The organism is Litoreibacter sp. (assembly GCF_058136045.1).
The window spans coordinates 394,918-442,558 of record NZ_JBYVDD010000006.1; the positions used below are offsets into that span (position 1 = coordinate 394,918).

The 47,641-nt window shown below is 51.6% G+C and carries 55 protein-coding genes and 1 tRNA gene (1 of these 56 cut by a window edge); 20 read left to right on the plus strand and 36 right to left on the minus strand.

Features of this window, described 5'->3' with window-relative positions; genetic code table 11:
* Nucleotides 1–1,097, minus strand: partial view of a succinyl-diaminopimelate desuccinylase gene (dapE, locus tag AC3Y7R_RS10355; protein WP_490041958.1) — the 5' portion only. 52 nt of this gene lie to the left of the window's left edge; only the first 1,097 of its 1,149 coding nucleotides appear in the window; it begins with the start codon at nucleotides 1,095–1,097; its stop codon lies off the left edge, out of view.
* A 301-nt stretch (nucleotides 1,098–1,398) separates the two neighbouring features.
* Here dapE and AC3Y7R_RS10360 point away from each other — a divergent pair, with 301 nt between their 5' ends.
* Together AC3Y7R_RS10360 and AC3Y7R_RS10365 are read left to right on the plus strand one after the other, a co-directional pair.
* Nucleotides 1,399–2,979, plus strand: a complete 1,581-nt coding sequence (locus tag AC3Y7R_RS10360) for a Hint domain-containing protein (protein WP_490041959.1) — start codon at nucleotides 1,399–1,401, stop codon at nucleotides 2,977–2,979.
* Between the two features lie 192 nt (nucleotides 2,980–3,171).
* Nucleotides 3,172–3,762 carry a Hint domain-containing protein gene (locus AC3Y7R_RS10365; RefSeq protein ID WP_490041960.1) on the plus strand — a complete coding sequence of 197 codons (591 nt, stop codon included), beginning with the start codon at nucleotides 3,172–3,174 and terminating at the stop codon, nucleotides 3,760–3,762.
* A gap of 54 nt (nucleotides 3,763–3,816) precedes the next feature.
* Here AC3Y7R_RS10365 and AC3Y7R_RS10370 read toward each other — a convergent pair whose 3' ends face one another.
* The 10 genes from AC3Y7R_RS10370 to AC3Y7R_RS10415 form a co-directional block, all read right to left on the minus strand.
* On the minus strand, nucleotides 3,817–4,764 hold the full coding sequence (locus AC3Y7R_RS10370; RefSeq protein WP_490041961.1) for an energy transducer TonB family protein: 948 nt from the start codon (nucleotides 4,762–4,764) through the stop codon (nucleotides 3,817–3,819).
* The gene (locus AC3Y7R_RS10375) at nucleotides 4,761–5,150 is read right to left on the minus strand and encodes an ExbD/TolR family protein (protein WP_490041962.1); all 390 of its coding nucleotides are present in this window, start codon (nucleotides 5,148–5,150) and stop codon (nucleotides 4,761–4,763) included. Before AC3Y7R_RS10375 ends, AC3Y7R_RS10370 begins: the two co-directional genes overlap by 4 nt.
* 2 nt (nucleotides 5,151–5,152) lie before the next feature.
* Nucleotides 5,153–5,530 carry a biopolymer transporter ExbD gene (locus AC3Y7R_RS10380; protein WP_490041963.1) on the minus strand — a complete coding sequence of 126 codons (378 nt, stop codon included), beginning with the start codon at nucleotides 5,528–5,530 and terminating at the stop codon, nucleotides 5,153–5,155.
* Nucleotides 5,523–6,185: a MotA/TolQ/ExbB proton channel family protein gene (locus AC3Y7R_RS10385; protein WP_490041964.1), complete on the minus strand. Its 663-nt coding sequence runs from the start codon at nucleotides 6,183–6,185 to the stop codon at nucleotides 5,523–5,525. The genes AC3Y7R_RS10380 and AC3Y7R_RS10385 overlap by 8 nt, the downstream gene beginning before the upstream one ends.
* On the minus strand, nucleotides 6,185–6,607 hold the full coding sequence (locus tag AC3Y7R_RS10390; RefSeq protein ID WP_490041965.1) for a hypothetical protein: 423 nt from the start codon (nucleotides 6,605–6,607) through the stop codon (nucleotides 6,185–6,187). The genes AC3Y7R_RS10385 and AC3Y7R_RS10390 overlap by 1 nt, the downstream gene beginning before the upstream one ends.
* A 162-nt stretch (nucleotides 6,608–6,769) precedes the next feature.
* Nucleotides 6,770–7,555, minus strand: a complete 786-nt coding sequence (locus AC3Y7R_RS10395) for a ChaN family lipoprotein (protein WP_490041966.1) — start codon at nucleotides 7,553–7,555, stop codon at nucleotides 6,770–6,772.
* On the minus strand, nucleotides 7,552–8,355 hold the full coding sequence (locus AC3Y7R_RS10400; protein WP_490041967.1) for a heme ABC transporter ATP-binding protein: 804 nt from the start codon (nucleotides 8,353–8,355) through the stop codon (nucleotides 7,552–7,554). Before AC3Y7R_RS10400 ends, AC3Y7R_RS10395 begins: the two co-directional genes overlap by 4 nt.
* Nucleotides 8,355–9,422: a FecCD family ABC transporter permease gene (locus AC3Y7R_RS10405; RefSeq protein WP_490041968.1), complete on the minus strand. Its 1,068-nt coding sequence runs from the start codon at nucleotides 9,420–9,422 to the stop codon at nucleotides 8,355–8,357. Before AC3Y7R_RS10405 ends, AC3Y7R_RS10400 begins: the two co-directional genes overlap by 1 nt.
* A gap of 3 nt (nucleotides 9,423–9,425) precedes the next feature.
* Nucleotides 9,426–10,328, minus strand: a complete 903-nt coding sequence (locus AC3Y7R_RS10410; protein ID WP_490041969.1) for a heme/hemin ABC transporter substrate-binding protein — start codon at nucleotides 10,326–10,328, stop codon at nucleotides 9,426–9,428.
* Entirely contained in the window at nucleotides 10,325–11,371 is a 1,047-nt protein-coding gene (locus AC3Y7R_RS10415; protein ID WP_490041970.1) for a hemin-degrading factor, read from the minus strand. The genes AC3Y7R_RS10410 and AC3Y7R_RS10415 overlap by 4 nt, the downstream gene beginning before the upstream one ends.
* Nucleotides 11,372–11,589: 218 nt before the next feature.
* Between AC3Y7R_RS10415 and AC3Y7R_RS10420 the strand changes: the two genes are divergently transcribed.
* Nucleotides 11,590–13,596: a TonB-dependent receptor domain-containing protein gene (locus tag AC3Y7R_RS10420; RefSeq protein ID WP_490041971.1), complete on the plus strand. Its 2,007-nt coding sequence runs from the start codon at nucleotides 11,590–11,592 to the stop codon at nucleotides 13,594–13,596.
* Between the two features lie 51 nt (nucleotides 13,597–13,647).
* On the opposite strand, the gene AC3Y7R_RS10425 is transcribed toward AC3Y7R_RS10420, so the two are convergent.
* From AC3Y7R_RS10425 to AC3Y7R_RS10435, 3 genes are read right to left on the minus strand one after another with little or no spacing between them, the layout of a single operon-like run.
* A complete protein-coding gene (locus AC3Y7R_RS10425; protein WP_490041972.1) occupies nucleotides 13,648–14,715 on the minus strand; it encodes a DUF1513 domain-containing protein in 1,068 nt (355 codons plus the stop codon).
* On the minus strand, nucleotides 14,715–15,680 hold the full coding sequence (locus tag AC3Y7R_RS10430) for an imelysin family protein (RefSeq protein WP_490041973.1): 966 nt from the start codon (nucleotides 15,678–15,680) through the stop codon (nucleotides 14,715–14,717). The genes AC3Y7R_RS10425 and AC3Y7R_RS10430 overlap by 1 nt, the downstream gene beginning before the upstream one ends.
* Nucleotides 15,681–17,132, minus strand: coding sequence for a di-heme oxidoreductase family protein (locus tag AC3Y7R_RS10435; RefSeq protein WP_490042022.1), 1,452 nt, complete (start codon nucleotides 17,130–17,132; stop codon nucleotides 15,681–15,683).
* A 161-nt stretch (nucleotides 17,133–17,293) separates the two neighbouring features.
* On the opposite strand from AC3Y7R_RS10435, the gene AC3Y7R_RS10440 reads away from it, so the two are divergent.
* Both AC3Y7R_RS10440 and AC3Y7R_RS10445 read left to right on the plus strand, forming a co-directional pair.
* Nucleotides 17,294–17,749 (plus strand): hypothetical protein, encoded by a 456-nt coding sequence (locus tag AC3Y7R_RS10440; protein WP_490041974.1) that lies wholly within the window; start codon nucleotides 17,294–17,296, stop codon nucleotides 17,747–17,749.
* Nucleotides 17,750–17,856: 107 nt separating this feature from the next.
* Nucleotides 17,857–18,327 (plus strand): Dps family protein, encoded by a 471-nt coding sequence (locus tag AC3Y7R_RS10445; RefSeq protein ID WP_490041975.1) that lies wholly within the window; start codon nucleotides 17,857–17,859, stop codon nucleotides 18,325–18,327.
* 59 nt (nucleotides 18,328–18,386) lie between these two features.
* Here the strand turns inward: AC3Y7R_RS10445 and AC3Y7R_RS10450 are convergent, their stop codons facing one another.
* From AC3Y7R_RS10450 to AC3Y7R_RS10490, 9 genes are all read right to left on the minus strand, one after another.
* Nucleotides 18,387–18,644 (minus strand): DUF1289 domain-containing protein, encoded by a 258-nt coding sequence (locus tag AC3Y7R_RS10450; RefSeq protein WP_490042023.1) that lies wholly within the window; start codon nucleotides 18,642–18,644, stop codon nucleotides 18,387–18,389.
* Between the two features lie 66 nt (nucleotides 18,645–18,710).
* Nucleotides 18,711–19,970 carry an imelysin family protein gene (locus tag AC3Y7R_RS10455; RefSeq protein ID WP_490041976.1) on the minus strand — a complete coding sequence of 420 codons (1,260 nt, stop codon included), beginning with the start codon at nucleotides 19,968–19,970 and terminating at the stop codon, nucleotides 18,711–18,713.
* A gap of 30 nt (nucleotides 19,971–20,000) precedes the next feature.
* The gene (locus AC3Y7R_RS10460) at nucleotides 20,001–20,480 is read right to left on the minus strand and encodes a hypothetical protein (protein ID WP_490041977.1); all 480 of its coding nucleotides are present in this window, start codon (nucleotides 20,478–20,480) and stop codon (nucleotides 20,001–20,003) included.
* Nucleotides 20,477–20,653, minus strand: a complete 177-nt coding sequence (gene hemP, locus AC3Y7R_RS10465) for a hemin uptake protein HemP (RefSeq protein ID WP_490041978.1) — start codon at nucleotides 20,651–20,653, stop codon at nucleotides 20,477–20,479. The genes AC3Y7R_RS10460 and hemP overlap by 4 nt, the downstream gene beginning before the upstream one ends.
* A 569-nt stretch (nucleotides 20,654–21,222) precedes the next feature.
* Nucleotides 21,223–21,858: a hypothetical protein gene (locus tag AC3Y7R_RS10470; protein WP_490041979.1), complete on the minus strand. Its 636-nt coding sequence runs from the start codon at nucleotides 21,856–21,858 to the stop codon at nucleotides 21,223–21,225.
* A 15-nt stretch (nucleotides 21,859–21,873) separates the two neighbouring features.
* Nucleotides 21,874–22,593 (minus strand): phosphocholine cytidylyltransferase family protein, encoded by a 720-nt coding sequence (locus AC3Y7R_RS10475; RefSeq protein WP_490041980.1) that lies wholly within the window; start codon nucleotides 22,591–22,593, stop codon nucleotides 21,874–21,876.
* Nucleotides 22,590–23,771, minus strand: a complete 1,182-nt coding sequence (locus tag AC3Y7R_RS10480) for an iron-containing alcohol dehydrogenase family protein (RefSeq protein ID WP_490041981.1) — start codon at nucleotides 23,769–23,771, stop codon at nucleotides 22,590–22,592. The genes AC3Y7R_RS10475 and AC3Y7R_RS10480 overlap by 4 nt, the downstream gene beginning before the upstream one ends.
* Nucleotides 23,772–23,775: 4 nt before the next feature.
* Nucleotides 23,776–25,317, minus strand: a complete 1,542-nt coding sequence (locus AC3Y7R_RS10485; RefSeq protein ID WP_490041982.1) for a xylulokinase — start codon at nucleotides 25,315–25,317, stop codon at nucleotides 23,776–23,778.
* Nucleotides 25,308–26,144 carry a class II fructose-bisphosphate aldolase gene (locus AC3Y7R_RS10490; RefSeq protein WP_490041983.1) on the minus strand — a complete coding sequence of 279 codons (837 nt, stop codon included), beginning with the start codon at nucleotides 26,142–26,144 and terminating at the stop codon, nucleotides 25,308–25,310. The genes AC3Y7R_RS10485 and AC3Y7R_RS10490 overlap by 10 nt, the downstream gene beginning before the upstream one ends.
* A 216-nt stretch (nucleotides 26,145–26,360) precedes the next feature.
* On the opposite strand from AC3Y7R_RS10490, the gene AC3Y7R_RS10495 reads away from it, so the two are divergent.
* From AC3Y7R_RS10495 to AC3Y7R_RS10510, 4 genes are all read left to right on the plus strand, one after another.
* Nucleotides 26,361–28,517: a glycosyltransferase family 4 protein gene (locus AC3Y7R_RS10495; RefSeq protein WP_490041984.1), complete on the plus strand. Its 2,157-nt coding sequence runs from the start codon at nucleotides 26,361–26,363 to the stop codon at nucleotides 28,515–28,517.
* A gap of 2 nt (nucleotides 28,518–28,519) precedes the next feature.
* Nucleotides 28,520–29,245 carry a glycosyltransferase family 2 protein gene (locus tag AC3Y7R_RS10500; RefSeq protein ID WP_490041985.1) on the plus strand — a complete coding sequence of 242 codons (726 nt, stop codon included), beginning with the start codon at nucleotides 28,520–28,522 and terminating at the stop codon, nucleotides 29,243–29,245.
* Between the two features lie 64 nt (nucleotides 29,246–29,309).
* A complete protein-coding gene (locus tag AC3Y7R_RS10505; RefSeq protein WP_490041986.1) occupies nucleotides 29,310–30,170 on the plus strand; it encodes a LicD family protein in 861 nt (286 codons plus the stop codon).
* A 37-nt stretch (nucleotides 30,171–30,207) separates the two neighbouring features.
* Entirely contained in the window at nucleotides 30,208–31,119 is a 912-nt protein-coding gene (locus AC3Y7R_RS10510) for an NAD-dependent epimerase/dehydratase family protein (protein ID WP_490041987.1), read from the plus strand.
* 321 nt (nucleotides 31,120–31,440) lie between these two features.
* Here AC3Y7R_RS10510 and AC3Y7R_RS10515 read toward each other — a convergent pair whose 3' ends face one another.
* The 3 genes from AC3Y7R_RS10515 to AC3Y7R_RS10525 all read right to left on the minus strand — a co-directional run bounded on the left by AC3Y7R_RS10515 (nucleotide 31,441) and on the right by AC3Y7R_RS10525 (nucleotide 37,583).
* The gene (locus AC3Y7R_RS10515) at nucleotides 31,441–35,214 is read right to left on the minus strand and encodes a dsDNA nuclease domain-containing protein (RefSeq protein ID WP_490041988.1); all 3,774 of its coding nucleotides are present in this window, start codon (nucleotides 35,212–35,214) and stop codon (nucleotides 31,441–31,443) included.
* Nucleotides 35,215–35,491: 277 nt separating this feature from the next.
* The gene (tnpC, locus tag AC3Y7R_RS10520) at nucleotides 35,492–37,087 is read right to left on the minus strand and encodes an IS66 family transposase (protein WP_490041989.1); all 1,596 of its coding nucleotides are present in this window, start codon (nucleotides 37,085–37,087) and stop codon (nucleotides 35,492–35,494) included.
* Between the two features lie 256 nt (nucleotides 37,088–37,343).
* Entirely contained in the window at nucleotides 37,344–37,583 is a 240-nt protein-coding gene (locus AC3Y7R_RS10525; RefSeq protein ID WP_490041990.1) for a hypothetical protein, read from the minus strand.
* Nucleotides 37,584–37,686: 103 nt separating this feature from the next.
* Here AC3Y7R_RS10525 and AC3Y7R_RS10530 point away from each other — a divergent pair, with 103 nt between their 5' ends.
* From AC3Y7R_RS10530 to AC3Y7R_RS10560, 7 genes are all read left to right on the plus strand, one after another.
* Nucleotides 37,687–38,133, plus strand: coding sequence for a helix-turn-helix domain-containing protein (locus AC3Y7R_RS10530; protein ID WP_490041991.1), 447 nt, complete (start codon nucleotides 37,687–37,689; stop codon nucleotides 38,131–38,133).
* Nucleotides 38,120–38,536: a hypothetical protein gene (locus AC3Y7R_RS10535; RefSeq protein ID WP_490041992.1), complete on the plus strand. Its 417-nt coding sequence runs from the start codon at nucleotides 38,120–38,122 to the stop codon at nucleotides 38,534–38,536. The genes AC3Y7R_RS10530 and AC3Y7R_RS10535 overlap by 14 nt, the downstream gene beginning before the upstream one ends.
* 198 nt (nucleotides 38,537–38,734) lie before the next feature.
* Complete coding sequence (locus AC3Y7R_RS10540; protein ID WP_490041993.1) at nucleotides 38,735–39,316, plus strand: TetR/AcrR family transcriptional regulator; 582 nt, start codon at nucleotides 38,735–38,737, stop codon at nucleotides 39,314–39,316.
* Nucleotides 39,317–39,318: 2 nt separating this feature from the next.
* Nucleotides 39,319–39,606, plus strand: coding sequence for a YciI family protein (locus tag AC3Y7R_RS10545; protein WP_490041994.1), 288 nt, complete (start codon nucleotides 39,319–39,321; stop codon nucleotides 39,604–39,606).
* Nucleotides 39,607–39,609: 3 nt separating this feature from the next.
* Nucleotides 39,610–40,221: a DNA-3-methyladenine glycosylase I gene (locus tag AC3Y7R_RS10550; protein ID WP_490041995.1), complete on the plus strand. Its 612-nt coding sequence runs from the start codon at nucleotides 39,610–39,612 to the stop codon at nucleotides 40,219–40,221.
* Between the two features lie 197 nt (nucleotides 40,222–40,418).
* A complete protein-coding gene (locus AC3Y7R_RS10555; protein WP_490041996.1) occupies nucleotides 40,419–40,871 on the plus strand; it encodes a MarR family winged helix-turn-helix transcriptional regulator in 453 nt (150 codons plus the stop codon).
* Nucleotides 40,868–41,683: an NAD-dependent epimerase/dehydratase family protein gene (locus AC3Y7R_RS10560; RefSeq protein WP_490041997.1), complete on the plus strand. Its 816-nt coding sequence runs from the start codon at nucleotides 40,868–40,870 to the stop codon at nucleotides 41,681–41,683. The genes AC3Y7R_RS10555 and AC3Y7R_RS10560 overlap by 4 nt, the downstream gene beginning before the upstream one ends.
* Before the next feature lie 65 nt (nucleotides 41,684–41,748).
* Here the strand turns inward: AC3Y7R_RS10560 and AC3Y7R_RS10565 are convergent, their stop codons facing one another.
* From AC3Y7R_RS10565 to AC3Y7R_RS10575, 3 genes are all read right to left on the minus strand, one after another.
* A complete protein-coding gene (locus AC3Y7R_RS10565; RefSeq protein WP_490041998.1) occupies nucleotides 41,749–42,102 on the minus strand; it encodes a VOC family protein in 354 nt (117 codons plus the stop codon).
* 100 nt (nucleotides 42,103–42,202) lie between these two features.
* Nucleotides 42,203–42,541: an ArsR/SmtB family transcription factor gene (locus AC3Y7R_RS10570; RefSeq protein ID WP_490041999.1), complete on the minus strand. Its 339-nt coding sequence runs from the start codon at nucleotides 42,539–42,541 to the stop codon at nucleotides 42,203–42,205.
* Nucleotides 42,528–42,986 carry an SRPBCC family protein gene (locus AC3Y7R_RS10575; RefSeq protein WP_490042000.1) on the minus strand — a complete coding sequence of 153 codons (459 nt, stop codon included), beginning with the start codon at nucleotides 42,984–42,986 and terminating at the stop codon, nucleotides 42,528–42,530. Before AC3Y7R_RS10575 ends, AC3Y7R_RS10570 begins: the two co-directional genes overlap by 14 nt.
* Before the next feature lie 197 nt (nucleotides 42,987–43,183).
* On the opposite strand from AC3Y7R_RS10575, the gene AC3Y7R_RS10580 reads away from it, so the two are divergent.
* Genes AC3Y7R_RS10580 through AC3Y7R_RS10590 form a run of 3 tightly spaced genes read left to right on the plus strand, consistent with a single transcriptional unit; the run spans nucleotide 43,184 to nucleotide 44,505 of the window.
* The gene (locus AC3Y7R_RS10580; RefSeq protein ID WP_490042001.1) at nucleotides 43,184–43,600 is read left to right on the plus strand and encodes a DUF1761 domain-containing protein; all 417 of its coding nucleotides are present in this window, start codon (nucleotides 43,184–43,186) and stop codon (nucleotides 43,598–43,600) included.
* Complete coding sequence (locus AC3Y7R_RS10585) at nucleotides 43,539–43,916, plus strand: helix-turn-helix domain-containing protein (protein WP_490042002.1); 378 nt, start codon at nucleotides 43,539–43,541, stop codon at nucleotides 43,914–43,916. Before AC3Y7R_RS10580 ends, AC3Y7R_RS10585 begins: the two co-directional genes overlap by 62 nt.
* 7 nt (nucleotides 43,917–43,923) lie before the next feature.
* Complete coding sequence (locus AC3Y7R_RS10590; RefSeq protein WP_490042003.1) at nucleotides 43,924–44,505, plus strand: DUF5655 domain-containing protein; 582 nt, start codon at nucleotides 43,924–43,926, stop codon at nucleotides 44,503–44,505.
* Here the strand turns inward: AC3Y7R_RS10590 and AC3Y7R_RS10595 are convergent.
* From AC3Y7R_RS10595 to AC3Y7R_RS10605, 3 genes are all read right to left on the minus strand, one after another.
* The gene (locus AC3Y7R_RS10595; protein WP_490042004.1) at nucleotides 44,502–44,654 is read right to left on the minus strand and encodes a hypothetical protein; all 153 of its coding nucleotides are present in this window, start codon (nucleotides 44,652–44,654) and stop codon (nucleotides 44,502–44,504) included. The two genes, AC3Y7R_RS10590 and AC3Y7R_RS10595, sit on opposite strands and share 4 nt — an antisense overlap.
* 186 nt (nucleotides 44,655–44,840) lie before the next feature.
* Nucleotides 44,841–45,077 (minus strand): YdeI/OmpD-associated family protein, encoded by a 237-nt coding sequence (locus tag AC3Y7R_RS10600; protein ID WP_490042005.1) that lies wholly within the window; start codon nucleotides 45,075–45,077, stop codon nucleotides 44,841–44,843.
* Between the two features lie 4 nt (nucleotides 45,078–45,081).
* A complete protein-coding gene (locus AC3Y7R_RS10605; RefSeq protein ID WP_490042006.1) occupies nucleotides 45,082–45,528 on the minus strand; it encodes a VOC family protein in 447 nt (148 codons plus the stop codon).
* A 5-nt stretch (nucleotides 45,529–45,533) separates the two neighbouring features.
* On the opposite strand from AC3Y7R_RS10605, the gene AC3Y7R_RS10610 reads away from it, so the two are divergent.
* Complete coding sequence (locus AC3Y7R_RS10610) at nucleotides 45,534–45,977, plus strand: MarR family winged helix-turn-helix transcriptional regulator (protein ID WP_490042007.1); 444 nt, start codon at nucleotides 45,534–45,536, stop codon at nucleotides 45,975–45,977.
* 88 nt (nucleotides 45,978–46,065) lie between these two features.
* Here the strand turns inward: AC3Y7R_RS10610 and AC3Y7R_RS10615 are convergent, their stop codons facing one another.
* The 4 genes from AC3Y7R_RS10615 to AC3Y7R_RS10630 form a co-directional block, all read right to left on the minus strand.
* The gene (locus tag AC3Y7R_RS10615; protein WP_490042008.1) at nucleotides 46,066–46,380 is read right to left on the minus strand and encodes a hypothetical protein; all 315 of its coding nucleotides are present in this window, start codon (nucleotides 46,378–46,380) and stop codon (nucleotides 46,066–46,068) included.
* 29 nt (nucleotides 46,381–46,409) lie between these two features.
* Nucleotides 46,410–46,760 carry an IS66 family insertion sequence element accessory protein TnpB gene (gene tnpB / locus AC3Y7R_RS10620; protein WP_490042009.1) on the minus strand — a complete coding sequence of 117 codons (351 nt, stop codon included), beginning with the start codon at nucleotides 46,758–46,760 and terminating at the stop codon, nucleotides 46,410–46,412.
* Entirely contained in the window at nucleotides 46,757–47,191 is a 435-nt protein-coding gene (locus AC3Y7R_RS10625) for a transposase (protein ID WP_490042010.1), read from the minus strand. The genes tnpB and AC3Y7R_RS10625 overlap by 4 nt, the downstream gene beginning before the upstream one ends.
* Before the next feature lie 294 nt (nucleotides 47,192–47,485).
* Nucleotides 47,486–47,562, minus strand: a tRNA-Met gene (locus AC3Y7R_RS10630).
* Nucleotides 47,563–47,641: the final 79 nt, after the last annotated feature.

Genomic DNA, 47,641 nt, shown 5'->3' on the forward strand with positions numbered 1-47,641 from the left:
ATTTGGTCCACGGCGACACGTTCATCCACCTGATGCATTGTTTTGCCGACAAGACCGAATTCTACAACCGGACAATGGTTCTTTACAAATCGCGCATCCGAGGTCCCGCCAGAGGTGCTCATCTCTGGCACCACACCTGTTTCAGCTTCAACGCTGGCGGCGACTATGGCTGACAATTCCCCCGGCTCGGTCACAAAGCTTTCACCAGAAACTTGAACACCCATCTCGACCGTAGCGCCGCTCTCAAGGGCAATTTTATCTGCCTCAGCTTGCAACCACACAGTTAACTCCTCCGAGGAATGCGTATCATTAAATCGGATATTCACTGTGGAATTGCACTTCGCGGGGATCACATTATTAGCTTCATTCCCCGTATCAATCGTTGTCACAGCCAGAGTTGAAGCATCAAAGTGATCCGTCCCGTCATCCAACACATGTGACGCCAACCGATCCACAAGCCGCGCCATCACAGGCACAGGGTTCAATGCGCGGTGAGGATAAGCCGAATGTCCCTGAACACCCTTCACGGTGAAATACGCGGTCATGGAGCCGCGCCTGCCGATCTTCATCATCTCGCCCATGATGTTTGGGCAGGTCGGCTCTCCAACAAGGCATGCGCTCATTGCTTCTTGCTGCGCATCCATCCAATCCAAAAGCGCCACGGTGCCATCTAGCGCCACACCCTCTTCATCACCCGTGATCGCCAAAATAACCGCGCCATCAGGCGGAGTATCGCGCACAAAATCTATTGCCGCTGCGGCAAATGCTGCAACCCCGGATTTCATATCCGTCGAGCCGCGCCCATACAAATAACCATCTTTAGTCTCGGCTCCGAATGGATCCACCGTCCACGCAGCCTCATCCCCTACTGGGACAACATCTGTGTGGCCATTAAAGCCAAAACTGCGTGTATGCCCCTTGTCACCCCAGCGCGCATATAGGTTCGACACCTCACCGCGATCCACACGCGTGCATTCAAATCCCGCGCTCTCCAATATTTCCCTCAAGGCCACTAGCGCACCACCCTCGCACGGGGTGACAGACGCGCAGCGCACCAAAACAGCAGTTAAATCAACGGGATCGACAGGCTGAGTCATTTCATTCTCCACACAGGTTCTCCCTTTCTAGCCTGCCTAACGGGTGAGGCGCAATCGCAACAGCCCTTGCTAAAATGCGTCAAATTCCTGCCAAAACTGCGGCAAATCCAAGAAACCCCTTTCCACAGGTCAAAATCCCACGTTAACAATTGGTTAATAAAATTAAACCCGAGGCAGGGTACGTGATCCGCAAAAGGATCGCTTGAGCGTTTTGATTACCGAGTGCTGATATGTGAACTGAAAGGGCTTTGCGGCTCGTCCAGTGTATTCGCTCGCCTTCCTTCCGGGAACGGAGGCAGTAATGGTTGCAGCATCGGAACTTCCGATCAATGAAGGCGCGTCTGCGGTGCAGATGGCGGAAGAGATTTTTGGCAATGGTGCAACTGTAGTTAGCGCCACCTATCAAGGGTGGGCAAACTCCTCTGGCATCTACACCAATGGCGACAGTGTTGCATCTGGTGTTACCCCCGGTGACACAGGGGTTATCCTATCGACCGGGCGTGCCAGCGACTTCACCAACTCCAATGGGCAATCCAATCAAGACAATAACACATCAACGAATACGCCCGGGGTGAACAATGATGCGCAGTTCAATGCTCTTGCTGGAACCCGAACTTATGATGCATCAATTCTCAACGTAGACTTCATCCCCGATGGCGACACCCTATCACTACAGTTCATTTACTCTTCGGAAGAGTACCCTGAATATGTCAACTCAATCTACAACGACCTTATAGGCGTTTGGGTCAACGGTGCCCCTGTGACCATCGCAGTCGGTGATGGTGTCTCTGACATTGGCAACGTCAATTCCACCAACAACATGAACCTGTATCAAGACAACACATCCGATGCCTTTAACACCGAGATGGACGGCTTCACCGTAACGCTCACCCTGACGTTGCATGTAAACCCCGGCGTGGTGAACTCCATCCGTATCGGGATCGCCGATGTGGGTGATAGCAACTATGACAGCAATCTACTTATTGCCGGTGGATCAATTCAAAGTGACGTTCTCGCCTATGATGATAGCTTTGACATCATACAAAACGGCACTCCAACGATCAATGTTTTGGGCAATGACGTGGAGCATGCCGGCGGCGCACTAACCATTACCCATATTAACGGGCAGGCCGTTTCGGTCGGCAGCACTGTTACCCTCGCAACGGGTCAACAGATCACACTAAATGCGGATGGCACTTTTGGCGTTGTGAACGATGCCGACATTGAAGAAGTCAGCTTCACCTACACCATCGAGAATGCGGCCGGTGTATCCGATACCGCCTTTGTCACTCTCAACACCATTCCTTGCTTCGTCTCTGGCACCACGCTTCTTACCCTGTCTGGCCCCCGCCCTGTGGAAACACTGAAGCCCGGGGATATGGTCATCACCAAAGACGATGGCCCACAGCCCGTAAGGTGGATCGGCTCGCGCACTGTCGAGGCCACAGGCTCCATAGCCCCGATCCGCATTGAGGCAGGTGCATTCGGCGACCACGACACCTTATCTGTATCGCCGCAGCATCGTGTTTTGATAACGGACCAAATGGCCGAGATCCTCTTCGGCAGTAAAGAAGTCCTGGTAGCAGCCAAGGACCTCGTGAACGACCAGACAATACGCCGCGACACGACGCAAGATAGTGTCACTTATGTCCACATCCTTTTTGACACCCATCAGATCGTCTACTCTGAGGGCCTTGCTACAGAGAGCTTTTTACCGGGACCGCAAACCCTGCAAAGCTTTGAACATGATATTATTAATGAAATCTGCACATTATTCCCAGAGATTGACCCGACTACCGGCCACGGATACGGGGTCGCAGCAAGAACATCATTGAAAGGTTATGAGGCGCAGCTTTTGCTGTCACAAGGCAATGCAATCTAGAATTAACCCCAAATATGGCAACAATGCCGTGATATTTCCGCGGAATGATCACGTTTCCTTCACGGTTTCGGCCCAAAAGTTAGGATATCCATACCTCATTCGACAACAACATGATCGAGTCTGGGGTAAATAGTAATGAGAACCGTCACTTTGACCATAAATGGACAGATAGCCCAGTTGGGCCAACTATCTATGTCCAACACACAGCGACTGTGGGCCGATGGCTTGGCAGCCAATACTGATGATTTCAATAATTCAACATCCAATGCGCCCGAAACTCCAAGTGCACCAGAAGGCACCGGCCTGCTTGCAAGCACTCGAATCGCAACACCGCACGGGCCACGTCGTATCGATGAGATCGCAGTCGGTGATATCGTATTGGATACACATGGCACGGAAGCAACTGTGCGCCACGTCTTGCGCGCACCGACCCCGCGCGATGCATTCTTCCTGCGCGCACCATACTTTGGGTTAGACCAAGATACGGTGCTTGCACCACATCAAAAAATGGTCGTCACCTCTGACATCGCAGAATACCTTTTTGGTGATGACACCGTCATAGTCCCCGTTTGGGCACTAAATGATGGGCGTAAAGTCGTCCACCATGAAACCCGCTCGTCGGACCTAATGTATCAACTTCAGCTCGACACCTCAGCCACATTGGCAATTGGTGATTGTGCCATCTCAGCTTTGCATAAAGAAAACACAACAAAAGGCCGCGTCCTGAGCGAGGCAGAAGCACGTTGTTTTGCTGCGGAGCACTTCACTGGATTTCGAAACTAAATAGTTGGCTCTAGAATTCCGGTTTTGAGACCGCATCCCCTTTGGCCAAAACGATCATCGCCCTTTAATTCTAATAGAAAATGACCGGCGCGCCCCTGACGGAGGCGCCGGAAAAGGTGCCGCCTTGCGAATGACCCGAAGCGCCGCCTTATCCAATGCAGATGATCCAGAACTACGCGCCAAAGAAACCCTCGCCAAGCCACCGCTGGAACTGACCGAAAAAGCAACCACAGCAGTCCCCTTGGAGTGACCGCGAGGGCGTGGAACCCTCGCAATCTTTCGCATGACTTTTCCGGGGTAGTTGCTCGCGGCAGCATTCCCGCTTTTCTTACCAGCCTTGCCTTTGGATACGCCTTTAACCTTAGCTCGCGCAGTTTTTACACCAGTCGTGGAACCTTGCAGATTATTATTCTTAGCATTGCCCCTCGGCGTCGCCTTCGGTTTTGCTATTTTCTTCGGTTTCTTCTTCTTTTTTGTAATTTTTTCAGTCTTAGGCTGAGGCTTGCGCTTTGTTGGGCGCGGTGACTTGCTTGGCGGTGTATCAGCGACATTTTCTGAGGCAGTCAAAACCTCTATAGGCACGCTTGGAGCGCGCACATGCTCCGGCTCAAGCGGCTTAGTCACCTGTGGGACAATGGCGATTGCGTCCACTACCAATGTGGCAGCCACTAAGATTGGCTCTGATGAGGCTAGGGGAGGTTGCGCGGAGGCCTGCACTGGCTGAAGCACAGACTTCGGGCTGTTGGGTAGCGTATCGCGCACCTCTGTTGGTGGGGTTTCATCAAGGTTTTCAACCGGATCCACCATCTCTTCGGCATCCGCCGCTGTCATTGTCCCAGACACCATATCCGCAAAACTAGAGCCAGATATAGCCTCGGAGGCACCAAGATTACTTTCGATTTCAACCCGCATATCGGGAGAAAACCCGTTGAATGCGGCCACATGAACCGTTGCTGCCGCGAAGAAAGCCCCCATCTTCAAAAATCGTGAACTGGCGATCATCGAAGCCCCCGCTCGGTAACAATCATGACCTTAGTTGCCCCAGCGGACCGAAACTCACGGGCCAGTGCGACAAGCTTTTCTGCTTGCAGCCCGCGATCAGGAACCAGTCGAACCGTTTCACGTTCAGCAACCGATAGCGTTTTGAAATACGCGAGGGCATCTGCAACATCACCCCCTTGAAAGCTTAGGCGCCCATCCGGATGGACTATCAATGCATTCGGCGGAGGCCGCCCCTCCAAATCATGTGTTACGACCAGTGACATGTCGCCATCCATTGGCTGCGCAAGGGCCCCGGCAACCATAAAGAAAACCAGCATCAAGAAGACAATATTGATAAGCGCAATCGTCGGCTCTCGTTTTGGTTTAGCCCTTGCTAGTTTACGCATATCTACGACCCCAAAACGGTGACGGCTAAATTTGGCAGCCCACGCAAGACAACCAGCAGGTCGGCCAGTCGCTGCGCATTCACCCCATCTTTCAGGCTTATCAATACTGGAGTACCCTTTTTCGCGTCCTTTAAACTTGAAGCCAGAATGCCATTTAGGGCAAGGTTAGAGCCGTTTAATGAAACGGAAGTGGGGGAAAGCCGCAAAAACATTGGTGGGATATCCAGCAGGGCCCCATTCCCAGAGGAGGCGGCCGATAGTTCTATTTCTGAAAACTTTGAAAAGGTTGAAGTCAGCATGAAAAACAACAACAGCAAAAAGATGACATCGATCAGAGACGTCAATGACAACTTCCCACGCCGCTTTCGTGGTTTACTCATGAGCCAATCGTCCCTCAGGGATAGCTGCACCAGGAAGGCCTGAAGGCGAAAGAACTGTTAGCAGAGCCTTGTCCGCAATCACCCGTTCAGCTTCCATGCGCCCCTCCAACCAGCTGAGTACAAGTGCTGTTGGCATCGCCACGACCAACCCCACAGCAGTGGTCAACAGGGCAACCCATATCCCCCCCGCAAGAATAGACGGGTCAACCTGAGACCCCGCGGCTTGAAGCGACTGAAAAGCTTCGATCATGCCAAGAACAGTGCCAAATAGACCCAAAAGCGGCGCAAGTTGCGCGACACTATCCAAAAACCGCAACCCCTGCTCAAGCTTAGCAAAGCGTAACTCTGCTTCGGCTTGCAGGCGCTCAGATGCAGACGGATGGCTCGTTAAAGCCATTTCGATAACTGGTGCAAGGTAGCTGGAAGAGCTGTCCAAGGCCGCACGCGCAGCCGTCCTATCGCCGCAATCCCAAGCCGCGACCGCCCGAGAAAGCGCTTTATGGCGTCCGACCCCGGCAGCAGTAAACTGCCAGACTTTATACAAAACCACGGCCAGGGTTAGGACCGAGACACCCATCAAGATCATCACAACCGGCCCGCCAACTTCAGCGATTTGGCGAAGAGGTTCGAACCACACGCGAACAGTTGTCTCCATCAGCCCAACACCTCAATGTCAGTACGGGACGTTGGGGTGAAGCCAGCATCACAGGCTTTCGGGTCCAACCCCTCGCCGACACATGTGTTTGCACCATTGAACAAAATGCGCCCAAGGCTATCGCAAGTGACTCCGGGCACCGCGAACTGGCGCACCCGCGGGCGGGCGTGAGGGAGAGCGCCAAAGTCAAACAACGTTAAACGGTCCACCTGCCCAGACTTGTTGAACAGCACGGTTTCATAAACCGTTTTCTCAAGGTCCGCCGCCAAACCATTAGTGATCAAGAACGTTAGCCGGCAGTTGCCTTGCGTTGTCTCGGCAGCGTTGAGTTCCACGGCGAGTTTCCCCGCGGCGTCGGTCTCTTGCGCCTCCGCAGGCAGCACCGCCATGGCAGCATAAAATAGAATTGACAAAGCGCGCATAACAGCCCCCAGCGTGTACACATAGTATGATTGGAAAATCTGGCGATGATGCCTTTGCATCAATTGCTGGAGTGAGTCTATTTACGCCGAATATAGCGCTTTTGGCAAGTCTGCGACCATTTCAATCACCGAATGGTGGATACGATCCACACGGCCTCAAATCTATTTACGAAACGTATCGCACGGATCAGATCGCTCGGCGGCCTCGGTCACAATAGTTACATCATAGAGCACGTCTTCAGGCATGTGAGGCGCCTCAACGAACCCGATTGAAAATGTGGTAGTGGAAGGTTGCGCTTGGGAAATCATGAAAGGAACGGCCCAGTCGCGGCGCGTGTGACCATTTCCGGCGACAAGCACAACCGGAGCACCGTAAGTCTCCAGTGCTTTCAACGTGGCGGCGGCGAACCGCGCATCCCGATACCGTTGCGCCTCAACCATGCCGGTCATCATTTCAAGCGGCATTGCCTCGCAATGAGCATCAAACTGCGCCTGTTCACGAATTTCTTGCTGCTCCGCTGGCAGGGCAACACTCAAGCCAAATTTCGCTCCCTCTGCCCCATATACGCCCAGCGCCCCTTCTGAGAAAGCACGGCGGACGTCTTCGCGTGGCGCAGCGGCTCCGACAGCGGGAATTTCTCCAAGAGCCTCAAAAATAGGTTGGTATAGACGGTAGTCGGGCCAGCCGATACGATCGCCCAAACCGGAGATGTCGGTTTTTGGGTCCGCATTAACTTGCTGTGCTTGATCAGGGGACAACATCTCAAACACCACCGCTTTTGGTGCCAGACGCCGGATCATATCTGCCTGCCCCAGGTGGTGTAGCGGATTGTCATGGGTTTCGCCCAATAGAACCACGTCAGCAGTCAAATCATGGGGAACCGAGGATAGGTCCTGCGCGGCGGCAGGCAAAGACAAACACATCAAAAGAGCTAGGTTACGCATCATGAGGCTTTCCAGTTTTCTGCACCCAATCGGGCGGCATGAGGGAGGATGAATGTTTGCCCTTGGGCAGGCGCACTATTGACTTTAATTTCACAACAATAGGCCGCTGAGAGCACCTCATCTTGCATGACATCCTCCGGAGAACCGGCATCCAAAAGTTGCCCTTGGGCAAGAATAGAGACTGAATCTGCATATAGTGCAGTTAAATTCAGGTCGTGCATCACAGCAACAACACCACCACCAGCACGCGCAAAACTGCGGGCAATTTCCATCACTTCGAGTTGGTGACCGATATCTAGGCTCGCGACAGGCTCATCCAGCAGCAACCAGCGCGGCATTCCGCCCTGCACTGGTTCCCAGACCTGGCACAACACCCGAGCCAGCTGTACACGTTGCTGCTCCCCTCCGGAAAGCTCTTGATAAAATCTGTTGGCAAAATGCGCGAGGCCCACACGGGATAGTGCCTGCATCGCCAACTCATCATGATCCCCCGAAGTGCCACTCATCAACCCGATCCGAACCACTTCAACTACAGTAAATGGAAATGCCAATACGCTGGCTTGAGGCAGCACCGCACGCTGCGCTGCAAGTTGCCACGGCTTTAGAGACTTCGTATCCACACCGTTTAATGATACCGCGCCCGAATAGGCTACATCACCAGTGATCGCGCGCAAAAGCGTCGTTTTTCCAGACCCATTTGGCCCGACAATCGCGCTCAACTGGCCTGCTTTAGCGACAAAGCTAACATCATTAAGCACCTGAGTATTTCCGAAGCTAACGGATATGTTTTTAGCGGCCAACATTACATATCCACCATGCCGCGACGGCGTAAGAGTATCCACAAAAATACCGGTGCGCCGAGCACCGCAGTCACAATGCCAATAGGCAACTCGGCTGGTGCAATGATAATCCGGCTTATAACGTCAGCAGCCAACAGCAAACTGGCCCCAAGGAGGGCCGAATTAATAAGCAAGGTACGATGGTCAGGCCCTGTTGCAAGCCGCAGCAAATGCGGGACTACGATGCCAATGAACCCGATGCCCCCCGACACCGCAACAGCGGCACCGGTTGCACCCGCAACAGTCAAGATCGCAATGCTTTTCATACGCTGAACCGGAATGCCGATGTGGTTAGCGGTGGCTTCCCCCATGGCCAATCCATTTAGCCCACGCCCCAATGTAGACGCGACGCCTAGAGACAGCACAATCATCGGTCCCGCGGTCAAAACCTTTGCCCAAGTCGCCCCCGCAAGAGAGCCGAGACCCCAGAATGTCAAATCGCGCAATTGTCGATCATCAGCCATGTAAACCAATATGCCCGACAACGCCCCCGCCATTGCGCCAAGTGCGATACCCGCAAGCAACATGGTTGCGACTGATGTTCGCCCGCCGCGTGTAGCAACCCGGTACAACAACATGGTCGAGATCCAGCCCCCAAGGAAGGCACAGATCGGGACCAAAGCGTTGCCAGTAAGGTTGACCACCCAAAGAGGCAAAACAGTCACGAGCACAATGGCGGTAATTGCCCCGAGACCTGCCCCCGCACTAACGCCAACCAACCCCGGGTCAGCTAATGGGTTGCGAAACAAGCCCTGCATAACAGCACCCGATACGGCCAAGGATGCGCCAACGCAAATCCCCAAAACCAAGCGCGGTGCGCGAATATCCCAAAGCACAACCGCCTCTAAGTGTGACAGGTTTTCGCCGGTCGCGAGCTTCACCATCGCCCCCCAGAGGGACGTCCCTGACGCCCCCCAAGCAAGACTCGCCACGCTCACCACCGCCAACAACAAACCAAGCCAGAGATGCGCCAAACGTGCGCTTTGCCTGCGATCTTTTGGCACCACGGAATCATCATCAATCGCAACCATGGTTTAGCCTCCGTAGAGCGCACTGTTCAGGTTCAAAACGGCCTGCGCAGTACGTGGACCAAACCCTAACAGGAACAAGCCATCCATTCGCACCACAGCACGCGCAGCAGCCGCTGGGGTTGTAGAGATAGCAGGAAGCGCAAGCAGCTCTTCACTCGCAACAGAATGGTTCCCCCCGCGGGTCATCATCAAGATCACGTCGGGGGCAGCGGCAGTAATTGCCTCATCAGTCATTGGCTTATAGCCGGTAAATTCCGACACTGCGTTCTCTGCCCCAGCCATCCGAATAATGCCATCTGCGGCGGTATTAGTGCCTGAAGCCAGAACGCGCCCACCCTGCATGCTAAGGATGAATAGAACTCGTTTAGGCGGACCTTTATGCGCATCCGCGCGACCTTGGGCATGTGCCAGTTTTGTAGTGACCTCAGCAGCCAGCGCAGCCGCCTCGCCCTCTACATCAAGCGCGCGGCCAATGGCTAAAATCTTAGCAACAACACCTTCGGCAGAGTATTCATCCGGAATCGTTATGAACGGAATCGATGCTCCCTCTAAAAGCTCGATGGTTTCTGGAGGGCCCGCTCCATCCTCCGAAATAATCAACTCTGGCGCAATAGAAAGGACCCCCTCCGCAGACAGCGCACGCATGTATCCCACATCCTGTAATCCCGTCGCTTCGGGTGGGAAAACAGAGGTCGTATCGCGGGCGATCAGCCGATGTTGTTGATTTAACGCATAGACTATTTCCGTCACTGAGCCACCAATCGACAAGATGTTTGCCTGTGACTCTGACGGCGCGGTCTCGGTGGCCGAAACTGACAACCCAACTGCCACCCCCAAAAATACTGTTGTGAAGGAAATTAGCGTGGCAGTAAGTCCGCGGCTGCTACAGGTATTGGCGTTGCTCACGACACCGCCTCCTCAGCACGGGAGGGCAGTTTCGAGACGACTTCTGCCCATGCCGGGCGGCTATCACTACCCTCTCTACCAATGCCAAAGATTTGGAAAATAATCGTTCCGTCTTTATCGAAAGCCTCGACCGACAAGGCCGGGCCACGTTGTGTTGGCTTGTCAACGGCCCAAACCTCAGCCACGTGATCAAGGCGCAGATGCAAATTGAAATTAGGATCAATAACATTTTGCCATGGCCCCATCGCCTTGAGATTTAAAATCGGGCCCGAGTGAATTTGAATGCAGCCACGATTGCCCACGAAGATCATCACGGGGGTTCCCGTGCCTTGCAGGTCATGTAACATCTGATCCACGGCCTCGACCCCCAACTGGCGCACAAATGGCGCACCCGCAATCCGGTAAGCCCCCAGACGGTTCATTTTAAGCTTCGACGTCAGACGCAAAAATTGATGAGTATCGGTCAACCGCGCCCATTCTTTACGCAAGATATCCAACTTTGAGAGGTCGGATTTCGGGGCCTCAGGGGCCTTGCGCGGGTCAAGATCTACCGCTTGGCTCTGATCATCCACGGCTAAAGTTTCTTTAAGACCATCCCAAGGGCTTAGGTCCGAGGTCGCGCGCAAGAATATCTTATGCACCGAGTCTCCGGCGGCATCAAAAACCTGAAGGCTGCGACTAATCCCGGCCTCGGTTTTACGCTCGACAAGGAAGGCATGCTTCCAGTGACTCGCAAAAATACGCAGGTCGATGTCCTCGTTCAGGACCATCGAGGCGTGCTTCCCAGAGTGGTAATTATCATAGACACCAATCTTTTCATGCACACATGACGCGGTGCGGGTCAGCGCCATAACCTCACCCAACAGTTGTGCCGCTGCCATGATGCGATCAGGATCTGGGTCAATACGAATTGTATCGACACCGATGTTAGCCGCGACCAGATCAGCCTCACTCAACCCGTGTTGCTCGGCTAGATCGCGGGCGCGCATTTTTAGATTGCCCATTTGAAGGTCGCGAATCTCTTTGGGGGAAAGTTTGGCCATTTCAGCACCTCACATTGCTTGTTTTCATGTGTTGGCTGGCCCATTTTCAACTGGGCGTGGCTGTCGACCAGTCACTGGGTCGAGAATATAGTTGACACTTTTAGTCGGGATAATTTATGGACGCAAGTGGCGGATGCCTTCGCCCAAAAGAAATCCAAAACACTCCGCGCCAGCCCTTCGCAAGCATTCGGACATAGCAATGCTTTAGAGGGGACCACATGTCACAAATTACCAAGCGCGCTGCATTGCGCGCCACAACCGCTTTACTCATGGTCATGAGCACAGGCGCAACTGCTTTCGCACAGGCCGAATCCGAGGTCGACCTAGGGGTCCTAATCTTAGGAGAAAGCAAACGCGACGTTCAAACAGACACTGCGGTTGCGGTTACCGAACTGGATCAAGACGAGGTCAATGACCGCCAAGGCGGTACAATCGCCGAGCTGGTAGATTCGGTTCCTGGGGTGAACTTGGTAAATGGGTCCACACCGCAAGGGTCCGGCATCAACATACGCGGCTACGGGGCGAATTCTACTTACGGCTCAGACCAAAAGGTCGCCGTGATCGTAGATGGCGCGAGTGTGGGTGCCGAAGAGTTGTACCGCATCGGCACGCAACTATTCACCGATCCAGAATTATATCGCAGCGTTGAAGTGATCCGCGGCACCGTCGGTAGTTTCGAATACGGCTCTGGCATTATTGGTGGGGTGATCAAGCTAGAGAGCAAGGATGCATCAGATTTTACTGGCGGCGAGCCGGGGTTTGTGGCCCGCGAGACATTGCAATTCTCCAGCAATGGCAATGGCATTACGTCCTCAACCATTTTGGCTTGGCAGCCTGACGAAAACTTCGAGGCTGTATTCAACTACACATGGCGCAAGCAAGGCGTCCAAGAAGATGGCGATGGGGCAAGCATCGGAACAAAGGGCATCAAGCTGCCCTCTTATATGATCAAGGCAAAATACACCTTCGGGGCGAACCGGGACCAATCGCTATCGTTCTCCTTTAGTGACACATCTGCGGATGACCGAGATGTGCCTTACGACACATTTACCACCACCGGCATCGGCTTTGGGAACGTAGACCGCCAAACCCAATCACGCACCGCAACCATTGGCTACAACTACAATCCGGCAGGCAACGACCTCATTGATCTGGATATCACCTTGTCCTACGCGGATCAGGATATTCAAAGCCAAGGGGCCAGTGGTCAAACCGGTTTTCTGGGGGCCTTGGTTAATGCCGATCAACGCTATGAAACCACCAAGCTGACGTTTAAAAATGCCAGCTTGTTTTCCACGGGTGCTGTCTCTCACAACTTGCGTAGCGGCTTAGAGTTTATCCGCAAGGAACGCCTGAATGCCTCCTCTGCGCCAGGCGGTACAGACAATCGCATCGCGTTGTTCGCTGTGGATGAAATGTCCTTTGGCAGCGGTTGGACCGTTACGCCGGGCCTGCGCTACGAGAGGTCAAAGATCCAAGGCTCAACGGCTCCAAACAATGCCTCGTTTAGCAACTCTGCACTGATGGGGGGCATATCGGCCCGTTATGAATTCGCCAATGGTTTCTCAGTATTTGGGAGCGCAGCTTATACTGAAGGTCTGCCAATTTTGGATGATCTTGGAACTCCTCTATTCATGACCCAGCCTGAGAAATCGCGCACATTGGAAATCGGTGCCGCCTATGAAGGCACGGATGTTTTCGCCCAAGGCGATACCTTCTCAATCAAGGGGAACCTGTACCATACGAGACTGTGGGATGTGACCAGCTATCAAGCCTCAGGGGCCCCGTTTGGCACACCGATCACCCACATTGACACCAAGGGTTTGGAGATCGAAGCCTCCTACGCAATGGAAAGCGGCTTCTACGTGGATCTAAACGCCAACCTGACACGAGGCGAAGAATTCCAACCGGGCGGCGCCACCGTCGACTGGCGCGGCATCCCTGCTGATGGGCTGCAACTGACCCTGGGCAAGAAGTTTGGCGAAGAGTTGGATTTAAGCTGGGAAGTAGTGGCTGACAAACGGTTCACCCGCACGACAACAAGCGTGCCGGGGTTTGCCGTTCATAACTTACGCGCAACATACAAACCACAGCAGGGCATCCTGCAAGGTATGGAAGTCCGGCTTGGCGTAGAGAACCTGTTCGACAAGCAATACACACGCAGGTTGTCAACGCGCCCTGCCGCTGGTCGTAACATTAAGTTGACGCTGGCGAAAAGCTTCTGAGGCAGGAAGCAAAAGCCGTCGCCCGGGGTATAGGTGCCTCTGGGCGGCGGCTTAAATGGCGACCAAGTGATTGTCAAAGGCAAGGTTATGCCGTGTAAAAAGCTTGGTCTCGGCCCCGATGCCGTGAACACCACCCAGCCCATCAGTAGCAAGACCTGCATCACTGGTTTTTGACACCCCGCAGATATCTTCCTGAATATAGGCACTGATGAATCCACGTTCCGGGTCAAACAATTGCAGCCTCGCACCACGGGGCGAAGTCACTGCGATTAAGCCATTACCAAGAACCGCAACAGACCCTACGTAACCATTTAGCCCCCTGATTTGCTCCTCTGGGCTGTCCAGAAGCCGCAGGCCTGCGCCCGTTGCGTAACTCGCCAGCAAGGCCGGTGCACCGAAGGTATCCCCCTGCCATTGGAACGCACAAGCAATGATGCCATTCAGCCCCCCAGCGATGTGCCTGAGGGAGTTTTGATGCAACTCCGCAGGCAACTCGGCCACGTCTTGAATGACGCCATCCTCATTGATTAGGGTCAGATTCGGGCGCATAGTTGGCAAGTTCAGCTTTTGGCGGCCGGTTTCTGGTCTTGTCAGAATTCCACCATTTGCGACAGCCAAAATGCTCGTGCCTGACACACGCAGAATCTCATGTGGACCAATGCCACCAGATGGCATGTCACCAATCCGTGCGAAACCATCCTCTCGTGACCAGACACCAATGCGCCCATGCCCCGAGTTAATATGATTTTCGGTTGTATAGAGCCTGTTTCCGTCTTCCGAGAACGCCCCATGGCCATAAAAATGGCTCCCCTCTGGCGCGGTAATCTGGCTCAAAACCCTGCCACTCACACAGTCCACCACCAGCGCATAAGTGCCGGGACGACGGGCGAACGCGACAGCCTCCGGGTGAAATGGATGGGCGGCGGCGGCATGCCCGCGTGCAGGCAAAGGCAGGGTAAACGCCAATGACCCGTCGGCACGCAAGCCTGCCAACGCATAAGCACCATCCGGCGTCATGGCCGCACTAAGGTGTGTAGGGTGGCCCGCGTCCGCCCAACTAAGTTGCGGCGCAGTACCAGCAGCCAAGAGGCCGACAAGAAAGGCGCGACGGGTGGTCATCAATCGCCATCCAAGGAATTGAAACCGGCGCGCACACCCAGCGCCTCGCCGATTTCAAGCGCGACCGCGACCTGAATTTCGGCCACCTTTTGCTGAAGGACCTCGATACGTATGCGGCTCATGGCATCGGCAACGCCTTGAAACGAAGGGTCATCCAAAATAGCCAGCCGCGCATATGCATTTGCGAACGCCTTATCAGTGGCGGGCAGATCTGTGTCAGACATTGCATGTGCAAGGTCTTGTAGCGCGGACAGGCTAAGCGTCACATTGGTTTGGCTGCGCCCCGATCGACGGGCCTCGGCACGCTTCGGTCGAGGGCGTGAAAAGCTTCCAAGCGGACGCCCTAAGCGTTGATCGTGCAAAAACTCCAAGCCAGTGGTCAGCGCAGTATAAATCACCCGCTGCGCCTCGGCTTTGGTTTTGTAACTTGTATTGCTAGGGCTAGGGTTTCGTAACATCTCTGCGTGCTCGGACAGCCATGCTTGGTTCAGTGCAGCGGCATTTTGTGCAAGCTGACGCGCAATGGCTTGGGTTAAAGCACATCCATAATCATTGGTGTTTTCCAACTCGAACAACATACGTTCCGCTGCGAATAGTCCCTGTGCCGCGACCGATACCTCAGCAAAGTCAGCGGGCGCTTCAACGGCCTCATCTTGAACGGATATCAGCCGTGTTAGAGCCTTTCCTGTCTGATTTTTGGGGTCAGGCCAATAGGCAATGGAAAGGCCAATACCGCCCCGCTCAATCGGTCCGAATTGCAGGTGGCTGATCCCGATCCATGCATCAAAAACTGCATGATAAGCAGGCACCGCCTTAGCTGAATCGCACTCAACAACCGCAGTCTCAAAGCCCTCGCTCGCCTGTACAAACGCCGCATGAGCAGGCAAAATGTGGCCGTCAATCACTGCATCAATATCTGCCTGCGCGGGGGCTGCAAGCAAGAGAGCGGCAAAGAAGTATTTCATCTAAAGGCTTTCCAAAAACTGTATTAAGGCATCGCGGTCTGACTTTGGCATATTTACGACCTGATCTTTAGCAAATTCCGCCTCACCACCATGCCACATGACGGCTTCAAGCAACGAGCGCGCACGCCCATCATGCAAAAAATAGGTGTGGCCAGATACTTGTTTGGTCAACCCAATTCCCCACAACGGCTGCGTACGCCATTCCCGCCCATTCGCGCGGGCTTCGGGCCGGTTATCGGCCAAGCCGTCGCCCATATCGTGAAGTAACATGTCAGTATAAGGCCAGATCAGCTGGAAACTTTGCTCAGGCTGATCCTCTAGGCGGTGGGTGACGTATTTAGGTGTATGACACGAAATACAGCCAGTTTCATAAAAGACCCGCTTGCCGTGCAACACGGCTGGATCGTCCACATTTCGGCGCGCCGGAACTCCAAGGTTAGAGGCGTAAAACGTCACCAAATCCAAGCCCTCATCCCCGATTTCGACGTCGTCGTGCACTTCAGTGTTACCATCAGGGGCGTTACGGCAATTGACTTGCCTGTCAGTGCAATCCCCATGGCCTGTAGTGTGAAGGGTTGTTGAAATCCCGATATCCCCGTGAAAGGCCCCGGCGGATTGCTCCCACACACTGGGCTGGCCAGCTTTTAGACCAAAGCGTCCCAACATAGGTTGCTCATAAAAGGTTGACCAAACGATATTTGGGCGCCCCGAAACCCCATTTCCGTCCATGTCATCAGGGTCGGCTTTTGCAAGGATATCTTCGGCCGGGATAGCGTCCAGCAGGCCTAGGCCGATCATTTGTGGGGCAATGCGCGCGCTTAACATTGTGTCAGGATGGAGCGGGCCATAACCTAGGTTTTTCAGCTCAAGCGTAGGCTTGCGAATAGACACTGTTTCACCGTCAGACAGCTCTATTTGAGCTTCTTCATAAGTAAATGTCACGCGCGCCTCGGCCGGGTGCCCGGCGATGCCAAAGTCCTGAATTTGCCCCCCGTAATTTGGCTCTGGCTGCGAAGCAAGGTAGCCTTCAATCTTATCGGCCATATCATTGGTATCGCTGGGGATCGAGGCACGTACCAACAAGGACACGGCACTATCGTCAGGCCCCTCGGGTGCATGACCACGACCGTCTTTCAGGTGGCAACGCTGGCAGGACCGCGCGTTGTAAAGCGGCCCCAATCCGTCGGAAGCAAGTGTGGAGGACGGAGACGAAACCCAAAGCTTTTTGAACAACCCATTGCCCAATTTAAAGTCCAACTCCTTCTCGAAGCTGATATTTCCAGACGGGTTGGAGAACGCGTTTTTGGTGCTCGTGACACGCACCGTGGCCGAACCTGCGGAATTCGTCTCAAACTTCTCTGCCTGAGAAAAATCAACCGTCGGTGCCGTGATTGCGGCGATGCGGGAACGCTCGTCGTCGGTACGCTCAACCATAGGCATGTGGAGGTCCATGAGGTCGATCGACTGGCTGTTGGCGGGGGTAGTCGCCAAGGCTGCTAGCGTGAGGAACCAGAATTTTTGCACGAGTATGTGTCTCCGATTGATATAGAGCTTTATTTCAGATAGTTATAGTCAGGAATTAGGGCGACGCGAGTCAGAAGCGACGTTAAACTATGAAAGTGATGCGCGACATGGTGCCACTGCTTGTAAGTAGTCAAATTGAACAAAGCCCGCGCGGCATTGTGCAACTAGCTGATTTTTCGCCTAAATCTCGCCAACTGTTAAATCACCTGCGCATGACAGCGCTGGAATGTCGCGCCGCTGCCCGCGCCGACTTGTTTGAGGCATGTGCGGTTTTGTCGATTTCAGCCCCGGTTGCACGGAACGCTTATGCGGAAACTTTGGTCAAATGCCTGTCACAAGCTCTGGATAAAACACCCGTAATTTTCAGACCCGGCGTTGAAGAGGTTTCCTTTGATGAGGCTTGGCTGCTTCGCGCAGCTGAAACTGCGGCCCGCAAAGACTGGAACAGCTTTGAGTTCTTGGTCCGCTCCCGAGTGCCACTTTCCACCCGACGGAATTTGGCATCTTTGATTTTATCTATATCTGAGCAATTTTCTCTGATTTAGAATAATTCTAAAAAATGCTTGGCTTTTGCGTTTGATGCCTTATGTGTGGTTTCAAGCAAGCCAGCATGACGCCAGCCAGCAAATATATTTTAGTTGGAGAATGTCCCATGACTCAGCCCGCAGCCGCACTATCTACAGACGCAAAAGCCCAAATCGTGGAAGCATTGAACCAGTCGGTTGCCGAAACCGCTGTGACCACAATGCTGGCGCAAAACTTTCACTGGAATGTCACCGGCATGGGCTTTGGTCCGCTGCATGAGTTATTCCAAAAGATTTACGAAGATCACTTCATCGCCCAAGATGATTTGGCAGAACGCATCAAGGCCCTAGACGCCCATGCAGAGGGCACCTTGTCCGGCATGTTGAAGCGCTCCAAAGTGTCGGAGCACGACGGCGATGCATCTGACAAAGAGATGATCAAAATGATGCTGGACGCGCAAGTCACATTGGCTGCAACTATCGCAGGCTGTGGCGAAATCGCGGCCGAGCACGGTGACACGTTGACCGAAGATTTGTGCATTGCCCGCGGACAAGAGCATGAAAAATTGGCTTGGTTCTTGCGCTCACACTTGCGCTAACCCGTTTGAAGTAAACTGAACTACGCCTGCCTTAGACATGAGGCGGGCGTTTTGCGTTGTCAGGACGCGTCGGATAGAAATGCCATTGGCTTGGCCTTCTTCTTTTTAAGCTTCTTGAGATAAGCAATCCGCCAATGGGAATACTTCCCCATCCGGTCTTGCTGCGCGGCTAGCATTTCAACGAACGCAACGCGGTGGGCGTTTTTCTTCAACCCTTTAAATAGTGACTTTTGGGCTTTGGTCATGGAGCAACCGATACAGTGTCCTTCACGTTTGAACTTACAAACGTCGACGCAGGGGCTGGGGGTTTTGCTCATCGGTGCCTCGCATAGAAATAGAGGGGGCAGCATGCCACCCCCTCCTTTGCTAGGTAATCAAATTACTTATTGGAACACGGCTTCCGGATCGTCCAAGCTGTCGGACCCTTCAAACGCGATAGTTGCTACGCCCAGCGCATCAACTGCACGCTCGATGCTTTTGGTTTGGTCAACCAAGGCAGTAACCGCACCCATGATCAAAGCTTCGCCGTTGGCGTTGCCACGCTCCAACATCTGGTCATAGGCAAAGCCCGCTTCTGCGGCGGCTTTCATCTCGGCCATTTCCAGCATGGTTGTGTCCAGCTTGGCTACCAGCTCCGCATCGACGTCCGCATTGGCCGCAGCCACGAGGGAAGACAAGGAGGTGCCCGAAGTCACGGTGCCATCAACGCCGGTGTAGCTACCGACATAGACGTTGCGGATGCCCAATGCGTCGTAGAAGTGGCTGTTGTGTGTGTTGTCAGAGAAGCAATCGTGCTCTTCTTCCGGATCGTTCAACATCACGCCAAGCTTCATACGCTCGCCGGCCTGCTCGCCATAAGACATAGAGCCCATGCCAGTCAGGATCGCGGAGATGCCCGCATTTTCGTCTGCGATAAGTTGGGTACGAGCGTCGCCGCCGTCCTGCCATTGCGCCGTCATCCATTCCAGATCAGACACCAACAAATCGGTGGCCGCTTTCAGATAATCGCCGCGACGGTCGCAGTTACCGCCTGTGCATGCATCACCGGACGCGTAATCCGTCCACGAGCGATTGCCTGCACCGGTGCCATGACCGTTCAGGTCTTGGCCCCACAAAAGAAACTCAATAGCGTGATAGCCGGTTGCCACATTGGACTCGACCTCATCGGCCTCGTGCAATTCGCCTTCCAACAGCGCCGGCGTGATTTTCGCCGCGTCCACAGTTTTACCCGAAAGGGTGAAGGACGGGTTTGCGATGACATTGAGTACTGCGTACTCATTCTCATCCGTAGCGCCGCCATAAGCCGCGTCCACATAGTCGATCAAACCTTCATCCAGCGGCCAAGCATTCACTTTGCCTTCCCAGTCGTCAACGATCGCGTTGCCAAAACGGTAAGCTTCGGTTTGCTGGTAAGGCACGCGCGCGCTCAACCAAGCCGATTTTGCCGCTTGCAGGTTTTCCGCGGATGGATGTGCAACCAGCGTGTTCACTGCGGTTTGCAATGCTTTACCGGTGGTTAGGCTGTCGCCATAAGTGGCGGCGGCGATATTGGCATAATTGGTGAGAACGGCTGCCTTATCCGCAAAGGCGGGGGCCGCAATTAGCATGGTGGTGCCAAGTACGGCAGCAAGAGTAGTCTTCATGGGTTGCTGTCCTTTTGTTGCAACAAGTAGTTAGTGTAGTCGATGTACAGTCGCCGAAACGGCGTCTGTTCGGGGGTCATAGTGGGCGACCATCCGCTTGGTAGCGTTGCCGACCTGACCGGCCAGCAGCGCAACGTGTTCTGCTTGAGATGCGGACACCAACAATGTGGCAATCAATGCCGCATCGGCTAAATGCCCTTCGCAGGCTGTTGAGACGAGGTGCGTAAAAATGCACTCGTCGGACCCAACGCAGGAACATGTCACTTCATGGCGCACCAGTGGACGGTGCGCGTGTTTTGTGACAATCCCAACCAAATCCTCGAATGCGCAAATTTCATTCTGCGCTTCCGGCTGCGGCCAGACCCTAGCAAACGTAGTCCGAACTTGGCGCTGCCCGTCTGGCCCGTCACACCATAGGCGCAGGTTCAAAACAAGCTCTGCCTCCCAGGGCAGCATGGTGTTCAGCATAGCAAGAGAGGCCCCACCGCGTTTATGATGTTCAGGGGTCATTTTGTTAAGATCAGCTTGCCAGCACGGGTGATGCGCAGGAAGTAAGATTGGCCATCCAACATGACGCGTGCCTGCTGCCCATTGGCAATCAATGCGCGCGCATCATAGGTCGGCAGGTCATCCGCAGGGACGGAGTTAGGGGCTAGTTTGGGGGGAAGATTCATGGCGTTCATGGCATCCTCTCAAAGCGATCGAGCATGTCTTCCAACCGCGGGTCATTGGGGTAAATTCCATCAAGCGCATTCTGGAGTAGCTCTTTCCAGCAAGGCTTAGGCTCTGCGGCGTCTACATGACGCAATCGTGAAGTCGGGCGTGGCTCCATTGGTGCCTCCGGATGTCTATGTGGCTCCGGGCTTCCCATAGAAAACGGGGTGGCTAGGACTATGGCGTCATTGTTGACTATATTAGTTGGTTATATAAACTTGACAAAAAGAGTCAATTCTAAAAGCCATCAAACCAGCACTCTCGTCATTCTTGAGTAATTTACTCGGAATTATCTTGGTTTTAGGCTCTTGGCCTGCTCAATTGAGCCACCAAGCCGCAGCGCGACTGCTTGCCCGGCACAAAAGCACCCAGCGGGGATGCTTCGATTGGTCAACGTATTTCCACTACGCAAGCCTCACCTGCTCAATAGAGGCTTGCTTATGACTGATTCGAACCACAAGCACACGAACAGCAGCCGATTAACTATGAAGTAAGGCAGTTGAAGTTGAACGCAGGTGTCTACAAATCTAGGGAAACCTCAAGCAAAGCTGGTTTGCAGTTCCAAATAATTTTTTAGGATCAAGTGCCACCCATTTATCGAGGGCTGATTGGCCTCGGAGTAAGAAGCAAACTTGTCAATTTTTCCAACGAATATATTGCCGCTTAGATGTTTGACACTCCCAGTTTCGCTATCAAGCTGATCGCTCACGTAAAGGAGTTTCCCAGGGCCTTTACTAGCGATAGCTTCACTTAGCTCTTTCAGAACCGCATCGCTAATATGTTCGTTGTGCTTGTAAACGAAGGTTCTTTCACCAGAAGCCAGAAGGCCATTCAACTTCTCAACCAGATACTGCACTTTATCGTACTCTTTACGGTAAATCTCACTACGATCTTCCCCTTCATGGACAAATACTTTTTTCTCAGAGCGCATTGCCGTGTGAAAATAGAAGCCATACTTACTGTCCAAAACCATCCCATCTGTGTGTGGAGTCAGGTTTTTTTCTAGATACAGATCAGCAAAATCGTACGTAATTCCCTGTATCAAAGATGCCGGAGGGCTGACTGACCACCTCAGAAGACCGCCCTCTTCATTTTTCTCAAAACGCTGGATGAAGCCAAGCTCACAGTTGTCGCCTAGACTTTCGAAGTTTCTAGTAAAGTCTTCAATTTCCATTGAAAGCCCCTTTTGTCAGTTGAACAGGCTTTGAGCAGCTTCGTAGTCTTCGGGGAAATCCACCTCACGCCAAGCAGCTCCTGTGACATCAGCTACATCTACTTTCAGTCCATCCGTATCAATCAGTTTTTGTACGGCCAATTCGAAGAAGGCTTGAAATTCCTTAGCTTCAAAAAGCGCGTTTGATGCATGGAGCAAACGCGGCAACAATTCACGAGACACGCGAGCCACTCCTAAAAATTCACCATCAGCGTCTTCACTTGGCATAATTTTAGTGACGAGTTTCACCGCGCCTTTCACGATTTGCACTTTCATCTCTTCTTCTTCGCATGGATGGCGATCAACAGCGAAAACCAACTCAGAAGCTGGAGCGGTCTCAAGCAAACTAGTCATGACGCTTTGCTCAAACACTGTGTCGGCATGGAGAAAAATGAAGTCTTCATCGCGTAAAAACGGGGTGGCTAGCCAGAAAGAATATAAGACATTAGTCGTTTCGAAGTGCGGGTTGAATACGACTTCCAAGTTCCCTTGCCAAAGCTCTCGAATATGTGCTTCGAGAGCTGCGCGACGATACCCTAAAACAACGACCAAGTCGCGAATGCCCGCATTCCAAAGATTCCTAAGAGAATACCCAGCCAATGTTGTATCCGCCAAAGGCAGCATACTCTTGGGCATTCCATCAGTTATCGTACTGATCCGACTCCCCTTCCCAGCGGCCAGCAGTAAAGCTTTCATTGAGATATTCCTTTCATGTATACTGGCACGGTGCCATCAAACGAATTGCGGTAGATTAATCGTATGGTATCAGGCCCTGCGTAGCAGGGGTCCGTGTCTAGTGTGCCGCTTACCTGGCTAGGCATCACCTCGACCAAGTCATCAGTTATACCAAGGTTAGTCAAATTAACTTGCATATTAGTGGTGCGCATAAGGTCGATTACAGCCTTACAAAACAGCGCTGCGTTTACCGAAATGTCATCCCCTTTTGAAACTCCTACCCAACACGCACATTCGGCCAACTTATCATTTGCGCGGCCAAGTTCACAATCAAGCCACGCGGGATAAATCGCTGCAAGCCCGTCGGCGTGGGCAGTGTCTGTTGCGGCGCCTATTGGATATTGCAACCGATGCGGAAGGCAAGTGGTAGATAGTGCGAGATTGGCCCCCATGATCATGCTGGCATATGACATCTCGTGACGAGCCTTTTTGTGAGATGGATCCTCGGCAAGAACAGGCAGCCACTGAAACACACATTTAAGCGCCTTTTCCGACAAATCGCGCGTGAACTCATTTGCTTTGTTTGAAAGCCAAGTCTCCAATGCATGTGTGAGTACGTCAAAGCCAGTAGTCATAGTGATCCCTGCTGGCACCCCAAAAGTGAGCTCTGGATCGACAATCGCTATGTCTGCGGCAAGATTTGCACCACGCAGACCCAGCTTTTCACTTTTGACCTCGTCAGTAAGGATGGCACCGTAACTCAATTCAGCGCCAGTTCCGGACGTCGTTGGCATCAAAACCAGTTTGATATTTCGTAGCGGAAGTGGGTCTTTGCGCGCAAGTACCGCAGCTACGGTTTCGCGCAACTCAAGTGTCATTGAAGTTGCTTTAGCTTGATCTAGGGCACTTCCCCCGCCAATCCCTAACACCATCGAAACGCCAGATTCGCTATAAAGATTCGTACATTCATCGATATCTGACGTACGTGGGTTTGGCTTTACAGATGTGAATATTGATACGCGTGAAGATGCGCGCAATGACTCTATTAGCTCTGCCACCTGGGGGCGACCAAGAGAGCCCTTGGATGTCACAACTAAAACATGATCATCATCCGACAATCCAAGTATTTCGACCGCTTTGGAACGCATACCGTCACCAAAGTAGGCTTCTGTTGAGGTTCCGAATTTCTGGCTTTTCATGGGATTACAGGTTCTCGATGGTTTCAAAATGTTTGGATTGATGCTTCTGAATGAGCGACTTTCGCGCCTCAAACATCGGCTCCATACCCGCAGTGAGTTCCTTATATAAACCATACATGTCTTGATAGTATTCACGATCGGATTGTCGTGGCATGAAAATCTGCCTCGTGGCAATGATATCTCCACAGGCCTCTTTGTATGATGAGTAGCGACCTGTCGCGCATAGCACAATGATAGCAGCCCCTAAGCTGGTTGATTCCATCTCGTCCATATAGTGATAAGGAAGCCCCGTGATTGAGGCCTTGATTTCGTTGGCAATGGTTATTCTCGACAGACCGCCACTTGCTGTGACCATCTTCAAGGAGACCCCACTCTCCTCAAACACCTCTAAGAAGCTGCGGATCTCAAACCCAATGCTCTCAAATATCGAACGCATCATGTCCCCACGATTGTGGTGGCGTTCCAAGCCAAAAAACACACCGCGCGCGTCGGCATTCCAACTTGGGGCGCGGGCCCCGAGTAGATTAGGGAGGAAAAGCAGGCCAGCATTGCTCTTGCTCTCAGCACCCTCAAAGGAGCTATCGGACTGCATTTGTTCATAGGGGTTCTGGTCGCCATGGTAGAAACAGCTTTTCGCCCATTCAATGAGCCCGCCACCTAAATTATTTGATCCTCCAATCAAATAGCCGTTGCTTGGAGGAAAGTATTGGCAATTCACCCTTGATTTCGGGTCGACAAACTTCTTATCGGAATACATCCGGACTGATGTCACGGTTCCAGAAACATCACAAATCTGGCCCGGCTCACTAGCTCCCGTACCGAAAACAGAGCATATTGCGTCATAGGTTGACACAACCACCTCGGGGCGCCCTTCAATTTTTAATTCACTACAAACCTTTTCTGACATTGGCCCAAGGTTCGTACCAATTTCAATACATTCCGGCAGCAAATCAGCGCTAATCCCCAAGTTGTCCAGCAAAGTGCTCGGGTAACTACCTTCGTCGTTGTCGTAAAAGAACTTCTCAGCATTCAAGATATCAGTCTTAAACTGCCCCCCAGTCAAAATCATAATCAGGTAGTCATTGGGGGCTAAATACTTATGAACCTTCGCGTGCTCCTCTGGTTCGTTCTTTGCCAACCAGAGAATACGTGCCAACTGACTATAGCCACTTGCTGAATAGCCATATTTTTTAGCAAGCCGTTGCATTTCGGGTAATTCGGCCAATTGCTTAGCTTGCTCTTGAGCGCGGCGATCAGAGACCATTATTACTTTGGTGACAGGGTTCAGATCTACATCCACCCCAACCAGGCAACTTGCCGAGCATGATACGGTCACATTTCGGAGCGCAGACTTGTGATCGGACGATGCGGAAACTTCGTGGACAACGTCATAAAGCTTGTCACGCCATTCCAAAGCGTCTTGCTCAACCTTCTCGCCAACCAACCTCGAATTTACGCGGCGCGCTGATGTCAGAATTCGCCTTCCAGATTCGTCGAAAACAATGGCACGAATGCTCTTAAGACCTAGATTGATGACTAATTGCATGAGATTTCCTTTGTCTTTTGACGCATGCCAGAAAACAGCTCAATGTAGTTCACGGCAGCTTCACCCAATTGAGAGACCAACGTGTCATGTAAGACAGCGGGATCTTTCAGAATGGCGGCCTCGGAAATGCCCGTCGCTAGGACGGAAGCATATATTTTTTTGAAGTCTGTTGAAATATTCACTTTGGTCGCGCCTGCGTGAATGGCACGCAAGAACTCTTCATCGGTTAAGCCCGAACCACCATGTAACACCAAAGGTAATTTAGTGAACTGGTGCGCGCCCTCGAAGATGCTCCAATTCAAATCGGTCTTATGGGCATAATCTCCGTGCACATTGCCAAAGCCAACAGCAAGGCAATCAATACCGGTTGCCGATATCATTTCGATATCATCTGCCTTGGCATAGTTCACAGTTGCACTACGACCATCTTCCTCCCCACCTATGGCACCGACTTCGGCCTCGACGGCTACTCCATGGTCATGGGCTAACTTGACGACTTCTTTAGCTAGCTTGCAATTTTCGCCAATCGGCAAATGAGACCCATCAAACATGATCATGTCCCATCCAGCCTTGATACAGGCTTCGATAATGGATGGATCATCGCAGTGATCAAGGTGGAGGAAGCATTGCCCGCCAGTTCTTTTGACCGAGGCATCAAACAACGACTTAAGATACAGAGCGCCGTATCTCTTAACGAGTTTGGCTGAAGTTTGTATGATTGCCGGCTGTTTTGTGGCATTTGACGCCTGACCAACCGCGATCATTGCCTCTAAGGTTGCCGCATTGAACGCCGCGAGCGCCCGACTTTCGGCTTTCGCATCAATCATAGCGTTAAGAATGTCCAACTCAGGCCCTCTCAGCAGAATAAAAGTTAGCACCACTTTATCGGAATGCCGCGTATAGCTTGATCTCTAAGGGGCGTCACTGAGCTTACTAGTGGATATCCGAGATGTTGGCAATCGGATGCCCGCACGCTAACATTGCGCATTCTGAGCTAGCAATATACTTAGCAGCCTAGTAATCGTTAATCGAGGATCTTGCCGTTGAAACTCTTTTCCAAACGGAGCGGAGCTCATGCTCCTTCAGTCAAATTAGCGATTTCTGACGAATTTGATGCTTCCTTCTATATTGATAGATATCCGGATGTAGCCGAATCTAAGGTAGTTCCGCTGGACCACTACCTCTCTCATGGCTGGACTGAGGGTCGAGATCCACGGGAAGGGTTTAGCAACGATTTCTACCTAGATATGTACATGGGAACCAACCCAGATAACAAATCACCGTTGGAACACTATGTCGAGTTCGGCAAGTCACATGACCTGAAAACGGCGCCTAGCTTCGACAAAGAGGCGCCAAGGCCCGATTTGGAGATAAAAAGCATCGGTGCTTTGCTCAAAGAGCTTGGCCTTGATACTATCGGTTTCGAAGACCAACTATTTTCCAAGCTGTTACCACGAATGTTCTCTGCCCAATACTACCGCGGCCATAAAGAACTAGACGATACTGTCTCGGACAATGAATGCTTTCTTAGGTACGTGTGTTTTGACCTGTCGGATGGCATGTCGCCAGGACCCATGTTTGATGAAATCCACTATCTAAACCAACTCCGCGAGAAAGCACTTAGCCTTCCTACTAAGGAAGGTGGTGCCTTTCGTCACTGGCTGGAAGTTGGGATCAAAAGCCGCATATCCCCGACCCCGATCTTCGACGAAAAGCAGTACCTAGCTTCCAATTTGGATTTAAAGTTGTTTCCCGGTTGGCTGTTCGAACATTTTATTTGTCACGGCCTTACGGAGAAACGTCAGTTTCTAGACAACTTTACATTTGCAAGCCAATCTCTTCCTATGAATGAGACGAAGCCCACCAGCTCTGTAGATGAAGCATTTCGTGGCCTAGTGGGGCGCGATGGCGCCGCTGAAGAGTTGCAGCGCATGCAGTCATTCAGGACTTCCAACTTATTTCATGAGCTGTGCGCAGGGGCGGCTGAACTGGACCCGGCAGTCGGATATCTAGGTGAGCGCACACCATCATTTGTGGCATATTGGCATGATGCCGACTATCTTAATTATCGTACGATCTCTCGCAAGTTTCCTAAAGATAAATACAGCACAATCATCCTCATGCCGTTTTGCAAGATGGGTGGCGCGGACCTCGTGGGAAGCATTGTAGCGCGTCTAGCGGATGATGCTGAAAACATACTCATTATCAGAACCGATCAGAGCGATTGGAGCCAGCCGAATTGGTTCCCAGAAAATGTTGATACCGTTGACCTGTCTAGTGATCTCGCTTCAGTACCCGAGCATGTCAGGTTGCGGGTCCTCTATGAGCAAATCAGGCGCCTCGACGCGAAGTCGGTATACAACGTCAACAGTCGGGCAGGGTTCGAACTGTTTAAAGAATTTGGCCAACGCTTGGCATTAGTTACCGACCTTTACGCTTACTTCTTTTGTGCGGATATAAGCACGGATGGCCTAGAAACAGGCTATCCGGTGAAGTTCTTTGCCGAGACGTTCTCATGGCTGAATGCAGCTTTGGTCGACACCCAATATCTTGCTAATATCTTATCAGATCGCTTCGCCCTGCCGGATCACTTGAAGAAAAAAATTGTAGTGATGCATACGCCTGCGCAATGCTCCGTTACCTCAAAGCCTGTGGCAGAGCTACAAGTTGAGTCACACACGACGCGGGAAAGGCCAAAGCTTATATGGGCGGGTCGATTTGACCGTCAGAAACGATTTGACCTGTTTTGTGAAATTGCACTCGCAATGCCAGAAATTGACTTTGAATGTTTCGGAAAGGCGGTCTTAGACGCTCCACCCGATCTTTCAGCTTTGCCTGACAACATCAATATGAATGGTCCGTTTGTGTCTTATGACGACCTTCGCCTCTCTCAATCAGATGGTTGGCTCTATACTTCCGCCTGGGACGGGTTGCCCACAATTCTGATAGAACTCGGTGCGCTTGGGGTCCCCATCGTAGCAAGTGGCGTAGGTGGAGTGCCTGAGCTTATTGACGAGAAAACAGGGTGGCTTGTCAAAGGTGATGCCGACGTCGCTGGCTATGTTAATGCAATTAATGATATGCTTTCTTCGGAAATTGACAGGGTGGATCGCGCTTCGGCATTGCAAGCACGAGTCGCACAGCGGCACTCGGACCGAGCTTTCAAAGCTGCCATACACGATCTCCAGGAGAAATTTTAATCATGTCTTGCATTAAAAATCCGGATGTTTCGATCATCATCACCTGTCATCGTGAGGGCATTATCACTGCCGTTACGGGAAAAAGTGCTCTGGCTACTGCAGCATATGCAGCGGAAACCTCTGGCATCACATGCGAGTTCATAGCGATATTCGACCGCACGGACGCTATTACAAAGAATAGTTTGGTTAGTATTCTGCCTGAAAACTCGATTATCTCCGATGTGGATTTAGGTGATCCCGCTTTGGCTAGAAATCACGGAATTGAACTTGCCAGCGGGACTTGTGCGGCCTTTCTTGATGGTGACGACCTGTGGTCTGAGAATTGGATCGCCAACGCTTGGCACTATTCAAAGAAACATCCAAACGCAGTTTTGCAATCCGATTGCAATGTTGTGTTTGGAGAAACCTCCAACATTTGGTGGCACGTAGATTCAGAGAACGCACTGTTCGACCCGAACTATCTGCCCTGGACTAATTATTGGGACGCGATGTCATTTGCCCCCACAGAAATTTACCGTAAATATCCATTCAAGAAGAACGATCTAATACTAAAATTTGGACATGAAGATTGGCACTGGTCCTGCCTGACCTACGAGAATGGAATCCCACATAAGCCGGTTCCCGAAACAATTCACTTTAAACGGCGAAGGGTAGGGTCTCAAATGTCACTGGTAAGCAACTCTAAGTCGGTAATGTGGCCGCTCAACGCTGGCCCATTAGCAATTTGAACGAACTAGTAGCTGCAATCAGCAGTAACTCAGACAAAACCTATGAACTATTGACGGACTCAAAATGGACAACAAGGCGGCTATCAGAAGCAAGTATATTCGGGCAGGTTTTGAACTTTCCGATGAAAACCAAGACAGTTCAGAATGGCTCATGGCAGCGATTATTTCATATGCTTGTGATGCAGTAGAGCCGCAGCGCACTTGGAAGTTACTACGCCACTTAAAGTCGATCAGTAGCCCAGAACACTTTCGTGAGTTCAAGGACAACCTAACGATCCTGATCTACCCAATGGTCATCACGGAGCACGGCTACAAAAAAAGCCTGGGCAGCCGAGATCAAGCCGATGCGTGGAGGCAAATTCAGCATGTTTCAAAGACATTGTCAGACCTAGGCTATGAAAGCTTTATCAACTCTGGCACGCTATTGGGAGCCATACGAGAGGGCAAACTTCTTGCGCATGATGATGATGCAGACTTAGGTGTTATGATCCCCGGCAACACATTGAACGAAGTAGTTGAACGCACAATAGAACTCATGTTGAGTCTTGCAGACTTGGGTATGCTGAGCTCATGGCATGTCGAAAACGGATGCAAGCACATAAGCTTGCGAACCGAACTACAGATGGACTTGTTCCCATGCTGGGAACAAGATGGGGAGATTTTCGCCTATCCCCACGGGAAAATTGAAAAGGGCAGTATTTTCCCATTGAAGTATATTGAAATGGAGGGGCAGAGGATTTCAATTCCGGCATCCGCCGTTGAATTTCTTAGCCTTTGCTATGGCGAAGACTGGCGTGTGCCTGATGATACCTATACCTATCCGTGGGGTAGGTCCGTATCCCATTTTGTCGAATACAATGAAAAATTTGATCGCCTGATCACACAACACATGTCTGAAATTATTACGCGAGCAAAACAGAAATGAGAACAGCAAGTCGAGCGACTGGAAGGTCGAGTGTAAGATGCTAATTTTTGGCGGTACAGGCTTTATCGGGCGACACCTGTGCCACAGGCTCTTCAAGGGCGAACAGGAAGCAACTGTTATTTCGCGGTCACCCGACTTGAACTTCGCATCATCACTCGCACCGTTTATTGATGCTATGTCTCTAGCTGACTTTGAGGAAAGCCAGGATAAGATACTTCGGCAAACTAAAACGATAATTTACGCTGCATCCTGTTCTGTTCCACACACCTTCGTTGATCGCCCTTGGCTCGAATATGAGTTGAATGTATTGCCCGCGATGAAACTCTTCTCAAAAGCCTCTGCACTCAATCCGAATGTCAGGATCGTTTTCATCTCGTCCGGTGGAACGGTGTATGGGGCTAACCATACCCAACCCATTTCAGAACAAGCAGCAATTGAACCTATTTCCCCTTATGGTTTGGGGAAGTCAACGATCGAGCAGGGCCTCGAGTTCATGGGCCGTACAAAAAATCTAGACTATCGCATACTACGTGTGTCCAATCCCTTCGGGCGTTGGCAAAGCAACCCGACACAGGGGATTATCCCTATCGCTATAAATGCAGCCCTACAAAACAAGCCGATACACATTTTTGATGGCGGCCGCCAAGTTAGAGACTTCGTTGATGCCGATGATCTTGCTGAGGGTATTTTGAAGGCCGCAGAGGAACCTAATGCAGTGAAAACGATCATGAACATTGGGTCGGGACGTGGCATGGCAATACATGAAGTACTCTCCCTCGTTGAAAGTGCTTTAGGTATACGTCTAAAGAAAAATCATTTTGACGGGCGCAGCTCAGATGTACTTTATTCCGTACTTGATTGCGCAAAGGCTAAAGCAGTTTTAAACTGGGAAGCAGCGACCTTACTCTCAGGAAGCATCGAGAAGTTTGTGAAACACCGTGTCGGTTGAATCAGCCTGTCAAAAATTTGGGACAGGTCCTAGTCTGTTCCCCGAAACTTCCCCCACTTTGAAGTATAGTTTGCTCAACCTTTTGAATGAGCGTAAGCGTTGCATCTGACCCCTTATTTGAGGCCTTCCCGCCTGTCCAAACAGAGCCTATATTGGCGGTAGCCAATATGGGGATGTAAGATTTTGGCGTTTCCGGCCCAAACCAGCCATTGAACTGCTGGTTGACATTCTGCGGTGCTGCCCGAAATAGGAGACGTTCGCTACGACCGCGAGGTTCCAATTTTCTGGGGTTCATAGACTGCAAACAGAACTGCAATTTACCTATGATCCGTCCTCCGCAGCAGCATTCCAAAGAAGCCCCATTTGGGCGTCATACCATTCACTGATTTCGATTTGGTCTAGTTCAGTTTCGGCTTCGGATTCTCCGCTGATTGCCTGGAGAACGAGCCTCAGCTTCTCGGATACGGGATGATTGATACTGGCTAAACGTGCATCAAGCGTAGGGCCCACTGTTTCGATTATTGTTAAAGCACTTTCCAATTTTTGCTGCTCCAGTTCAGGCCTGCCGGGTAAGCCAAGTTCGAACACCGACATCCCAGCAAGATCGCGAAAGGCAATTATTAGACCCTCAAGCTCATCAGGAACCTCTATTATGGGCATGGCCAGACGATTCACGATCTCCGAATCTGGGCGAGCTAGAAAATCGACACGGCCCGTTCTTTGAAGTAACTCCCCAACTATTGAACTTGGTTTCAGCCGGCTCAACTGCAATGCGAAGTCGATTGCGGCTTTCCCTTGAATTGTCGGAATAAGCGCAACATCTACTGCATCCTCTAAATCAGAAGAAATTCGCGTGCCAATCTGGCGTGATTCTCCAACCCACTTTCTAAGTGCACCCAATGATGTCAAAGGGAATGTTGCATAGAAGCGTGATTGCCATATATTTCCGTCGGTTAGTCTCGGACCGATTACTTTTGCTTCTAGAAGCTCCTTTTGCACAGCGGTTTCAATTTCGCGGCGGCTTGTTTCAAGCCGCTTGGTGAACGCATTACGGGAGCCATTTGCGATGAGCGCGAACGCCTTTTTGGGTTTCTTATTTGCCTTTGGCCATCTCGCTTGCGGGCTTTTTCCAGAGGCCACAGCTTCTAGTGCGATAATCTCAATGTCATTCAACAATCCTCGCATGTCTCCAAGGGTACTAGGGATCGAGTCTCGGACCAGATTCCAAGGCTCTTTTTCAGCTTTACCAACGTTATCAATCAGGTCACGCACCTGTGCAGCAACACGTGGGGCGTCTTCGGGAAACTTCGTGATGGCTGCGGCCAAAGGCGCGTTAAGTTTGAAAATAACGTCCTGAAATGGCGTCAGATATTGGCCACCTTGGCGTGCATCTACGACATCGCCATCGCTTGTTTCAAAGGGTGGGATCAGACTGTCACAGTCCGCAACGACAGTGTTCAATTCATTTAATGCGTCTTCATTCACCCGCCCAACCAGCATGCTGTCGAGTAACCGCCTGAAGGCTGCTTGGCCACGAACCATCAAGGCCTCCCCACGAGACAAATAAGCTGACCAGCTTTCTCCACCAACTTCGCGTGCAACAGCATCCATAACATGACGATTGGCGCTTGAATGTGCGTCGGGAGGGGCATTCTCTCGTGGAATTCGCTTTTCGGCATCCATATGGAGCGATTTTGCACCTTCCGCGTTGACCAACCGAACATGTGCAACGCTTGCAGATGGAACTAAACGCAGGATGGCCTTCGCATGATTAAACAATCGGTCGTTCGGATTCTCATCTGCTTTTAGTGCGGCTTCGAAAATGTCCGCTTGTACGACAAGAAGATCATCCTGAATTTTGAATGTTGCTGGTAGGGCAAACGCCGTCTCTTCTGTAAGGCGGTCCACCAGTTGCCGATTGCTGCTTGATTTCGTTGACCAAGCCTCTGAAATAGAGGGATTGATTGCCTCAGCAGCATCAAGAACCCGCACGACGTCAGTTATTGTGAAGTCTGCAAGGTTCGGGCGCGCGGCCATCAATTGTTCTAACTGACCGCTTTCTAATTCAGCAATAGATAACGCTTCCAGCGCGTCCACGATCTCGTTTGCTATGCCATCACTATCCGAGGTTAGCACATTTATAATGGCGCTAACGAGCTGGGGTTGCGTTGGGCGCGTGGCGACATTGGAAAATAGCTCACGACCTGCCTCAGAAAGCCTTTCTAGTTGAAAAACACCTGCATCCGCCGAAGGTGCAGCACCAAACATCGCTGCCAACGTCGCAAGCTTCGGTGGTATGTCCTTCTGACCTAATGTTGCGGTCCAATCCCTTGCTATACGTGCGAGGGCACCACGTCGAATACCCCTGATAGCGCTTGCCATTTCGCTCAAAGAATGTCCGAAGCCTTCTCTGTTCAAAAGTGTTTCAACCACAGTGTTTTCATCAATTACACCAGATGCAACAAGACCACCGATGCTCGATTCAAGCGTTTCCGGCGTGACGCTGCTTAACGCCGAGATCGCTTGTTCCTCGTGTGCAGATAAGCCAATTTCTGCCAAAGCATCGCAAATGGCCGATGCGCGAAGTGCATGGAGACCAGTCAGTCGCGTGCCACTTTGATCAACGCGGATCAAATGTTCTTCAACAAGCCTTTCTAACGCGCGCGCCATATCGGCAGCCGACAAATCGAGGTGCGCCTGAAGAGCGCGGATCAGAACTGCCCCACCATGCTTTGCAGCAGGAGCGCTTGCCGAAAGTACGGCAAGCTCAGTATCTCGTTGTTCCGTTAGCCGTCGCCGGACTTGGTCAAGTACGACAGCATCTAGGCGATCGCCCTGCGTGAGAATGTGACCATACTCCAAAAGCAGCCCTTTTGATCTTGCCCAAGGTTCTTCCCAGCCCTCCCAAGCTGTTAAGTTCTGATCTCGAAGTTTTGTCCAAAGCAACTTTGCAAGAGATGCATCTGCTGCGCCCGAAATTTCAGAAATCGAATGACGCGCTTGAAGCAACGGCGCGTCTTCGGTGCGCAATGACCCCAAAACCACGATATCTGGATTCGATGAGGTTCTCAGGCGAGTTGTTTCCCAAACATCGAGACGCCCGCGACCAATGTCATCTACGACCAGACCAATCGGCGTTCCTGAGTATGCAGCAAAGAAAGCGGTCATCGCTTCTTCGTCCGGAACACCAGTTCCAGCGATACGAAACCACCTCCGATCCAGCTGAGAAGCGATGACCGCATTCCACATGAGGCCGGATTTACCGGAACCAGACGGACCAGTTACCACAACTGCACGTGATCGTTCAAAGCCTTGAAGGACCTGTGCAACAGCTTCGGGCCGGTCCAAGGCAAGGCCAGATGCGAAGTGACCCGGCTCAACGTCAACACCTAGATAAAAACCGCTGTCCTCAAGAGGTGTTGCCAGATCAACCGGGGACAAAAAACCGGAACGCAAAACTTGTTCGAGCCTTTCAACATCTACAGCTTCCAGTACACGTGCAGAAATCCTTTCGACATCCGAAGTCGTAAGCTGGTGGCGATCTTCCAAAGCCAGCGGTCCGTTGTTATTCGCGAGAACACCAATCTCACGAGCCAAAGCTAGCGTGACAAGTTCTGCCGCGAGGGGAAGCAGGTTTCTGCGCTCGACCAGCACTTGAATTGCTTCTTGCAAAGGATCAGCTTCAAGAACAAGAAATGATCTACTCGCGGATGGAATCGATTGGTTTTGGAAAAGAGGTGTTGCTGATGCCTTAGATGATACCGAACCAGTACGACTACGCTCAGTGACAAGCCAATATTCATTTACCACCGCTCCCGGCTTTAGTGGCCTATCCCAAAGCCCTCGAAGTGCTTTTTTATCTTCGGACACAGTGCGCGCCCGCGCCTTGGCGCGCGTGGATTTAGTATCTACCAAGATGATTTCTTTGTCAGTCTGGCGGAGTTCAAAATCGTCTGAACCTTCGGGAACAATTGCACCGAATTCAGCATCACCAACGAGCATGCGTACGCAGTATAATGCACCGATCAAATCTTGATATCTGAAGCCTCTCCCTGCGTTTGAACCAGCTGAAGGACGATCGGATTTGCTAGGCATAAGTCGAGCACCTGATATTAGTTACTGTAATCACAGGGCACCTTAACCCCTACCACTGCGCGGGCCAATCTTTCGATCTAAGGCGAAAACTCTTGAGCCTATTCTCTGCCGCTTCTAAGTACTGCAACCCAAGGTCAGCTTTTGGCCATTTGTTCCGATCACTTCGCGGTCGCAGAGAAGGGTCGCTTTCCGCCCTCATTTACGGAATCGACAGAACACGCCTTTTGCCCGCCCGGCGGAGGCCGGGCGGGATAATTGATCCTCCTGATGATCTAAGTTACTCGATACCGAACTGACCGTTCGGACAGAACCATGGCAGCAACTTGTGGTACTTTGAGCGCGGATGCCCCTTGGCCATCTGCTCGAACACCCAAGTCAGATAGGCGTACGGTTCAACGCCATTCAATCGGCATGTTCCGATAAGACTGGCCATCACCGCCCAGTTTCGTCCACCAATTTCAGACCCAGCAAAGAGTGCGTTCTTTCGCAGAAGCGCGATTGGCCGGATAGTGTTCTCAACAGCGTTGTTGTCCATCTCGACACGACCATCTGACAGAAACACACCCAATCCATCCCATAGCTTCAGGGTATATTTGATGGCGTCTCCCAAAGTTGATTTCATCGAAATCTGTTCAGAAAATTGCAGGAGCAGTTGATGTAATCTAGCTACCAGAAGCGCACTTTCAGCCTGCCTGACCGCTCGCCGAACATCCGCAGGCTGCCCTTTCAAGTCATGTTCGATGGCGTAGATGTCATTAATCAAGGTGAACACTTGGTACGCTTTGTCCGACTTGGTCGCTTTGTGAACATCAAGAAACTTTCGCCGCGCGTGTGCCCAGCAATATGCCAATTCGACCGGGCCACCAACGCGGCTTTCGCGGGTGAGGCGATTGTACCCGGCATACCCATCGACCTGCAGCGTGCCATTGAATCCGTCTAGGATATCTTCAGCATGTTCGCCCTTGCGTGATTGTTTGAAGTGAAAGGCGACACTGGGGTGCGCATTCCCTTTCCAGCGGCGGTCATCACGACACAAAGCCCAAACAAAACAGGTCTTGGTCTTACCTGTCCCAGGCATAAGTTGCGCCAGCGTCGTCTCGTCCATCAGCAATTTGGAGCTAGATTTCAGATCGTTGTTCAATGCGTCGTAGAGAGGGAGCAACGCATCGACAGCCTGATCCATGAGGCGTCCCATGGTAGATCGATGGAGTTTAACACCGGATCGCATGAATATTTGCTCTTGCCGGTAATTGGGGATGTAGTCAGCGAACTTGCTAACGGCGAGCCCCGTAATAAGACGATCATCAAAACGCGTCTGATCAAATGCACGTTTAGGAACCGGAGCCTGAACAAAACGGTCGCAGTTTTGGCAGACATACTTGGGGTAGCGTTCTTCGATGACGCGCACCTCAGCCGGTTTGTATGTGAGCCTCTCAATGGTTTGCTCGCCGATAAGGCGCATGCCGCATCCGCACTCGCAAACGGAGCCGTTGGGCGGTGTGATGACATGTGTTTCTCGTGGGAGATGCGGGGGGATTTCAACAGTCTGACGGCCAAGCATGCCTCGCGGTTTTGGCTTATTCGCTGGGGGTTGTGCTTCCGCGCCTCCTGAATTTGGCATGGGCTCATCCGGCGGCACTTCAACCGATGCAGCCCCATCGCCATCTGTCTTTTTCCCGTTGGAGACCTTCTCGCTGGATTGCCCAAACTGCATGTCTTGGCTTTTGTTCAGCTGGGCTCTGAGACGTCTATTGTCGGCTGTCGTGACCTGTAGTTTTGCCTTCGTTGTCGATATGAAAGCGTCCTTCTCAACCATCTGATTGTCATGGTCGAGGTCACGTTGAAGATCAGCTTCAGCAATCAGCAGCGCCAAGTTCAAGACATATCGATCTGAGTGCCTAGCGAGCTTTGCGCTGGCTGACTGTATTTCTTGCATTATTAGTTTCATCCCATTGTTCGCTGTGAGCACAGCACTTCAGGTGGTGAGCCGGGCAGAGTGGACCACCATCTTGACTTTTTCGTCTGTAGGGGGGATGAATAGGTGATCGTCACTAAGCGATTTTTTGAGCTCGGTCGGAGTGCAATCCGCCGGGCTCAACCTTTTTCAGTCCCTATGATGAGTTAATGCTTCATGAGGGGCCTCCAAGAATTATCTGCTTGGTTTGAGGATTTGCACGAACGGTGAAATTCTCAAGGTAACGCTCCCAAGCCCCTTCGGGTACTTTAGGATTGCGACGTCCCGCCGACAGGAAAATGTGATCCAGTTGGCCTGATCGAATAAGTTGTCTGATACTTGCGACAGGCACACCAACACGGTTTGCCAACTGTTGTGGGGTTTCTAAGTGGGTTTGTGTTGGATTCTGTTCCATTTTGCGCAATAATCTCGTAAAGTGACGTAATTGTGTGTGATTCGGTGAAAATTGAACACATACGTGTTCAATTGTAAAGAATTCAGTTTGCAGTGGAAAGCCAGTGGTACAGAGCAGCAGCCAAGAAATCGGACAAAGGCTTGAGCGCGTAAGGCGTATCGAGGGATTGTCACAAGGTAAGTTCTGCGAGGCGCTTGGTATCAGCCGAACCAGCCTTCAGAACTATGTGCGTGGAGACCGCGATATACCTTTGCCAGTGCTGGCACTGCTTTTGGAGAAATTTGCGATAGACCCGATTTGGCTAATGTACGGCGACGAATCGGACGTCAGCATGCGGCACAAATCTGGCATACTGGCGGAGATTCGTAGTATCGGAATCGCGCTTGAAGAGCGAGCAGCGCTGCGCAGCATCGTTCTTTCAGGCGAGGAACGATGGAGGCTCGTTTCTCAAATTTACACTGCACTACTCCTGAACGGGAGCACCGACCAGAAATTGCCACCTAACGATTTCATTATGGATCAGATGCTTGAAAACAATGGCCACAGTTAAAGAAAAAATCGAAACTGGCGGCGATGTCATCGACGCTTCAAATCACCAACTTCATAAGGCGGGCGATCTGAAAGAGTTAATGATTGCAGCAGGCTTGGACAAACATGCCCAAGTAGATGGTGGGAGTGGCAAGTGGGATTGGAAACGCTTCGGTGTTCTAATCCTGATCATCATGTGTATTGGGCTGACCCTTGCGTCGTTCTTTGCTTACATTCAAATGTTGAACGTGCAGGGACGTGTGGGGCTTCTCAGTGCAGATCTCCCCTATGATGAACTTGTAGCGACGCAATGGGAAATTGGACGAGCTTCGGCCATTTGGTTTTATTTCTCTATGGCATCGATGGTATGTGGCGCAGCCTTCCTTGGGAGCGCTTTAGTGCTCGTGTTTCTGCATCATAAATGATGATCTTCTGAAAGACCGCCGCAGCTTTGTACTGAAAGAATATCATCACTAATCGGGCGTTCGTGGATCCTGCAGCGAATGGCAGCAGCGAGCCCATTCCAACCCATGCTGCGCCTACAATGAACGTCCGGTTAGGACAATTTGACAAAATTAGGACGATTGTCCTAGTATGCGCTTGTAACTTTCAAGCAGGTAGTCATGACCCGACTAAAGACACGCGAACGTATCGAACAAAAAGCCCATGATTTGTTCTATGAAAACGGATTCGAAGCGACTTCTTTCGCAGACATTGCGGGTGCGGTCGGGATTTCGCGCGGTAACTTCTATCACCACTACAAGTCCAAAGATGACATCCTTGATGCGGTGATCAGCCGAAGGCTTTCAAAAACACAACACATGCTTGGAAAGTGGGAAACCGATACGCCGCCCAAAACACGCATTGTGTCATTCATCCGCATCCTGCTGATCAATCAAACCAAGATCATGGCATTTGGTTGCCCCGTTGGTACACTTACAACGGAACTGGCGAAACTGGATCATATCGCGCAATCGCGTGCCACCGAGATTTTTACGTTGTTCAGGGATTGGATCGCCGACCAATTTTGCGCACTCGGCCATGGTGATGAGTCCGCGTCACTTGCCCTCCACCTTCTGGGACGTTCGCAGGGCATTGCAGTAATGGCTTCGGCTTATCGCGATGAAAACTACCTTATTGCCGAAGTTGCAGCACTCGAAGACTGGCTTGGTTCTCTTACCGTCACATCATCAACGAAAGACTGAATATGTTCATTATCCTCCTCAAATTTTCCGCAAACAAAGCCGCCGCCCCAGAATTCATAGCAGCGCATAACCAATGGATCGCAACTGGATTTTCTGACGGAGTCTTTCAGTGCGTTGGCTCGCTGAAGCCCCAAGGCGGTGGTGCAGTCTTGGCAATCGGGGAAAGCCGCGAAGAGATCGAATTGCGCGTGAATGCAGATCCGTTCGTCGCCAACGATATTGTCACAGCCGAAATTACGGAAGTGGATGTCAAAAAGACCGCATCGGGCCTTGATATATTGAAGGCCTGAGTGATGGAAAAATTGACCACAGGGCCGGACGGCCAGCCTCGCTGCCGATGGTGTGATGCCGCGCCCGAGTTTCTCGACTATCATGACAATGAGTGGGGTTTCCCAGTTTCCGATGACACTCGCTTATTCGAAAAGCTATGTCTCGAGAGCTTCCAATCTGGTTTGAGTTGGCGCACGATATTGAATAAACGCGAGAACTTCCGCACAGCATTTGCGGGTTTCGATTACACTAAAATTGCAACTTTCGGGGACGCAGACCGGGCGCGTTTGATGGCGGATTCAGGGATTGTGCGAAACAAGAGCAAGATCGAAGCAACAATCAACAACGCGCAACGCATGTATGAGCTCGTGGAGAAGGAAGGATCGCTCGCGGCTTTTGTCTGGGGTTTTGAACCTGAGCCAGATACTCTTGCGGATCCGCAGACAGCATCAACCTCGACCGCATCCCGTGCCTTGACAAAGGAGCTGAAAAAACGGGGTTGGAAATTCTTGGGGCCCACGACAGTCTTTGCTTTCCTGCAGGCAATGGGTCTCATTAACGACCACGCGAAGGGCTGCATCATTCGTGACAAAGCCGAACAGACAAGGCTGAAATTTGTAGCCCCTTCCCGTTAACCCTTACCCTATAGCGGTCATTGGGTCATTCGTCAGGTATGGCCGCTTTGTCCCGCACAGCGATCACTTGATGCGGACTATCTGAATGGCGGCTTGGAGCCAACCTACCCCCTCAATCTCCAAAATTCCGGAAGTCAGTTGACATAAGTTTGCTACCGAACCATTATTGTTGGGTAGCAAACCTACGGAGTGATCCCATGGATAAACCACAATACAATTCCGCCGGGGCGTGGGCGAAGAAACTTCACTTTGCCAGCCGTGCTGTCATGGAAGTATACCTGCGTCCTTATGATTTGGGTTCAACCCAATGGTATGTTCTTTGGCATCTGGTCAATGAAGGGCCGCAACCACAGCGCGACCTGCTGAGTAAGCTCAATATTGAGAAGCCGACCCTGAGCGGTGTCGTCTCCGCGCTGGTTCGAAAGGGCTTTGTCACGCAGTCTGTAGACCCAAAGGACAAACGCCAGAAACGCCTCACAATCACTGCGGATGGGTTGGAGCAGTGGCAACAACTACCAGACCTTATCAGCCTCATACGGACGACCGCATTCGATGGAATTCCAGACGGCGATCTCGCGACGGCTGTGCGCGTGCTTAGCGGCGCAACCAGACAACTTCAGGACTACCTGAACAAGGGAGAAGAAACATGACCATTTTGATAACCGGTGGCACAGGTCTGGTGGGCGCACGCCTGTTACCTCGGCTTGTAGATGCTGGCTTTGACTGTCGGGCACTCGTTCGACCGGGTAAGGAACTGCCAGCGGGCGTAACCCCTGTTAAAGGGGATATCCTTGATCCGGCGTCGCTCGCAGAAGCCGTTGACGGCGTCGACACCATCATTCACCTCGCGGCTTCGTTCCGTACCCGCGACGAAGACCTTATCTGGGCTGTGAACCATGAGGGCACGCGTAACCTGATCGCGGCGGCGCAGCAACATGCGCCGAATGCCCGCTTCATCATGGCGAGCACGGGGCTGGTCTATAACAAGGACAGCACACGTCCGGCACAAGAGGGAGATGATGTCAGCCCCGCGATGGCCTATCCGGCGAGTAAGGTTGCAGCAGAGAAGGAACTGCAAGAGAGCGGCCTGAATTGGTCAATCCTGCGTTTCAGCTTTGTCTATGGCGACAAGGACGGACACCTTGAGAGTTTACCGGCCCTTGCTCAGCGGTTGAAACTACACCCTGCCGTCAAGTTTAGCATGATCCATCACCGCGATATTGCGACGCTTATCAGGCTCGGCCTTGACGGAAAACTAGACGGGCGCATCGTCAATGTCGCCGATGATGCACCCATATCAATCTACGAGGTTTCGCAATTGGTGGGTGAGCCGCTTGAGCCCTCCGCTGCACCGCTTGAAAACCCTTGGTGGGGGCAAATCGACCCAACCCTTGCGCGTAGCCTCGGCTTCCAACCCAGTATAGCAACTGTCCGGCAAGCCGTCCGCGAGGACGTGCTCTGATCGGACATCAGTAACCCAATTGGTGGGCAAGACTTTCCCGTTCTGCATGGGGCCTTGTGGCGCGTTTAATCGAGGTGCGAAAGGATGTTGAGAAGCTTCCCTGTCGGATCAAGAAGATAGAAGCGGCGAACGCCCCACGGCTCGTCGGTCAGTTCATATTCAATGGCATAGCCAAGGCTTTTTGCCCGCTGATAAACTGCGTCCACATCATCAACTTCTATTGATAGATCCGGAACCGCAGTTCCCGAACCGCCTTCTGTAGCGATACTAATTTGGGTTTGAGCCGTTTCGCCGGAAGCCAATGTCGCGATCCAGCCATGATCCATCACAACGTTAAGATCAAATAAATCTGAGTAGAATTCACGCACTTCGGTAACGGAGTTTGCTGCAATATTTGAAACGATGCGCTTGACTGTCATTCGATGCTCTCCCGATCAGGCAGATTATCATCCCTTCGGGGCAAAGTCTATTTTGTCAGCGCAATGTAAGTCCCGCGTTGCAGCCACTAGCCCAACACTATCACTCCTCAACCAATGATTTCAGGCGAGATAGTGTCATGTCCCACTGTTTTGACACGTGATCAAGGTAGGTTCTGGTTTCTTCAATGGCAGCGGGACAAATCAAAAACCTGCTCTCTCGCCCAACCCGCGCACTTGAAAGCATGCCAGCGTGTTCCAGTACACGCAAATGTTTGCTTATGCCTTGCCGCGTCAAATCAATCCCAACTGAAAGCTCGCCAATGGAGCGGGGTTGGCCGTCACCAAGTCGCAAGAGCAGAGAAAGACGTGTTGGGTCTCCTAGTGCTGCAAACAGCGGGGCCGCGCTCGTGATCGCGAACTCCTGCTCAGATTGTGACATGGGCGCTCAGATGCTCTGTCTGGATATTCCAACCTGCAGTATTGTCGCGCAATACTTCAAGCCGTCGTGGATCGGGTATCGCTGCAAACCCGGATTCAGTAATGCTCAATCGTGTTGATTTTCCATCAATGGATTCCAGCCGAAACTCGACCAAAGTGGTTGGTTGATCAGAAACGTCTTTACCTGATTTTTCATCATAGTCATGCCACCTGAAGGAAAACAAGGATTCATGATCCATGCGCTCGACTGTTGCCCGCCACGGATAATACTCAAAGCCGGGGAATGTCATTTCTCCCGTTACGACGGCACCGGGCATAAACGGTCCGCTAAGCTTTACCCGAAACCACTGACCGAATTCCATATGATCGGTCAGTGCATGCCAAACGCGCGAAACCGGGGCAGCTAACTCAATGATCTTTTCGATTTTGTCTTCTGCTTTCAACATAACGCAACTCCTTGGTTGCCTTTATTGACACATCGGCTATTATTAGGCAACCAATAAGTTGCGTAAACTAACCTTGAAATAATAATTCCCAATAATTGATTTGAACAGCCATGTTCAGTCACTGAGCCCAACGATCGCTCTTGACGGCGTAACTACATGTGCGATATAGCGCACGTGTTATATTTTCAGGGGGAAGCATGGAACAGTTGGCTGAACTATCTATTATCTCGATTGCGCTGGCCACTGCCGCATCATTTTTCTTGGGGTTCCTGTGGTATAATGTTCTATTCACAAAACCCTGGATGGCGGCAATGGGGGTGACATCAGAAGATGTTCGCTCGTCGAGAATATCCATAGGCTGGGCGGTCATGGGCAGTTTGGGTGCATCACTGGCCACCGCCACAGGCTTGGCAATTATTTTTGCACTCATTCCAACCTTAGGCTGGGGTGTCGGCCTTTTCCTTGCGTTGCTGGTTTGGATCGCGTTTAGTCTCACTCCGATGTTCAAAATGATATTTTGGGAAGATCGCCCCATAGCCCTATTTGTCATTGATGGGGGCTTTGAGTTCTTTTCCATATTTGCTGTCACCATCGTATTATTGGCATGGAGCTAGCGAACAATTGTCTCGCCATCCCGCTTCCGAACGTCCTTGGCTAAATCGTGCCTTTAGCGCCCTTGGCAATCCGCTGTGCCGCGAGATTATTGAAATGATCGTCCAGGCACCAGGCCTGTCTGTAAATGACGTTTGCGACCAATATTCAGTGTCTCGCTTTACGATAATGCGACATCTTAATTTGCTGGAAGAGGCCGAATTATTGTATCGTGAACGCGAGGGAAAATCAAAGAAACTGTATATGGATCAGGGGAATTTGATGCGATTAACCAAGGGCTGGCTGGCCGAGATGAGCCGCCATTCTAACGATAAATGAGGCCTAGATGACAAATCCCCCGCACGTGACGGCGCAACAAAGCAAGTGGTTTAAGGCTGTTCAGGAGGGTCTTGAGAAGGACACGGGCCTGAGCCTCGAACATTGGATTGAAGTTGCCAGATCTTGTCCGGACACCAAACACAGAGCGCGCCTGAATTGGTTTAAGTCAGAACATGGGCTGGGTATTAACCGCGCCTCATTAATCCTAAGCGCAACCTTCAAAACTGGGCTTGGATGGGACAATCCCAATGCTCTTTTGGATGCCCTCTGGAAAACGCCGGAAACGCGCGCGGTGTATGATCTCGTTGAGGAAACGGTAAAGGGGTTTGGTGACGATGTCGTGGTAGGCGCGCGCAAGAATTTCTCCGCCTTTTCCAGACGGGTTCAATTTTCCGCCCTGCGTCCGACCCGTGCTGGCATCCGACTTGGCTTGGCCATCCCCTTGAGCAACATCGATGGCTGCAGTGCGCCGCTTTCCAGTGACAGTTGGTCAGACCGGTTAAAGTCTGTTCGCCTCATTAACGATGTTGAAGAGATTGATGACGTGCTGACAACGCTTTTGCACAAAGCATATGATCTGAGCGCTTAACTGCTGGGTAAAAGCTGTGCCGGATGTTCTTCCGTTGGATCGGAAATATAGAAATAGCGCATGCACCATGGTTCGTCCGTCAGCGCAAATTCGATATTATGCCCAAGGCGTTTCGCGCCCCGATAGATTGCCTCAGCATCACCGATCACGACAGAAAGGTCAGGAACAGCAGTTCCCGAGCATTTGGCTTTTCCGTGGCAACATTGATCCAAATGTCAGAGCGGCGGGGCGCAAGCTCGCACCAGCTTAGAAAAGCTGACGTTCGTTTAAAATGCAGCTAAAGTCAGCTATGAGGCCAGACCTACAAATTATTGCAGCGCAGCCAAGGTCGGATTTTATGATTTTGGCTTCCAGTCCATCCCCATGTAACCGGACCCTGCTTTGAGTTCTGCAAGCATCTTTGAAAGCCGTCTCCTTTTGGTGTCATCGCGTTTTGCGCTGTTGATCCACCAAAGATAGTCGTTGCGTTGATAGGGCGGTCGAGCAGCGTATTGGCCGCTCAAGTTGGCCTCTCGCAGAGCCGTTTCCACAATTTCGGGCATAGGTTGGATGGGGCGTTTCAAATCCGACATGCCGCTATCCTTCCGCTGGTTTGAAGACCACACTTTCAGCGGATCGCTCGGCAGGGCCATGCCAGACAGCCTCGATGTTGTTGCCGTCTGGATCAAGAACGTAGGCTGCGTAATAACCGGGATGATAGTCTCTGGGACCGGGCTTGCCGTTGTCTGTTCCACCGTTCTCTAACGCTGCCCTGTGAAAACGTGCTACTTCTTCCTGTGACTCTGCTTGAAACGCCAGATGCACCCGCGTTGTCGGGTTCTTTTCTGCTGGCGCGACGAAGAGTTCATCTGCGATGAAAAAGTGGTCCGTGTCTTGCGACAGCTCACGTCCCAGAGCATCCAGACATTCCCGATAGAACCTGCGACTTGCCGACAGGTCCGACACACTAAGGTGGATATGATCGACCAATCGGCCCTTATGAATTTCCATGACTTGCTCTCCTGAGGCAATTGTCGTTAGCATAGCTAATGACTGATACGAACCCCAGTAAATTTTTCGCCGCGCAAGCGTTACATCAGGTTTTGCCAATGCTGGAGCGTATGATGCGACAGGTCGAACAACATGCGGGGGCCACTGGCCAACAGCTTTCCGCAATCGCTGCTATCTCGGAGTTTGGAAAGGACCGACTCCATTTGCTTGCCAGCCATGAAGGCGTTAGTCGCCCGACCATGAGCCGTCTGGTCAACACACTCGAAGCGCGTGGTTGGGTCGAAAAACACAGCGCTAAAAAGGATCGTCGGACACCTAGACTATCCGTGACCGATACGGGTCGGACAATCCTTGTAGAAAGCTGCGAAGAACGAACACAAATTCTGATGACTTTGATGAACGGGCTGAGCGACGAAGAGGGCGTGATGCTCAACAATTGCCTGAGAAAGTTGAGCGCAGCCCATCGCTCAAGAAGCCGCTGAAACCAGAGAATTTACCAATAGGGGACATTGGCCCAATGGCAGGGAAGTCCGCATCTTACCGGTTCGTACACGCCGCAGCGAGCGGCCGTTAGCTATCATTACTGTCCTCGTCAGCGACGCCAGTTAACCAGCCAAATTCTTCAATTCCGAGGATCACAAATTCAATCCCATCATCACCCCGGACAAACACCGGGCTTCGCTCTGCAGCGGTAAGCACCTTGTCCGGGTTCACACTCAGAAACGTCTTGGAAACTTCAGAACGTAACTGTGGTTCTTCCTTCAAGAAAAACCCCTCAATAATCTGTTTTGCTTGTTCTTCTACGCTTATGCCATTCTTGTTCGCGAGAACCGTTAGTTCTGAAAATGCCTGTTCCGAGATGTTCGAGATCATCAGCTCATTCATGTATTTGTCCTTCGTCGCATTTGCGCATGTCAGACTGCAACCGGCCTGCGTGCATGACGTGCCGTTACACGCTTCCAGTCCAGCCCTTCGAAAAGTGCCTCAAACTGGGACTTGTTCAGGGTGATGATCCCATCGGTGATCCGGGGCCATTCGAAGCCTTTTCCCTCGATCCGCTTGTAGATCAGCACGAGCCCAGTCCCGTCCCAGACGATCATCTTAAGCCGATCTGTGCGCTTAGACCTGAAAATGAATAACGCACCGCTGAATGGATCCAATTCGAATTCGTTCATGACGATGGCGGCCAAACCGTCCATGCCTTTGCGAAAATCAACCGGTTTTGACGCGACATAGAACTTGAAGTTGCCAGCGGGGGAAATCATAGCTTGCCATCAATAGAACGGATCAACTGTGCCAACTGGTGGACAGGATAGCTGGCTGGAAACTGTAGCTCGACGCCGCCACGCTTGAGGGTGATTTGGTCAGTGGCTGTCAAATTCTTGGCCTGATCGTCAATCATCTTGATTTCGGAGAATGCTTGCTCCGTGGGTTTGTTCGAAGGCGATTTTTTATTGCCGCCCTTCCCAAACTCCTGCCTCCACTTGTAGACCGTCTTATCAGAGACCTGACAACTTTTCCGGACATCACCAATTGTGAGCTTTCCTGAGTTCATCTGCCGGGCCATTTCGCGCTTGAATTTAGTGGGCCACATACGTCGACCATCTTTGCCAACGGGAACAGAATAGCCAAAGGCATGAAATACGTTTTTGATTTTTTGATCACTTGAAAGTGCACCTAGCGTTTGAGAGTTCATGATGCCTGTATCCTTTTTAGGACATCATATTTCTTCAAATCAGCTGTGCTAAGCCCCTAAATAGGGGGTCAGATGCAACGCTTACGAATGAGCACGCAAATGCGAAAGAACTGTTTTATTGAGGGCCAAATTGTCGGGATGGTTCTTCCCTAAAATAACGCAAGGAGGCCGACATGGATAATACAAGATTTAGTGATGATTTCAAACAAGATACGGTACATCAACTATCGGTGCGAGAGTAGGCTTTACCCAAAACGACAAAAGCGCCCCAGAGGGCGCTTCGTAGGTTGTTTATGGTTGCGGGAGTAGGATTTGAACCTACGACCTTCAGGTTATGAGCCTGACGAGCTACCGGACTGCTCCATCCCGCGCCAGATATTGACCAATGTGGTCAATTTGCGCATCTAAATCCGTACCACGAATTTAGATTTTTAAGGTCATCCTATTGAG

Excerpts from the sequence above, each read along its gene's own strand:
- AC3Y7R_RS10490 (WP_490041983.1), bottom strand. The coding sequence starts at position 26,144 with ATGATTGATGCGAAAGCCGAAAGTCGGGCGCTCGCGGCGTTCAATGCG.
- AC3Y7R_RS10505 (WP_490041986.1), top strand. The coding sequence starts at position 29,310 with ATGGACAACAAGGCGGCTATCAGAAGCAAGTATATTCGGGCAGGTTTT.
- AC3Y7R_RS10565 (WP_490041998.1), bottom strand. The coding sequence starts at position 42,102 with ATGACAGTCAAGCGCATCGTTTCAAATATTGCAGCAAACTCCGTTACC.
- AC3Y7R_RS10560 (WP_490041997.1), top strand. The coding sequence starts at position 40,868 with ATGACCATTTTGATAACCGGTGGCACAGGTCTGGTGGGCGCACGCCTG.
- AC3Y7R_RS10430 (WP_490041973.1), bottom strand. The coding sequence starts at position 15,680 with ATGAAATACTTCTTTGCCGCTCTCTTGCTTGCAGCCCCCGCGCAGGCA.
- AC3Y7R_RS10370 (WP_490041961.1), bottom strand. The coding sequence starts at position 4,764 with ATGATCGCCAGTTCACGATTTTTGAAGATGGGGGCTTTCTTCGCGGCA.
- AC3Y7R_RS10480 (WP_490041981.1), bottom strand. The coding sequence starts at position 23,771 with ATGAAAAGCCAGAAATTCGGAACCTCAACAGAAGCCTACTTTGGTGAC.
- AC3Y7R_RS10625 (WP_490042010.1), bottom strand. The coding sequence starts at position 47,191 with ATGAACTCTCAAACGCTAGGTGCACTTTCAAGTGATCAAAAAATCAAA.
- hemP (WP_490041978.1), bottom strand. The coding sequence starts at position 20,653 with ATGAACGCCATGAATCTTCCCCCCAAACTAGCCCCTAACTCCGTCCCT.
- AC3Y7R_RS10365 (WP_490041960.1), top strand. The coding sequence starts at position 3,172 with ATGTCCAACACACAGCGACTGTGGGCCGATGGCTTGGCAGCCAATACT.
- AC3Y7R_RS10580 (WP_490042001.1), top strand. The coding sequence starts at position 43,184 with ATGGAACAGTTGGCTGAACTATCTATTATCTCGATTGCGCTGGCCACT.
- AC3Y7R_RS10610 (WP_490042007.1), top strand. The coding sequence starts at position 45,534 with ATGACTGATACGAACCCCAGTAAATTTTTCGCCGCGCAAGCGTTACAT.
- tnpB (WP_490042009.1), bottom strand. The coding sequence starts at position 46,760 with ATGATTTCCCCCGCTGGCAACTTCAAGTTCTATGTCGCGTCAAAACCG.
- AC3Y7R_RS10515 (WP_490041988.1), bottom strand. The coding sequence starts at position 35,214 with ATGCCTAGCAAATCCGATCGTCCTTCAGCTGGTTCAAACGCAGGGAGA.
- AC3Y7R_RS10540 (WP_490041993.1), top strand. The coding sequence starts at position 38,735 with ATGACCCGACTAAAGACACGCGAACGTATCGAACAAAAAGCCCATGAT.
- AC3Y7R_RS10590 (WP_490042003.1), top strand. The coding sequence starts at position 43,924 with ATGACAAATCCCCCGCACGTGACGGCGCAACAAAGCAAGTGGTTTAAG.
- AC3Y7R_RS10375 (WP_490041962.1), bottom strand. The coding sequence starts at position 5,150 with ATGCGTAAACTAGCAAGGGCTAAACCAAAACGAGAGCCGACGATTGCG.
- AC3Y7R_RS10420 (WP_490041971.1), top strand. The coding sequence starts at position 11,590 with ATGTCACAAATTACCAAGCGCGCTGCATTGCGCGCCACAACCGCTTTA.
- AC3Y7R_RS10535 (WP_490041992.1), top strand. The coding sequence starts at position 38,120 with ATGGCCACAGTTAAAGAAAAAATCGAAACTGGCGGCGATGTCATCGAC.
- AC3Y7R_RS10485 (WP_490041982.1), bottom strand. The coding sequence starts at position 25,317 with ATGCAATTAGTCATCAATCTAGGTCTTAAGAGCATTCGTGCCATTGTT.
- AC3Y7R_RS10425 (WP_490041972.1), bottom strand. The coding sequence starts at position 14,715 with ATGACCACCCGTCGCGCCTTTCTTGTCGGCCTCTTGGCTGCTGGTACT.
- AC3Y7R_RS10440 (WP_490041974.1), top strand. The coding sequence starts at position 17,294 with ATGAAAGTGATGCGCGACATGGTGCCACTGCTTGTAAGTAGTCAAATT.
- AC3Y7R_RS10475 (WP_490041980.1), bottom strand. The coding sequence starts at position 22,593 with ATGAAAGCTTTACTGCTGGCCGCTGGGAAGGGGAGTCGGATCAGTACG.
- AC3Y7R_RS10605 (WP_490042006.1), bottom strand. The coding sequence starts at position 45,528 with ATGCTAACGACAATTGCCTCAGGAGAGCAAGTCATGGAAATTCATAAG.
- AC3Y7R_RS10435 (WP_490042022.1), bottom strand. The coding sequence starts at position 17,132 with ATGGACCTCCACATGCCTATGGTTGAGCGTACCGACGACGAGCGTTCC.
- AC3Y7R_RS10405 (WP_490041968.1), bottom strand. The coding sequence starts at position 9,422 with ATGGTTGCGATTGATGATGATTCCGTGGTGCCAAAAGATCGCAGGCAA.
- AC3Y7R_RS10510 (WP_490041987.1), top strand. The coding sequence starts at position 30,208 with ATGCTAATTTTTGGCGGTACAGGCTTTATCGGGCGACACCTGTGCCAC.
- AC3Y7R_RS10500 (WP_490041985.1), top strand. The coding sequence starts at position 28,520 with ATGTCTTGCATTAAAAATCCGGATGTTTCGATCATCATCACCTGTCAT.
- AC3Y7R_RS10450 (WP_490042023.1), bottom strand. The coding sequence starts at position 18,644 with ATGAGCAAAACCCCCAGCCCCTGCGTCGACGTTTGTAAGTTCAAACGT.
- AC3Y7R_RS10600 (WP_490042005.1), bottom strand. The coding sequence starts at position 45,077 with ATGTCGGATTTGAAACGCCCCATCCAACCTATGCCCGAAATTGTGGAA.
- AC3Y7R_RS10400 (WP_490041967.1), bottom strand. The coding sequence starts at position 8,355 with ATGTTGGCCGCTAAAAACATATCCGTTAGCTTCGGAAATACTCAGGTG.
- AC3Y7R_RS10555 (WP_490041996.1), top strand. The coding sequence starts at position 40,419 with ATGGATAAACCACAATACAATTCCGCCGGGGCGTGGGCGAAGAAACTT.
- AC3Y7R_RS10395 (WP_490041966.1), bottom strand. The coding sequence starts at position 7,555 with ATGATGCGTAACCTAGCTCTTTTGATGTGTTTGTCTTTGCCTGCCGCC.
- AC3Y7R_RS10570 (WP_490041999.1), bottom strand. The coding sequence starts at position 42,541 with ATGTCACAATCTGAGCAGGAGTTCGCGATCACGAGCGCGGCCCCGCTG.
- AC3Y7R_RS10380 (WP_490041963.1), bottom strand. The coding sequence starts at position 5,530 with ATGAGTAAACCACGAAAGCGGCGTGGGAAGTTGTCATTGACGTCTCTG.
- AC3Y7R_RS10385 (WP_490041964.1), bottom strand. The coding sequence starts at position 6,185 with ATGGAGACAACTGTTCGCGTGTGGTTCGAACCTCTTCGCCAAATCGCT.
- AC3Y7R_RS10415 (WP_490041970.1), bottom strand. The coding sequence starts at position 11,371 with ATGGCCAAACTTTCCCCCAAAGAGATTCGCGACCTTCAAATGGGCAAT.
- AC3Y7R_RS10455 (WP_490041976.1), bottom strand. The coding sequence starts at position 19,970 with ATGAAGACTACTCTTGCTGCCGTACTTGGCACCACCATGCTAATTGCG.
- AC3Y7R_RS10575 (WP_490042000.1), bottom strand. The coding sequence starts at position 42,986 with ATGTTGAAAGCAGAAGACAAAATCGAAAAGATCATTGAGTTAGCTGCC.
- AC3Y7R_RS10550 (WP_490041995.1), top strand. The coding sequence starts at position 39,610 with ATGGAAAAATTGACCACAGGGCCGGACGGCCAGCCTCGCTGCCGATGG.
- AC3Y7R_RS10615 (WP_490042008.1), bottom strand. The coding sequence starts at position 46,380 with ATGAATGAGCTGATGATCTCGAACATCTCGGAACAGGCATTTTCAGAA.
- AC3Y7R_RS10585 (WP_490042002.1), top strand. The coding sequence starts at position 43,539 with ATGGGGGCTTTGAGTTCTTTTCCATATTTGCTGTCACCATCGTATTAT.
- AC3Y7R_RS10545 (WP_490041994.1), top strand. The coding sequence starts at position 39,319 with ATGTTCATTATCCTCCTCAAATTTTCCGCAAACAAAGCCGCCGCCCCA.
- AC3Y7R_RS10525 (WP_490041990.1), bottom strand. The coding sequence starts at position 37,583 with ATGGAACAGAATCCAACACAAACCCACTTAGAAACCCCACAACAGTTG.
- AC3Y7R_RS10470 (WP_490041979.1), bottom strand. The coding sequence starts at position 21,858 with ATGGAAATTGAAGACTTTACTAGAAACTTCGAAAGTCTAGGCGACAAC.
- AC3Y7R_RS10460 (WP_490041977.1), bottom strand. The coding sequence starts at position 20,480 with ATGACCCCTGAACATCATAAACGCGGTGGGGCCTCTCTTGCTATGCTG.
- AC3Y7R_RS10445 (WP_490041975.1), top strand. The coding sequence starts at position 17,857 with ATGACTCAGCCCGCAGCCGCACTATCTACAGACGCAAAAGCCCAAATC.
- AC3Y7R_RS10360 (WP_490041959.1), top strand. The coding sequence starts at position 1,399 with ATGGTTGCAGCATCGGAACTTCCGATCAATGAAGGCGCGTCTGCGGTG.
- AC3Y7R_RS10390 (WP_490041965.1), bottom strand. The coding sequence starts at position 6,607 with ATGCGCGCTTTGTCAATTCTATTTTATGCTGCCATGGCGGTGCTGCCT.